Raw genomic sequence first — 52,734 nt, 5'->3', positions numbered from 1 at the left:
CGGCCGATGCGGCGAAAATGGCCTGGGCGGTCTGGGCCAACGTGAGCTGGTCGGCGTCGGCCAACGCCGGCCACGTCAGCTCCGGCGGGCCGTCCGGGATGACGGGCGGGGCCGGGGCGTTTGGATCGACGGCGGCGTTCGGGTCCTGCTCGTCGTCGCCGGGCTGGCCCGCCTGGTCGCCGAAGGGCTTCGCGCGGGCGAGCGCGCCGAGCGTCGGCCGAGCGCCCGGCTTGCCGCCCTGCGGGGGCTGGCCCGGCTTCGCGGGCGGCTGCCCAGGGGTGGCGTCCGCCTGGCCGGGCTCCTGCTGGCCGGGGGCCGGCTTCTTCCCGAACGGCGCCGCGCCCTTGCCCTTGCCGAACGGTCGGCGCTTCCCCGCGGGCGGCTGGGCGTCGTCGTCCTGCTCGGCGTCGTCCTCGTCCTGCTGCTGGGCGCCCGGCTTCGCGGCCGAGTTCTTCGCGCCGTCCGGGCTCGGCTTCGTGCCGGGCTGGCCGGGCTGCGGCTGCCCCTGCTTGCCCGCGAGGGGCTTCGTCCCGTCGGTGCCGGTGCCCTTCCCGGGCTCGGCCGGGGCGTCCCCGCCCTGCTGGCCAGGCTTGGCCTGGGTGTCCGCTGCGGGCGGCGGGGCTTGGACGCCGGCGAGCTGGGCGTCGAGCAGCATCCACGTGTAGAACAGGTTGCTGAGCTCGCCGTCCCAGTAACGGATCTTCTTCTCGCGGGTAAGCACGGACCGCTTCTCGCGGGCGTTGATCTCCGTGGCGGTGGCTGCGCCCGCGCCCTCCGAGTCACTGCCGAACGTCTGGCTCGAGTAGCCGGCGCCGCGCACGATGGCGTCCATCAGCGCGCGGGCGGTGCGCTCGTGCTCGTCCACGCGGATCGCGAACTGCGTGGCGGTGATCTGCGGCGGTCCGCCGGCCGTCGGCAGAATGTTGAGGGTGCTGTAGACCTCGCGGTCCTCGTCGAACACTGCGCCCTTGCCGCGGCCCTGGGGATCCAGGTACTGCTCGGGGACGACCATCCGGCCTTTGCCGATGCGGATGTCCCGCATCCACGAGGACATGACCTCGTCGAGCTGGTCCATCAACTGCATGACGGCCGGGGTGTAGTCGGAGCGGCCGAGCGGCTGGAGCTGCGGGAACCGGCGGTACGCGCCATTGGGCCGCATGTTCGGGATGTAGACGGCAGTGAGGCGGCCCTCGACGGCGGGGATCTTGTTGCCGTCTTCGAGGTCTTCGACGAGACCCTCGAGGTCCGGTGCTTCGGACAGGGGGATTTGCCGGCCGAGGCTGTCCCGGTCACCCTCGTACAACCCGTGGAGGATCATGCCGCGCTCGTGGCGCTCCAGGTGGCGGATCACGCGGCCCTTGCGGGCGTTCGGGTCGGCGTCCTCCAGCTCACGCCAGAACGTCACCGCCCACAGGCGGCCGTAGCGCCACTCCGGCACCGCGCTGTCGGGGTGGACGATGTCGATCCACGGCCCGTCCTGCACCTCGGCGTCCCAGCACAGGCGTAGGTAGACGCCGGACAGCGCGGCGGCGATCTCGGCCGCTTCGAGGAGCGTCGCGTCCAGGCCGCTCGACTCGCGGAGCTGGTCGAACCTCGCCTGCGCCGGGTCGGGCGGCACGTCGGGCGCCTCGACCGGGTCGGCCTTCGGTGGGGTCGGGGGCAGGCCGGTAAGCGGGTCGGGCGCGTCCGGGTCGACCCCGGCTTCGTCCATCGCCGCGGCGTGGTCGTCGGCGGCCTGCTGGTCGGCGATGTCTTGGGCGTCCTGGACGGCGGCGTCGCGCTCGGCGCGGCGGGCGTCCTCGTCCCCGAACGTGACCGTGATCGCCCGGCTGAACAGCAGGTCCGCGCTCGCGGTGGCGATCTCGCTCGCCAGCGGGATGTGGACTTTGGATCGCTGCTGCTGCGGGGTGGTCGGCTGACCCCACCACCAGCGGGCCACAGCCCCGGCGACACCGCCCCGGTACTGCGCCGGGCGGTCGAAGCTCTTCTCCGAGGTGCTGGCGGTCTGGGTGGTGCCGCCGTAGACCGCGGACAGCTCCTCCGGGTCGCCGATCCACCAGGCGGCCAGGCGCTCCATCTCCGCGAAGGGCTTCGCGAGGTGGGGGGGCGGCCAGGGGATGCTGCCGTCATCGGGGAGAGGCACGGGCCTGTGCCCCCTCAAGGTCATGTCTGGTTTTGATGGTATGATCGGCGTTGTGAGTGAAGATTTCGGACGTCAGGCCGCGAGGGTTGTAACCAGGCTTCGCGCGGTCCGCGAGGCGCGGAACATCACCCAGGAAGAGCTGGCCAGGCAGGTCGGGATGAGCCGCGCCGTGCTCGCCACCCTCGAAACCGGCAAGCGCGCCCGGGGCCTCACGCTCGAAGAGGCGCTGACCATGTGCGCCGCGCTCGGCGTCGATCTGTGCCGCCTCGTCGATCCCGAACCGCTTGAGATCCACACCGGAACGATCAAGATCTGATGTGCGGTGCCTGCGGGCACTGCGGACAGGAGACGAACTGATGCCACGTTATGGAGTGCTGTTCACGACCAGCGCCAGCAGCGTCGTGGAAGTTGACGCCGACAGCCCCGAAGCGGCGCGTGAGAAGGCGCGCAAAGAGGTCGGTGTGACCTTGTGCCACCAGTGCGCGCACGAGCTCAACCTCGGCGACTTCGAGGACGACGAGGACGACCCCGAGACCGTGTGGCAGGTGTAGCCGAAAGGATCAGTCCTCGGCCGGTTCGTAGCGGGACGCGAACGCCGCCTCGTCGAGCACCTCGAACCCGCCGCGCAGGACCAGCCACGACCCTGCCGGCACCCACACCGACCCGGACGGCGCCCAGAACATGGCCGCGCCGTCCGGCTGCACCGTCACCGCGTTGCCCGCCAGCTCCTCGACCTCGGCCCGGTTGGTGCCGGTCCAGTGGACGGCGTCGACCTCAACCGGCCGGGTGCGATGCGTGGTCACAGGGCGCCGTTCAGGCCGTTCAGGATCGAGGTCCGCCGGATCTCGGCGCGCACGGCGTCGGCGAGCTGCTCCACGTCCACCACGGCCGGCTCGGCGGCCTGCACCTGCACCGAGATCCCCGGGGCATACGGATGTGAGGCCAGGAACTCCCAGGCGCGCACGGCCAGTTCGTACAACTCGCTGTCCACCAGCCCGCCCTGAGTGGCCCGGGCCCGCCGTTCCAGGTGCTCTGCGAGCGCGGCGAGTTTCACCCGCGGGTCGGCGTACCGCTTCTGCGTCGGTTCCGGGTCGGCGGCGGGTTCCTGGGGGCTGGTCAAGTGGGGCTCCTTCGTCAGCGGCCGAGCCGCCACTTCGCAGCGATCTTCGTCTTCTTGTGGACCTTCACCCCGCCGACGCGGAGGTTCCTCAGCTCGGGTGGGAGCTGTGACCGCAGATCCGGCTCGGGAACGGGCCGGGGTGCCTTCGGGATGACCGACGGGGCGTTCCAGATGCCGCCCGGCTTCGCCCGCGCCGCTCTGGCCGCCTGGCTCATCGGGAGCTTCAGCGCCACCGTCTCGGCATCGCGGGCAGGCGGGCGACGGAGGGCCATGGTCGGCGCGTCGGCGCGCGGTGGTCGAGCTGGCGGTGTGGGTCGAGGTGGTGCTGGCGGGCGGGGCGCGGGCCGCACCGATGCCCGGTGCAGCGCGGTCGTCCGCCCGTCTGTCACCTCGCGCGGCAGGTCTCGCAGGGACAGGCGCATCGTCGGCGCATCCCCACCACCACCGCGTGCGCGAGGGGCCGCGTGCACGCTGGACGGGTCGTGGCCGGCCAGACGGCGCGTGCCGACACCCGGATGGCGACTGCGGCCCTTGTGACTGTTCAGCCCGCCCTTGCGCCGGCCCAGCCAGATCAGGAAGCCTTCCGGGTTGCGGATCTTCGGGTCGGCCATGACCTGGGCGCGCAGCGGGTCGGCGCGTTCCGCACGGGCGCGGCCGGCGAGCGATGCGAGGCTCGCACCCGAGCTGCCCCTGCGGGGGCCGAAGGCACCGGAGCCGCCGACCACGCCCGGGGTTGCCTTCGGGGTGTGGCCGGGCAGCGTCGCCACGAGGTTCTCCTACCGGCCGAAGGGCGGGCGCTTCTTCTTCCGCATCGCGGGCGCACCGGTGGGTGCCGGGGCCTGCTGCTGGTCGTCTTCGTCCTCGTCGTCATCCGGCGCGGGCGCCTGGTCGTCATCCGGCGGGGTGGTGTCGTCCTCGTCCGGCTCGTCCTCGGACGGCGGCGGGCCATCCTGCTGCGGGCCGGCGGGACGGCGGCGGCGCTTGGCGAGGCTCGCGAGCTTCGGTCGGCCACCCGGCCTGGACGGGAATCCCACAGGGAGCTCCTACGCGGCGGGTTGGAGGGGCTGGCGCAGCGTGCCGTACCAAAGAGGCTCAGTCGTCTTGATCAAGTAGCGGCCAGCATCCATATCATGATCGTCCAGCTTGACGGGCTGATCGACGCCCTTCTCCGCGGCTTTCTCATCCCACGCATAACCCGGGATCTCCTCGATGAACCCCTTGCACGAGCGGTGCACGCGGAGCCGGTCGTTCGCGATCAGCGAGGCCATCATGCGGATGCCGTCGATCACCGTGTTGTCGGCGCCCATCACGTTGCTGACACCGTCGCGGTAGAGCTGCGTCACGAACGATGCGGCGCTCGGGTCCACGCAGATGTACTCCGGGTTCACCCCCCGCAGATCCGTGCCAGGAACCCGAACGGAGCCATGGAAGTCGCGGAGCGCAGCCGAATACTCGGCGTCGGTCTTCTGCCGGCGCGACAGCTTCGAGTCGTACCGGTACTCGGCGACCAGGTGCAGCCGGCGGTCCACCCCGAGGCCGCCGACGAGGGCGACGAACGGGTTCACCGTGCCGTAGTCCACGCCGGTCCCGACCCACCTGGTGATCGTCGGGGTGGCGTCCTCGACGTGTCGGTCCTCATCCCACGCGTCGAAGATCACGCCTTCGGCGAGGACCCACAGGCCCTGGATGAACCTCTTGTAGAAGAGGCCTACGTACTCCTTCTTCAACGCCTCGACGTACTTCGGGTCAAGCGAGTTGTTGTCGTCCAGCGTGAAATGCCAAGCGACCATGTCGAGTTCATGGGCCCGAAGAATGAACTTCTTGCGAAGCCAGTGGGCCGGCCCCTCGGGATTCGTGGTGATCATCAGCTTGGCGTTGGGCACCGAGAGACGCGCCAGCGCCTGCTGGAACGTGTTCTCGGGGACCAGCGTCGCCTCGTCGATGACGATCAGGTAGGCAGTGAGTCCTCGTAGCCGGCCCTCGCTCCGTACATCCGATGCCCCGATGAGGTGCACGGTGCGGCCGAGGATGGTGGCGATCGTCGACCCTCGCGTGTGGTGCACGAGCTTTGCGACCGGCCCGAAGAGGGCTTCGTTCTGCAAGGGCTCGATCAAGTTTCTCTCGATCGTTTGCAGGGTCCGACCGACCATAATGATCAGCGGACCCTGCGGCGCCTCCGCGAGATGGATCAGGAACGCGACCAGGGAGGCGATCGTCTTACCCGACCGGACAGCCCCACTCCAGCACGAGATCCGCGCGTGCCGCGACTCGGCGATGCTGCGAATCTGCTTCGGGGAGAGCGGCAGCGAATCGAGGTTCACCGCGCCCCTTCAGGATGAACCACGTGCCGCAGCGCGCCCACTTCCGGGAGTTGCAGGGCTCGCAGGCCCTGCGGAGGTTCCACCAGTGGTCGGTGCCGCCCTTCGCGAGCGGGAAGAAGTGATCGACGTCGGTCGTGCCGGTGGCCCCGCAGTAGAAGCACGGGTCGCCGACGGTCGCGCGCCTGTACTCCTCCGAGACCGCGATGTCGGTGCGGCTCATCGTCCCGACCGCGCGCATCCGGCGGCGGGCCTTCGCGGCACGCCACGGCGCGGGGTCTTCGGCGTACTTGAGGACGTAGCGGGCGTGCGCCTGGGCGCGGATCCGGTCCCTGTTCGCCTGGTAGTGGGCAGCTCGCGCTGCCGATCGGGCAGCGCGCTGTTCGGCCGTGATGCCCTCACGCTTGGCCTTCACCCGCGCTTGGATGTGCGTGATGTTGCGCTTCCGGTAGCGACGCTGGTAGTGATGCGCGCAGAGACCCCGGCTGTGATAGGCCCTGTCACACCCTTCGGCAGAGCAGAGGCGGGGCTTCTCGCCTCGCACAAAGGCATCGAGCGGCGTTCCTGCACGGTGCCTGCGCAGGTGAAGGTCGCAGAAGCCGTTGCCCTTGTACGGCCGAGAGCAATCATCAACCGAGCAGTGACGCTGCACCCTCTCGACGAACTCCGGCGAGCCGCTGCGCATCCATCGGGCGTAGTGCCGGCGGCACCAGCCCCGAGCGAGCGACTCACTGTCGCAGCCGGCGATCGAGCAGGCCGACGGGATGAACGATGGACGGTCGTCAGTCGTGCCTGTGTTCTGGAGCCGCTGGTAGTGCTTCCTGCACAGGTCCTGCGCCAGGTGGGCGTCGTCGCAGCCCTCGACCGAGCAGACCCGTGCGGCTGAAGGCCGGGGCTCGGTGGTTCCGGTGCGCCAGCGGCGGTTGTAGTGGAGCTGGCACAGGTCCTTCGCGAGCACCGGCTCGCCGCACTCATCGACGGTGCACGTCTTCCCTGCGGCCCGGGGGAACGGCGCGTCCAACTGAAGGCCGTTGCGGCGCCGGTAGTTGTGGCTGTCGCACAGCCCGCGCGAGTCGCGCGGCTGGTCGCAGCCTTCGACGGTGCAGCGCGGCGCGACGGCTCGGCGGTGCTTGCGGTAGTGCTTCGAGCAGAGCCGAAGCGACTTGACCTTGATCGATTCGGTGCAGCCATCGGCAGCACAAATAGACTCGCCCACGCGGGGCACCTCCACGAAGGTGTCACGAAGTCCCGGGGGAGAGGACGGCAATCCTCAACCCCGGGGCGCCTCAATGGCGCCGGGTATGCCCCCAATTCTACCGAACAGACGTGCGCTTCGGACGTGTCAACCTGCTGGCGGGAGCAGCCCCGCGGCCACGTCCAACTTCCGCGCGAGATCCCCGAGCATCGACCGGGCCTCGGCCGCACCGTCGCCCTGGTCGATCTGCTCGAGCTTCGCCGCGTTCGCGAGATAGCCGGTCATCGCCGAGGACAAGTTCCGCTCGTCCTGCGCCGGCGGATGCTTGTCCTTCACGACGTACGAGCCCTCAGCGCCGATGACCCGGTACTCGTAACCCTCGGCTTCGAGCCTGTCGAGGACGGTCTCCGTGCGCCGGTAGAGCCGGTCGACGATGGCCACTCGGCGGGATCGGTTGTCGACCTGCTTCGCGGCGGTCGCCGCCGCAGTGGCCTGCCGGTCCCAGGTGAGTCCGAGGCGGTCCGCGATGCGGCCGATCTGTGAGCCGGTGCGGTCGAGCCGCCGTCCGATCTCTGCTCGGGACAGCCCCTGCGCGTGAAGGTCGCGGACTTGGGCTCGCTCGGCGTCCGTGACGGGCCGGCGTGGACGGCGTGAGGCGGGCGCCTTCGCGCGCGCGGAGGCCGGTCGGTCCGGACCGTTCGACGTCGCACGGCGGGGCACCTAGACCTCGCTCGCGGGGCGTGTAGGGGCTCACCGTGGGCACCTGGCACCACGGCGGGGGATGGGACGGGCGGTTCAGCGGGTCTTGCGGGTGGAGCTGGGCGGCTTTGTGATGGTGACGTCGCCGGGCCGGGTCACGAACCGTTCAACACGGACCGTCGGTTTCTTCGAAGACCTGCGGCGCGCACCGGCGGCGAGCTTGCGGAGGTTCACGCGGCCTCCTGGGGGATTAGCTCGGCGTGGATGACCCGCTGGCCGTCGACGATCGTGTCGGAGACGATGCGGATGCCGCTGGTAGTGCCTCCGACGGTGCCCGAGTATTCGTCGTCTTCGCCGTGGTAGCCGCGGTCGAGGAGAATTTCCCGCTCTTCGGGGATCTTGCTGCGGAGCGCGGGTGGTGTCGGCTGGTCGAACGCCAGCACCCGGGCGCCCGCGGGGACGGTGATGTGCATGACCGCGGTGTCGCGTTCGCCGCCGATGCGGTCCACGACCGCGCTGCCGGACATCGACGTCGACGTGTAGGCCTTGTCGTGGATGACGCTGCCGGTCGCCGGCGGGGGGCCGAGGATCTCGTCGGCGCTGGCGATGCCGCGGGTCACGACGATCGGTCGGGTTAGCGGCGGGGTGCGGGCGAACGCGGCGTCGAGAGCGGCGATCGTCTCCGGGCGGGACGAGTCGTGGCCGCCACGCAACTCGAAGTTGATGTCCGTGTACAGGCTGGAGGTGTACTCCAGGGTGGCGGCCTTCTCGCGGGCCGGGTAGCGGACGCCGTCGAGATGACCGGCCAGGTATCGGCTGATCTCCGCGTCACCGGTCAGCGGGGCCTTCGAGCTGTCCTCGTGGCCGGAGGCCTGCTTCGATGCGGGGCGTTGCGGTCGGGCCAGCGCGCCGAGCGACGCCCGATCCCGGCGGGTTGGGCGTGGGCCGCGGCCGTGGATGAAGTCGGCGAGGCGTTGCCGCGTCGCCTCGTCCCGACCGGGTGCGGCTGGGGTGCTCGGCCTGGATGGTGGGCGCCGGGCGGCCGGCTTCGACGGGTCGCGGCCGCGGACGAACGCGGTGATCGCCGCCCGCTGGGCGGCACGATCGGTGTGGCCGCCGCCGGAGCCGAACTTGCCGTCGGCTCGGCGGGGGTGCTTCGCCTCATCCCACCGGCTGTGATGGCGGGACATGGCCGCGAGGGTGGCCACAGGGCCTCCCTCAGAGGGTCAGGGCGATGAGATGGCTCGGCTTGTCTCCGACGACGATCCCCTCGCGACGGTCGGCGGGGGTGAGGCTCTTCTGGTCCTCGTCGGGGACGAGCATGATCTTCCGTTCGCGGAGGAGCCGGAGGAGGGTCGCGTCGATCTGCGTGTCCGTCCACCCCTGGGCGCGTAGAGCGGGTTTGACCGTGGAGAGACGGCCCCAGCCCTGCCTCCAGGACACGGCGCCGGCGGCGGGCAGATGAGAGGCCATCAGCCGGTTCTGCGCGGTGTGGTCGGTGGGGATGGCTGGTCCGCGGTTCGCTGCGGCTGGCCCGGTTGTGCGTGCCGGGATCGACCCGCCGCCGCCGTGACGGCTGCCGCCCGGCACCCCGGCGAAACCACGCTCCTTGGCCTGCATGGCGTGAGAGCTGATGTTCTTCCCGACGGTCTGATCGATCAGGGATTGCACAATCGCGCGCTTGTTCGAGCCGACGGGAGTCAGATTGTTGTCGCGTGCGAACGAGCGGAGTTGGGTGACGGTCAGGCCGTTGAGCACATCCGCTGCCTGGTCACGAGTGGTGGCGGCCTGGAGTCGTTCCATCGGGTCGCCGGCGGGTGCTGTTCCGCCGCGGGGGGCGCGAGGGGCGCGGGCCATGGTCGCGAGGCGCGGCGGGGCGCCGGGACTGTCGGGAGACACCCGCTGGGCGCCGAAGGCCGCCCGGTCGATACCGGCGTCGTTCTCCTCGTGTTGGATCGATGCGCGGTTCAGACGGGCGCCGACCGTCTGGTCGACGATGCCAGCGACAAGATCCTTCTTTGTGCGGCCGGCGGGTGCCAGACTGTTGTCCTCGGCGAATGCGCGCAGCTGTGGGACGGTCAGGCGGTTAAGGGTGGCGGCTGCCTGGTCGCGGGTGGTGGCGGCGTTCAGGGCGTCCATCGTGCCGGTCGGGGTGGTGCTGGTGCGGCCGGCGAGTTTCGCGAGTTTGGGTGCTGCGGCCGCCTTCTCGGCGTGGTGGCCACCCTTGTAGTTCTTGTGGACACCGCAGTAGGCCGAACCGGCGCGGGCCCGGTTCTTGCACCGGGTGCCCTTGAGGGTCGTCGCGGCGCACTGGGGGCCAGGGCTGGCCATCGGTCACCTCGGGGCGGAGCGGGTCGGCGGTCAGCCGCGGCGGGATGGCCGGGCGGTCATCAGGCGTTCGAGGCGGGCAAGGTCGGCGCGGCGCCGCTCGATGTCGGCGGCGAGGTCGCGGCGTTCCCGGGCGAGGAGATGGTCGAGGGCGCGTGCCCGCGTGTGGGCGGCTGCGCGGTGCCGGGCGGCACGGGTAGCGGCCTTGCGGGCGCGTGCGGCGCGGTGGGCGTCCCGCTCACGTTGGTGACGCTTTTCGGCGGCCCGGTCGGTGGGGCCGGTCACGCCGCCTCATCCGCGGCCCAGGCGGCGCGGGGGATCCGTGCGGCGAGAGGCTGGAGGTTCTCCCAGCTCCAGAGCGACGGCCGGCGGCCCTTCCCGCGGACTTCGGGTTCGATGCCCTCGCGTTCGAGGAGCCGGCGGGCGGCGAGGCAGTGGAAGTCGTCGGGGAGGCCCATCCAGTGGGTGATGTCCCGCAACGTGAGGAGCCCCGGAGGCCGCATGGGGCCTCCCGAGGGGGGTGTGGGCACAGATGTGCCGTTGGCAGGAATTTAGCAGCGGATCTTGCCGGTGGGCAAGGCGGCCCCCGCATGTCCCAACGGGAGGTCAATCAGGTGGGGTGTCTGGCGCCTGATGTCTGGCATGTCGCTACCCTGCCGGAACGTTCAACCACGGGGGAAAGCCTTGCGTCACAGCATGTTGTTGGTCCTGCCCATCCTCACAGCCGCCGCGCTGGCCGCCTGCCAGCCTGCCCCGGTCATCCAGCCGACGGCCACACCAACACCGACCAGCACTCCCTCAGGCGACTTTCGGCATGCTCCGACACTGCCGCCGAGGCCGGCCGGTCCGACGCCCACGAACAGCGGGCCGCCGCAATCCCCGGCCGCCCCGGCGGCGACCCCTACGACGATTCCGACATCAAGCCCAGCACCGGCGCGCCTGGCCGCCCAAGGCGCGCCCGTCGCCGCCACGACCACTCCGCCGCAGCCGGTGGCCGCGGCAACGTCGGAGCCTGCCCCCGCGAAGCCGACCCCGACTTCGACGTTCACCGGCTACCCGTGCACCCCGGGGGAATCCCACCGGTCCGGAGACGTCACCTACACCTGCCGGCAGAACGGGGAAGGGTGGATCGACAGCTCCCATCCGTACGGGACGGCACCGCCGACCCCTACACCCGACGGCACGCGGTGACCGCGCTCACGCCGCCCACGTCTCCTGCCAGTCGGGATGCTGGGAGCCGTCAGAACGGTAGCGGTAGATCGACGCGAGGAGACGGAGGGTCGCACAGGGCCAGTCGCCCTCCAGGTCGCCCGAGATCTCCCCGGGGCGCGCGCAGTGCCCGCACATCGCCTCGCCGTGCTCCTCGACGCGCCCGTGCAGCTCGACGAGCGACCGTAGCGCCTGCACCCGGGCGAGCGTGACCGCAGGGGACTGACGGGCGATGTGCTCGCAGACCGCGCGGGCGTTGTCAGCGAGCGTGGCCACCACAGGCGCCAGGTGCGACTCTGGCGGTAGCGAGCTGCCGACCTCTCGCGCGGGGCGGCGCTGCCAAACCGAGGCGCGGCCGGATGGGCTCACATCCACGATCCATGGCCCGTCGCCGCCAGGGCGATACGCCGCCCGTGCGGCCGCTTCCTCTTCGGCGATCCTGGCGAGGACGAACGCGGCCAAGGCGTCGAGGTCGGTCACGGCCGGGAGTCCAGCGGGGCGGGCGCGTCGAGGAGATCGCGGAGCGCGTCTTGGGCGCGGGTCCCGGTCAAAGCGAGCTGCCGATGACGTGGGCTGCGATCTCCCGGTAGTCGGCGCCGGTCGTCAGCTCCCGGGCGACGTGGATCCGACGGCGGTCGGTGGCCACAGCGACGCCGCGGACAGGGTCGTGGCCGATCTTGGTGTAGAGGTCCCACCAGAGGGCGATGCCGTGACGCTCCCAGGCGGGCCGGGCGTCGAAGTCGACGCCGTGCTCGGCGAGCAGCTGGCGTTTCGCGTCGGCGCGAAGGCCGCGGAGCGTCGAGGTAGCGGCGCGCGCCGACTGGCCATGCCGGCGCAGCGTCCAGTAGGCCCAGCCGTTCAGCCCGCAGCGGATCGCATCCGCCTGCCGCCACGACAGGTAGTCCACCACGGCGCCGAGGGTGGGGCCGATCCACACCCGGCTGTCGAAGTGACCGGGCTCGGGCGCGCGGCTGGTGAACGCCGCGGTGGCGATGCCGGCGGAGACGCTGACCAGCTTCTCGAGCGAGCGGCTGAACAGGTCGGTGGTCGGCGGGAGTACGACGCTGACCTCGTCGGACTCGGTGAACGCGTAGAGGCCGCCGAGCTGCTGGAGGAGCTCCCGGGCGACCTCGATCATGATGCTCGAGAACTGGGCGTCGAACGGCTTGTCGTAGCCGGCGTCGGTGGTGAGCTTGGTGAACGCGCGGCCGTCAACCCGGATCACCGGCCACATGCCCGGCGGGACGGTCAGGTCGTGGAACCACTCGCCCGCGCGCATCGTGGCCTCGAAGGTGCCGGGGTTCACGCGGCACGCTCCCAGGCTCGGCGGTGCGCGTCGACGAGGTACCGGTCGACCGCCGCGCGATCCGGTCGGGCGGGGAGTGGGGACCGACGGTCGATGTCCGGGCTGTCGAGCAGTTCCCGGAGGCGAAGGGCCGCGTCGGCGATCAGCAGACGGGCGCGGTCCTGGGAGACGTCGCCGCGGCGGACCGACAGGACGAGGTCCCGGTCGGCGGGTTCCATCGGGAGCGCGAGGCGGCCGGTGGCGAGCAGCTCGACGCCCTGCAACCCCAGGCGGAGCGCGTGGGCCGCGTACTTCACGTCGTAGCCGTGCGCGGCGATCAGCTCGGGGCGGTTCGGTACCCGGTTCTGCTTGCCCCTGCCGTCCATCCGGTCGAGCTGGGCGTTGAGGTAGCCGAGGAACCGGCGTCCGGCTTGCCGGGACACCACCGTCGGCGCGAGCGCCCGCAGCCGGTCGCCTTCCTCGGTGCGGACGACGAGGGCCGAGTCGGGAACCCAGAACAGGGCGAGGATCGTCGGGTTCCCGGCCACGGCCAGGCTGAGGAACCGGCGCAGGGTGTAGATCGTCAGGTCGACGTCGCCGGGTCCAGAGCGGGCGCCTTCCGGCTGGGTGCGCCAGACGTGCGTCTTCGCCTCGGACAGGCCGCAGACCAGATCCGCAGGCGGGATGTAGATCCCCATCTCGTCGCGGTCGTCCTGGCCCTCCAGGTTGGTGCCGTGGACGGTCGAACCGACGACGGAGCGGAGGATCTCCCCGGCTCGGGCCAGCTCACCGGGGCCGTAGTCGACGTTCGGACGAGGGTCAGCCATTGGTGGCCGGCTTCTTCCCGCCGCCGAGCGCGGACGTGAGCTGCTCCAGTCCCACCTTGAGCTGGTCCATCGCGGTTCGGGCCTGCCGTCCGGCGCGGCGAATCAGCGCGCCGTTCAGCTGGGCGGCGAGCCGGTCGGGGAGCTCGCCGGCGTCGGCCAGGCGCACCAGCTCGGCGACCACCTGCTCGTCGGTTAGTCGGGGGCGGAGCGGGGTCGGCTCATCGGCCATCGGGAGATCCTTCCGTTCGGTGGGCGGCATCCGGAACGTACGGGCGGGCGATGCGGGCGGCGGAGAGCCGGTTGAACAGGTCGCGCCGCCATAGCGGAATCGCGTCTTCGGCCGCTTCCAGCCGAGCCACGACCATCCCAACGATCGCCCCCGCCTGTGGGTGCGCGGGGAAGCCGTCGAGCACCATCGCGGCCCGCGGCATCGTCCCTCGTAGGCGGTCCAGGTCGGGCGTGCCGGTGACGCCGATGACCTCTCGTGAGCGGAACCCAAGGGGCAGGTTCTGCTCGTCGCACCAGCGGTGGAAGTGCCGCAGGTCGAAGGCGAGCACCACGACGGGCGGGAGGCGATCGGTGATCTGGTGGGTTTCGAGCATGCGGACGGAGTCGGCCTCCCGGAACAGCCGCGGGTGCGATGGGAGAACGGGCCGAGACTCGACGATGCGGCGGATGGCGGCGGCCCGCTGCTCGGCGGTCAGGTGCTCTGCCGGTTCGTAGCGGGCCACCGGCGGCGGAGACTGCCATCCGCCGATTGACTCCACCCACGCATCGGCCGCCTCGTCCCAGTAGGCGCGGTCTGCGGCGAACCCGCGCAAAGAGGCACGGCGGGTTGGGTCGCCCGGGTTGCTGGCCTCGTAGCGGACGGGCTGCGGGTCGAGAAGCGGTGATCTCCACATGCGGACCACGTCGTCCCACGTGATCGTTGACCCGGTCGCCTGCGGCCGCGGGAGCGGGTCGTCTCCGGTCCGCTCGACGCGCGGGTTCCAGTGGGCCGCCGTGGGGTCCATCTGCCACATCGGGTCGTCGTCGCGGTACGCCCGAGTACCGGACCCAGTCCAGTCCGGCGGCGGGGTCGTCACCGCGTCGAGCGTCGCCTCGATCTCGGCGAGGACGTCAGCGGCCGGGCGCTGGGTGCGGATGCGGGTCAACGGGTCTCCAGGGTGGGTGTGGTGTGGTCGGCGGCGCGGTGCACGGCCATCCGTGCCACAGCAGTGCCCGCCACCGGATGATCCTCGACGTGGCCGCAGTCCGGGCACAGCTCCCGGAACACCTCGACCGGGACCACTGCGAGCTCGTGGCGCGCACGGATGCGACGGGCGAGGGCGTAGACGAGGACGGCGGCGAGCATCACCGGTGTTCCTCGTCGAAGTGGGCGCGGAGGTGTTCCGCGAGGTTCGGCGCGACGAGAGCGACCATCCCGCCCGGCTGCGACTCTTCATCGAACCCCGCCATCAGCATGACCCGGGCCAGCTCTTCGAGCAGCGTGTCTAGCGGGGTTCCTCGGGGGCCGTTGTAGGCGTGGAGGATCTGCCGGGCGAGGGCGCGCGGAACGGTCAGGGTGACAACGTCGGCCGCGAGGTCATAGCCGGTCACCGGTGCCTCCTGGGCGGCCCGTAGGGGGATTCGTGGCGGGGACGGTCATCCCGATAGGAGGGGGTGCGCGGGGAGGCGCTGCCCCGGGTAGCCGGGGTGGCGAGGATGCCGGCGGCGCGCAGATGCTCGGCCAGCTCCGTGTAGGCCCTACCCAGTGCCTGCATGGCGGCGGTAGCAGCGGCGACGTACGGCGCGATGGTGGCGCCTGCCGCGGACATGCTGCGGCGGATGTCGTCATCGGTGGGCAGTAGCTCCCAGCGCGTCGGCTGGCCGGTCATGCCGGCCGGGCCGGGGCGAGGAGGTGGAGGGAGGCGTGCTCCCAGCGGTAGGCGTGGCGGACCGAGCGGGCCGAGCGGCGGCAGGTGATGACCCCTGTATCGGGGTCACGGCAGGATGGCCAACGGGTGTCGTCGTGGCAGGCGTCCGGATCCCAGCCGGCGTTACCGCACCAGACGTCGCCGAGGGTGGCGTGCCGGTCGAACATGATCCGCTGCTTGTGGCAGTGGAGGCAGCGGGGTGCGTCGGCTCCCTGGAGCGTCCCGGGGGCCTCCTCCAGGCCGAGGACCAGCAGGGCGACCCGGTGAGCGGATTGGATGTCGTGGAGCACCTCGCCGGGGAGGTCGCCGGGCTGCTGTGCGGCGAGAGTGGGCAGCAGGCGGGCCGAGTCCAGGCGGGACAGGACGGCGTCGCCCGGGTGGAGGTAGGCGGCCCACCAGTCCACGACGTGCTCGATCTCGTCGCGGGCGAGCATCGCCCCGTCGCGGCCGGGTGGGCGTGGGCCTGGCGGTCGCCGGCCACCACCGCTGTCCCGGCTCCCGCCGCCGGTGTCGAGCTGGAACAGGTAGGCGTTGCGGAGCCGGTCGAGGAGCGGCAGCCGGCCCGGGGCGTCGGCGGCGCTGAACGCGTCGTACAGCTCGCCGAGCAGGTGGGAGAGGGCGAGTTCGGCGGTGACCGGCGTGGGGGGCACAGCACGATCCTACGATCGACGAACCGACGAATTGGTAGATAGGATGGCCCTGTTCCTGGCGACGTCGGGACGGCGCCGACATGGCTGGTGTCCGTTCCAGTGCTCTGCCCCCCGGGTCTGGGCAGCCCTGCCGGTGAGTCAGCGGCACGGGCGAGCTGCACCCGACGCGCCAGGGCACGTGCGGCCCCACCCCGCGTCCCCCCGTCGCGGTGTGGGGCCGTTCGCGTTGGCGGGGTCAGCGGCGGGTGCCGTAGAGGGCGTGCAGGGTGTTCAGCCTGTGGTCGCCGTTCGGGCCGATCAGCCCGGCCGCGTCGGCGCCGGCGTCGGTCAGGCTCACCCACCGCAGGCCGTCCGGGTTGGGGGCGCCGAGCACGGCCTGGCCGTCGCCGATCAGACCGTCGATGACGGCGTTGAGGCCGGCGGGCGCCGGGTTGCCGTCGATCAGGTAGGTGCCGTCCGGCCGGGCCTGGACCGGCAACACGGCGATCTGGTCGCGCACATCCTCGCGGTCGATCATCTCGGTTCCCCCTGTCGCGCGATCTGTGGCTAGCTGGGCAGTTGCCTCAGAGTCTCGGCCAGCTTGTCGGCCGGCGTCATACATCCGGTAGAGCGTGGTCGTCTCGGCGGACGTGGCTGCGTTCGTCATGGCCATCACTATACCCATGGCTATGACTTACGTGGCGCGCCGGGTGAGTCTCGTAGCTTCCGGGCGCGAGCGAGGAGCGCGTCGAGTCGGGCCACATTCGTGCCCAGGATCGCGGCGGCCTGCCCTCGGCCGCCCCTGCCGAGGGCATCCACAAAGTCGGCAACTGCGATGGCCCTGTCGTCGGCGGCCCTGGTGCGGATGGCTTCGGCGCTCTCGATGCGCGCCTTGGCGTCTTGGGCTCGGCGTAGCGCGTCTTGGGCGGCGGGGGTGAGGTCTTCGGTGTCCACGGATCCCATTTTCCTCTACCCATGGGAGTAGACAAGAGGCTCTACCCATGGCTATAGTTAGGGCCACGCCGGAAGGGCCGGCGCCGAAGGGGGAAACCAAGATGATCGCCACCGCCGCCCGCATCGCCCGCCAGCTCCTCGCCGCCGCCGCAACCCGCGTCCTGACCGCCATTCAGCCGGCCCCCGTGGAGGCCATCCCCGCTCCCGCGAAGGAGTCGAAGGCCAAGCCGCTATTCACCCCGGGGGAGATGCCGACCGTCGCCGACATCGAGGCGCACGGCGACGTGCACCAGGCCGCCGCCGACGCGAAGCGAGCCGGGGGCCGGGGCATCTACCGGGCCGAGAAGCTGCTCTCCCGCCTCCCCGACGGCGTGTACGGCCGGGTGACGGTCGCCCGGGAGGAGTCGAACCGACTGGTCGCGGACCTCGACGCCATCGCGGCAATCCTCCGCGAGCACGGGCTCGGCGAGATCCCGATGCGCCGGTGCGCGCCCACGCTGCGCATCACCGTCGCGCACGCCGTCGCCGCCCCGGCGCTGGTCGCCGTCGCAGCCTGACCGGCCCTGCCCGGCCGGCTCGCCGCTGGCCGGGCCCCACGCTCCCAACTTCAGCAGATCGGACGGAAACGCCATGGCGACCATTCCCCGCAACCACACCCGCAAGATCGCGACGATCAAGGTCGTGGCTACCACCTGCCGGATCTTCAACCAGTACGACGACTTCGCCGGGCCGGCATGCAGCCCTGACGCGGCCTGGGAGGCCCTCCAGACGTACGACTTCGCCCGGCTTACGACCGAGCGCGAGGGCCGGTGGACCGTCCAGGTCCACTCGAACCTCTGGTACGAGCTGGCATCCGCGTAGCGGGTCCATGCCCGGCTGGCGGCCCGCCGGCCGGGCCCCCACACCCCCATCCCCACACCCGCTCGAAGGAGCCCGCCGTGACCACCCTCGCCGCCGCCCCGATCGCCCCCGTCGCCGAAACCCTCGTCGGCGGCCGTCCGGTCCGCGACTACGTCGATTTCCGGCAGCACCCCGCCCACTCCCACGGCCTCGACACCACCGTCGGCTACGTCCTGCGAGAGACCATCCGCGACCGCCAGTCGCTGGGCCCCGACTACATCGACGTGGCGGTGTTCGACGGCGACCACCGGTACGGGACGGCACTCGACCTCGCCCACGTCTACCGGGCCGCCGACGGTGGCTACGCGGTCGTCGACACCCTCTACGCCTGCGGCTGCCGGAGCTGATCCATCCCGCCGGCCGCCTCCCCACCCCGGAGGCGGCCACCACACCCCCGCCGCCCCGCACCGCCAACCGAGGAGAGACCGTGACCACCGACACCCCCACCACCGACGACCTGGGGCTGCTCGCCGAGATCGACCAGATCAACCGGAGCGGAGCGCCCCTGCTCCTCGCCACCGCCGAGGCCGACTGGCCGGACAAGGGCATGGCGACGATCGACCGGCTCAAGGCGACGGGTCACCTGCGGTTCGCGTTCCCGGTCGGCCAGCAGACCCGGATCGTCCTGACCCCCCGCGGACGGGAGGCCCTCGCCCAGGCGCGTCGCGCCGCCGAGCTGCGCGCCATCGAGGACCGGGCGCTAGCCATGGCCGCCGAGCTGGACCCGGCCGACATCAGCCCCCGCGCTCAGGGCCTACGTGACTACGCCCGCAGCATCTGGGACCACCGCGCGGATGCCGAGCGGCGCGCCGCCCGACGGGGCTGACCCGCCTGCCGGATGCCCTGCCCGGGGCGTCCGGCCCTTCTTCCCTCCGAAGGAGCCACCATGGCCGCCCTCGCCCCCTGCGGCGCCCGCGTCGTCTACGCCGGCAGCTACACCCCGGGCCACGGCCCGGCCGAGGTCCTCGCCGTCGGCGCCTGCTGGTGCCTGCGCTGCAACGGCAGCACCCGCTACCAGCTCGCCTTCCTCGACGCCGACGGGCGGCGGACGGGCCAGCACCTCAGCCACATCCGGGCGGCGTCGGTCACCCCGGCCGACCGCTGATCCACCTGCCAGCCGGTCCCCGTCGGGGCGGCCTGCGCTCCCCAATCCCATCCCCACCCGAAGGAGATCATCCTTATGGACCGCCAGACCGCCGCCGCCCTCCTCGTCGAGATCGAGGGCGAGTTCACACCGCTCCGCCGGATCGCCATGGCCGAGGTCGACACCACCGCCGGCATGCTGCGGGTGTCGGCCGTCCGGCTGGCCGTACACCCGGCGCTGCCGAACCCGCACCCCTACGAGGTCGTGGTGCTCGACGGCGACGGCGCGGACCTCGTCAGCGAGCCGTACGCGGACGAGTCGCTCGCGCTGGCCGCACACGCCCGGTGGGTCGACCGGCTGCGTGAGGTCGGCGCAGAGGAGGTGTTCGGCCCGCCGTGGACCCTCCACCGCGAGGAGGGGGACCGGCCGACCGTCCCCGTCGCCGTGCCCAAGGCGCTCGCCCGCGAAGCTCGGTTCACGGTGCCGGTCCAGCTCACCCCGGCCGCGTGGCGGGACGCGGTGCAGTGGACGGACGACGACGACACGGCGACGGGGACGGTCGGGCAGTCCGAGTCCGGCCGGCTTTGGGACGTGCTCCACATGGCGCGCCTCGCGGTGCCGCGCGGGCCGGGGCAGCCGACGATCTGCCGCACGTTCCCGGTCAGCCGGATCCCACGCGGCATCCGGTACCCGGGTGACGACGAGGTCGACAACGACGAGTGGTACGAGAACCTGCGGCTGGTGTTCCTCGTCGCGGTCGTCGCCGGTGTCGGCGGGCAGCGGCGGGTGACGATCAGCCTCGCGACCGAGTGACCAGCCCTGTCCGTTGCCCCCGTGTCCCGTTCTCGGGCCGGGGGCGTCGGCATGTCAGCGTTCGGCCGGGGCGTGCTCGACGGTGTACCAGCGGCGGCGGACGTTGACCGCCTGACCGGCTGTCCGCACCTCCGCCAGATGGTCGTAGAGGGTGCTGGAGCCCGGCCAGCGGCCGATCGTCATCAGGTCCGTCCGGGACATGCCCGTCGCGCCGGCTGCGCGTAGCAGCTCCAGCGCGTATACCGGCGATGGGGCGCCTTCCGGGATGGGGACTGCGGGAGGAAGGCCAGGGGCGGACGGATCGGTCGCGGCCACGAACGGGCCGACCACCTCCAAACCGTCTGGGATGGACCCGGGTTCGGGGGTTGGGGCATCCCCGACCGGCTCGTAGGCGGCGCGGAGCCGGGCGATCTGCCCGTCGGACGGCTTCCAGATGCGGCCAGGTCGGACGCTGGTCTGCCCGTCGAGGCGGACGACGGCCTTCCCTGGCAGGTCGAGGGATTCGAGGGGGAAGTGGCCGAGGTGCGGCATCGCGCGGTGGGCGTCCGCGGGGTTCTCCTGGCTGCCGAGGAGTACGCGGGTGCGGATGTTGGTCAGGAGGCGGGTGTTGCGGATGACGTCGCGGGTTACCTTCTTGACCATCAGGACCAAGGTGATGGCCTCGGAACGGGCAACGTCCGTGAGCTGGAGGACCAGGTCGAGGCACTCCGGGTCGTCGAGAAGCCGTTCTACCTCGTCCATGACGTACAGGATGTGCGGGTGCTCTGCCGTGGCGACATGGCCGTCGAGACCCGACGGCGCCCCGGCGACGGCACGGCGGTCCACCTCGTTCAGGGCGTCGTGGAGCTGCTCGCGTGCGGCCACGATGCCGGCGTCGTAGCCGGCGGCGTTGGTGACAGCGCGGCGGATGCATCGGCCCCAGCGGGCGACGAGACGGCCGCCCTTGAAATCGATCCCCCACACCGCGACGTCCTCGCGGCCGGCCGCCTGGGCGATAAGCGAGTTCGCGAACACGCCTTTCCCGCCGCCGGTGCCGGAGATGACGAGGATGTGCTGCCCGAGGTGCAGTTCGATCAGCGCGCCGTCTTCGTAGAGACCGACGGGCCACGGATCGGCGGCGAGGAGGTTCGGGTTCGGGTCGGGCATGGGGATGCCTGCGTCCCGTCCCTGCGTGTCCACGTGTACGGGGGCGAGCGGGTCGACGGCGACGACGTGGAGCACCGCACGGGAGGCGTCCGCGGGCACCTCTTCGACGCGCAGCGCGCCGCGGCGGAGATGCAGCCCGGGGACCGCCTCCAGGTCGTCGATGGTGCGGCGAACTTTGTCGACCGTGTCGCCGCAGAGGTCGACCGGATGCGACCACTGGCCGTCCACCTCGCCCGGGATGGTGCCGCGGAGTTCGGCGCGGAGGCCGAGGTCGGCGGCCGCCCACGCCCATGCCTGCTCGAACCGGCTGGCCGCGCGGGCGCGGCGTACCCGGTGGGACCGCCACCACATCGGCCAGCATCCCAGCGTGGCGACGGCGAGCACACCGGTAGCGGTCAGGGTGAGGCCAGCGACGACCACCCAGCAGGCCCACACCGCGGCGGCCGCCGCGAGCAGGACGCCGGCGCGGTGCGCGCGCAGGGTGCGCGAGTCCCGCGCGATCCGCACATCCGCCACGGCGAGCAGCAGCAGCACCGCGCACACGGCGAGCCAGGCAGGCAGCAGGCCGCGCAGGCCCCACGCCACGAGGGCGACGCCGACCGCGCACCAAGCCGGGGCGAGCGCGTGGCGGGTGCGGTAGGCCGCGCGGCGTGCGCGGCGCAGCGGGTTGCCTGCGCGGCGGGTGCGCGGTTCGCGCAGGGCTCGCGCGGAGGGTGCGCGACGCTCGCGCGGTTCCTGCGCGGTCTGGTCGCGCGTCGCGCGGGCAACGGTGCGCGAACGGTCAGGACGTGCGCGCGGCCGCGCGGCGCGTTCGCGCGCGGCCGCTCGACGCTGCGCGGCCTGCGCGCGGCGCATATCGCGGGCAGCGCGATGGTCGCGCGGGTCCGCGCGGCGTTGCGCGGCCAGCGCGCGACGTAGGTCGCGCTCCGCTGCGCGCTGGCCGCGCGGGCTGCTCATCGCCCCATTGCTTTCTGGAGGAGGTCGGCATCTGCGACGACCGCGGGTCCCAGCGCCGTGAGCTCGTCAGCGACAGTGAGGAACGTCCGCAACGGCGCCGGGTTGAGGCCCATGTCGTCGACCAGTCCGAGTATCCAGTCCATGTAGCCTGCGGCGACCGCATCCAGAGCGGCAGCCCATGCGCGGGCCTGCTCGGGGACGCCTGGCAGGCCGCCGTCCGGCATGCCCATCTCCGCTGCGGCAGCCTGTGCGGCGGCGGCGAGCTTGGCGAGTTGCATACTTCCTCCGAACTGTGTGGTGCGCGGTCCACGCGCGGCGGGATGGGATGTGCGCGGCGGGTACGCGGCGGGTGCGCGGCGGCGCGCGGGATGAGTGAGGTCGACGCGCGGTCCGCGCGGCGGCTGCGCGGCGGCTGCGCGAGCGGATGGCCAGAGCAGCGCGCGGGCGGTGTTCCCGGCGAGCCGGCGCGCACGCCAGCGTCGGCCCGCCGGGGTGGCCGCGCGCCACTCCCGCGCGGCGCCCGTGACTATCGCGCGGGAGTCGCGCAGCGCCGCGCGGCCGCCGCGCGGACGGGAACGCCCCGCGCGCGCAGGTGCGCGGCGGGGCGTCGGGCCGTCGAGCGAGTGGAGGAGAACCAGCGCGCCGATCAGGATTGCGGCGACGCGGATCATCCGGACTCCGTGGCCGGGCCGGGCCAGGCGGCCACCCAGCCGCGGATCGTCGACTCGGCCGCCCCGAGCTCCCGCGCGAGCGCGCGGGGAGACACCGGCCGCCCGGCGCGGAGCATCGCCTCGACGGTCGCGCGAGGAGTGTCGGCGGCGGCCGGCTCGCGGCGGGCGCGGCGGACGGCTAGGTCATCGACTGGCGCGGCCGACTCGTCGTCGGCGACGTCCAGCTCGTCGAGTGCCGGCGGGGCGGTGAACTCGACTGCGCGGCCCTGCGCGGGCATGTCCGGCGCGGCGCGCGAGGGCTCGCGCAGGTGCGCGAGGTCGACATCGAGGTGCGCGAGGTCGCCCGCGATGTGCGCGAACGGGTCCTCGACGTGCGCGGCGTCCGCGCGGTCGTCCTGCGCGATGCGCGCGGGTTCGTCGTCCAGGTGCGCGGCCGGTGCAGTCTCCTGCGCGGGCTCGCGCGGGTCGGTCGACTCGTCGCGCACCTCCTGCGCGACGTCGCGCATGGGTGCCGACTCCGGCGGCACGCCGTCGAGCGGCTCCTGCGAGGGTTCGCGCACCTGCGCGCCCGGCCGAGGGCCCTCGACCATCACCGGGGGTTCGCGGTGCAGCAGCATCGCGTCTGCCACCGCGTACACGGTCGTCACGTCCACGATGAGCGGGCCGAGTGGGGCCAGCGTCGGGGAGATGCCGACGGCTAGGGCGAGGGCGTGCAGGCCGGCGAACGACAGGGTGAACGCCATCCCGAAAACGGCGACGACGAGGCCCATGACCGCGTTGCGGGCCGGGCCGGGGGTCTGACGGCGCCAGACGCGCAGCAGGCCGTGCAGGGCGACCGCAGCCAAGGCGGGTGGGACCAGCGCGGCGACGCCTGCGGTGTCGTCGCTGACGGTCGGTCCGTGGGCGGTTAGGGCGTGGATGGCGTTTCCGGCCATGGACAGGGCGAGGGTGCCGGCGACGACCGCCCAAGGGTAGGCCTGGTCACGGGTGCGCGGGGATACGGCGGCCACGGCTCAGCCGACCCGGAGAGACGCGATGAACGCGAACGTCGGGTGCCCCATCGGGAGTATCAGCAGCGTCCCGAGCCACAGGGCGGAGATCCCCGCCTGGATGAGCGCGTCCTTGAACGAGCCGGCGTACCAGCGCAGCAGCGAGAGGCAGGTTCCGCTGACGATCAGGCCGATGATGGTGTAGCCGTCGTGGATATCCATCAGACGGCCGCCGGACGGATAACGGTCAGGCTCGGTGCGCCCAACCCGGTGCGCGTATGCGTGGGCACGGCAGAATGCTGCACGGCGCGGTCCTCCCGTTAGGACACGTGCAAGTCGTCGTCCGGCCCGGTGTTGGAGTCACCGTGTCGGGCGGCGCACCAGTCCGGTGCGCCGCCCGATGATAACGCGGCTACCAATTCGTAGATACCGCGATCCGGCCAATCCGTCAGGCGGGGGTCTGTGCCGCCTCGTACTGAGTGAGGATCTCCCGGGAGATCCGGCCCCGGTCGGACACCTCGAATCCGTTCGCCCGGGCCCACTCGCGGGCGTCCGCCGTGCCGCTGGTCGCCCTCGGCGCGGTCGCGCCACCCCTGCGACGTCGGGCCGGCGTCGCGCCCTGCCGGCGGCCGGCGGTGATGAACGGGGCCAGCACGCCGCGGAGTTCGTCGGCTTTCGGGCCGATCAGGTCGATCTCGTACAGAGCGCCGTCGAGGCTGAATCGGACCGTCTCGGCGGCCTCCTCGCCGGTGATGTCGCAGACCAGGCGGACGACGGTCTTCTGGGCCATGGGGGCTCGCTTTCGCCGAGGGCGGGATTGGTGTCGTCACCCTATCGCCGATCCGACCATTTCGTAGATCGGGATCCCCTCCCCCGCCGGGAGGGATGTGACGGTGGGTGATGTCCGGGGTTGTCCGGGCGGACGTCCGGATCGCCTGTGTGCACGCGCGTGCCTGCGCGTTGGGTGGGCGGATGTCCGGATGTCCGGCCACCGGATCCGGCTACGGAGAGTGGCAGACTTGATCTACGAGATGGTAGATTAGACGAAATAGCGTCACTGGCATCTTCGTTCGAGGGGGCTGCATGGACCGCCAGCCGACGGCCGAGGGAAAGCGGAATCCGGGCCCAACCACGGCGGGAGGATCTCTCGTTGTCGCGACGACTCGGGGCTACGAGATTCGGGTGGGCGCCGACCGTGGCATGTACCTGTGGCGGGACGGGAACGTCTGCGTGCCAGCAGCCGAGGTACGGCCGGGGGAGTGGCTGCGACTCCGCCTCGGCTCGCCGACGGGGCCGGCTGTCTACCCGGCCCTTCCGTCCGCTCCGGCGGTGGATGTCAGGACGGTGGTCTACCGGCTGCCGGTGCCGCCGCCTGAGCGGTCCCAGAACGGCCGAACGGCCCTCGCCCGGGGGTGGATTCCTGGGCGGGGGCCGTTCGGCGTTCTACGCTGCCGCTGTGCGTCTACTGCTCGACGGGGAGATCCCGCTGGATCTCGCCCGGTCCGCCCCAGAGCCCGTCGTGGCCGCCCGCGTCGTCGAGCTGATGACGTTGTGATCCTCGCCGGGCGCGGACGCCCGGCGCTGCATGTCGGTGGGTGGCGGCGGCGGGCACCACCCCGACGCCGCCACCCAGGCGGGGCGCGGTCCCTAGAACGCAGACCCCGCCGGCACCGGACGGCAGCAGGAAGAGAAGCCGCCGCCCGGCTGGACTATTCGGGTTCGCTCTCCCGGACGATGGCCCGCGCGACACGCTCGTCGCGGTCGCCAGCGAACAGGTCGTACACCGTCACCGGTGGGCCGAATGACGCGGTCGCGAGGTTGTCCGGGGTGATCTGCGCCCACGGCTGTTCGGCCCGCAGCCAGACCATCCCGGCGTCGAACGTCTCGCCGGGATCCAGCTCGCGCCAGGAGTCTTCCCAAGCCTCGCGGGTCTGCTGCTGTTCGGCGGTGAGCGCGTCCCACCGTCGGGGGACGCCATCCGGCCAAGCGGGGGCGTCGGGATGCTGGAACGGGCCGGGAAACTGGTCGGTGACCGAGTAGGACAGGACGACCGGGCCGGTGTCCGTCGCACGGAGCAGCACTTGGACGTTCTCCCAGCCCATGCCCGGCCTGTACAGGCCCGCCTGGCGGCCGGAGTCGATAACGTCGGCGAGCCATGCCCGGTGGGGGCCATCGACCCAGCAGTGCAGCTCACACCAGCCGTGGAGTTTCGCGGCGAGGCGGATCGGGTCGGAGCCGGCAACGAGGGCCGTGTTCAGGTTGACGCTCGACAGCCGCAGGGAGTGACCGGCGACGACGATCCGCGGCGGTTCGACGCGCAGCGAGGTGTCGAAGGAGCGGACGAACTCGCGGATCATCCCGCCCGACCTCGCGAAGTGCCCGTGGTCGCCGGCGCGGCTCCGCTCGCGGGCGTGGCGGTCCGCTTCGACGGCGGCCCGGAACTGGCGGTGGAGGAAGTTCGCGCCGTACCGGCCCTCGGGAACCTCGGGGATCATTTGCATGATCGGGCCGAGGCGTTCCAAGACCTCGAATCCGGTCAGATCCCACGCGGCCGTCGCCAGTCCGGCGGCGAGGTGGTGACACCAGCCGCGTTCGGCGCCGCTCAGCTCGGCCCCACCGTCACGGGTATGCCAGTAGACACGGCTCACGATCAGGTCCCCTCGGGGGATGCGACGGTAGTGGAATCGGTGTCGCCGCCGAGCGCGCGCAGGGTCGCGCACGGCGACACGACCGGCCCCGGTCCCCAACATGCCGGGCACAGCGTGTTGACGCCGCGAGGCTCGTGCAGCTCTCGCGCCCGGTGGACGGCGTCCCGCCAGTGCCCCCGGTCGCGGGTGGCCAGCGCGAGGGCGTCGCGGGTGCCGACCAACTCGTCCGCCAGCTCGTCGGCGCGCTCCTCGACCGCCCTGACACGGTCGGCGAGAGCGAGGGCCCGGTCCCGCATCTCATGCCAGTCCAGCCCCCACCGGGCCCACAGCACCGATCGGTGGCGGTCGAGGTGGTCCGGCGCCAGCACGCAGATGTCGTGACGCCAGCCGGTAGAGGCTGCGTCGGGGCCCTCGGCCACAGGGCAGATCTGGGCGCACAGGCCGGCGGTGCGGACCTCGCGGGCGAGCGCGCGGGAATCGTCGTCCGGGCCGAGTGTGCGGTGCACCTGGCGGCCAGCGGCGATCAGACGGGCCCGTAGCTCCTCCGACAGGGCCGGGTCAGCCATGGGACACGGGCACCGGCAACTGGGTGACGACCGCGCCGAAGGCGGCCACGTCGGCCGTGGACCACCACCCTTGGCCTGACGTTTCTACCGGATGGCCTGCGGCGTTCTGCACCACCATCCATGGGCGGGAGTCGGGACCGCCCTGTGTCGGTGAGTGGCACCAGGTCGCCCGGCCATCCGGGGTCTCAGCGATTGCGTACCGGGGTGCATCCTCGAGCGACGGCGCCGCGACGGGCCGCAGGCAGCGGCCCTCCAGCTCCTTGCGAAGGTCGCGTGCGCAGGCCCGCCGGGCCGCGCGGGCGGCGCTCGCGGCCGGGCCGGCGGTGTCGGGCATGTCCGCGGCGGCCTGCTCCCAGCGGGTGGCGAGCTCGGCGAGACGGACCGCCAGCGGGGAGGGTGCGGCGGACGCCGGAGCCGGGACCGTGCATCCGCAGTCGGCGCCCCACCGGCCGTGAAGGTCGCAGCAGCGGCCATCCGGGTCCGGGTCTGCGGTCTCGATCGTCCGGCCGCCGTGGACGGCGCGGACGCCGTAGAGACGGGCGCCGTTCACCCGGATGCCGCGGGAGGAGATCTCCCAGGCGTGCGGGTAGGGGATCGGCTGGCCGTCGAGAGTCGGCGGGTCGGCGCTGAGGTTTAGGGTGCGCATGTTCATCCGGAGCACCGGGGGTCGTTCGGGACGACAGCCACGGCGGCCCGGTTGTCGTCGCCCTTGAACGCCACGTACACCCGGTTCGGGCCGTCGCACTTCGAGGCGACCGACGAGAAGCCGTCCGGGAACGTCATCGTGTCCGCGGGCCGGTTGTTCGACGCGCCGCGCGGGGCGTCCCGGAACGGCTCGGTCGCCTTGTCCATGCAGCCGGTCACGGTCAGCGCCAGCGTGCCGCCGAGGGCGACGCCGAAGACGAGGTAGGCGGAGGGGCTGTGTCCCACAAGCCGGTCCTTTCGATCAGCGGATGATCAGGTCGGTGACGAGGTCGAGCAGGTCGTCGGCGATGTCGGCCAGAGCCCGGCCGGCACTTCGGGCGACGTGACCCGCGCGGCCGGGCGGTACGGCGGATGCGAGCGCGCACGGGCGGTCCTTTCAGTGGGAGCCCAGTCCAGGGGAGCCCAGTCCAGTTCGAGGTCACCGGCTACGAAGCCACCGGGAAGGCGTCATGGCTTCCGAGTTGGAGGCCCTTTTGGTTTCCGGATATCAGGCCTCCGGAAAAGCGTAACCACGTGTCGATCTTCTCCTCGTCCACAGCCCAGCCGAAGTTGCCGGATATGAGGCCTCCGGAAAGGCGTGATCACCTGCACGACGAGTGGCGCGCCAGGATGCGCGACGTTGCCAGATACGAAGCCCCTGGAAAGGCATAACCGCGCACCAGTGCCGGCGTGTGCTGGCACCCCCTCCGGATAGCTGCCAGGTATGAGGCCCCTGGAAAGGCGTAACCACTGGATCGGCATCTGCGGGAAGAGGCGCAGGTACGATGTTGCCAGGTATGAAGCCCCTGGAAAGGCGTAACTGCCGCCGAGGCGGCCGACTACCGCCATCCACCGGCCTCGTTGCCAGATACGAAGCCTCTGGAAAGGCGTAACCACCCTGCCCGAGAAGGGTCGTTGCCGATGAAGTTGTCAACGAACAGCCGACCCAACGGCCGGAAATTCGGTTCTGTACAGGTTTGCGGTTAGGAAGGTCCCGGCGTGTCGCCGGACGCTTCGGGTTCCGAGCTGTCCCCACCGATGGGGATGCCGTCGCGGGCCGCTGCGGCCCGGACCGCTGCGGTCAGTTCGCCGACCGCCGCTGCCTTCCCGTACCAGGCGCGCCTGGCCGCCTCGTCATCGTCGGCCGGCGGGTCGGTGGGAGCCTCGACGATGCCGATCCGTCCGTAGCTGGAGACGAGGATCGCGGCGACGTTGCGGTACAGGTCCCGGCGGCGTTGAGCGACGCGTTTTCCCTGGTGGCCCTGCCATTCCCACAGGTGCCGGTCCTGTACCCGCCACTTTTCCAGCATCAGGCGGATACCCGCCGGCACATCGGTCGAGGTGCGGGCTTTCAGGGAGAGGGCCGCGAAGCGGGCGGGGGACCGCCAGCGGGTGATGTCGGCTTTCGTCACGTCGAGGACCTGGGCGATGTCCTCGTCCCACCAGGGGTCGGCGAGGAGGTCGCGGCGGAGCCGTTCCATTTCCTGCGCGCGGATCGCGCCGAGGTCATCAACCCGGGTCTGACCGAAGGTGGTCCCGCCGGTGAACCAGACGGCGGGGATGCGTACCTGCCCGCCGTCCTCCCCGGCGGTGACCATCTCCTTCAGATGGGCGGGTACGGCGATGGGATGGTCGGGCTGGCCGGTCCACTCGGCGACCAGCGCCGACCCGTCGGCGTCCACCCGCAACCCGGCGGTGAGCTCGGCGACGCCTTGGCGGCCGGTCTGGGCGGGTGAGGGGAGGCGGATCGTGATGCAGACCGCCAGCCGGTGGGTGCCTGCGGTCCGCTGGCGGACCAGCACCACCGCTTTGATTTCGGCGTCGGCGGGCAGGTCGCGGTGCCAGACCACCGGTACGTGCTGCCAGATCGGCTCACGGTCGGCGCTGCCGACTCGCAGGGACACCAGGCGCATCCGGTCGGTGCGCTGACCTGGCCGGGCGTTCCCCGGCGCCGGGACGGGGCTGATGCGTAGGTGGTTCCGCCACTTCGACAGGCCACCTTCGATCGCCTCGGGGGTGGGCGGCGGGTCGGCGGCTTCCCGCTGGAGCTGCACGGCGAGCCGGCCGGTGCCGTCCCAGCGGGCGAACCGCAGCTGCGCTGGCCGTCCCGCGGTCCGGTCCGCGACGATCTTACGGGCGGCGGTGTCCATGTCCCGGAGCACGACGTTGAACGTCGGCCAGTACAGGTCACCCTGCTGGACATACTCGGCGTACAGCGCCTTCTTCGCCGCGACATGCTCGCCGAGGACCCGGGAGAACTCCGGGCCGAGCATCTCGAGGGCGGCGCCGCGGGCAGCCTTGTGGTCAGCCTTCAGGTCCCGGCGGCGGGCCCTCGCGTCTTTCGCGGCGGCGGCCAGCGGCGGGGGGATCTTCTGGCGGCGGCGTTTCGCCTGCCGTATCTCCTCGGCGAGTTTCTCGAGGGTCCGCTCGGTGTCCTCCAGGTAGGCGGCTGCTTCGGCGACTTCCGGGCGGGTGAGCCACAGCGTCGCCTTCGCGTCCTCGTGGGCGCGCCACAGCTCGACCAGCCGGTTTCTCAGCTCGTGGGCGAGGCGGAGATGGCCGGTCGCGTGTTCGGTCAGGTCGACGCGGGCGCCGTCCCACCGTGCGGGAGCGGCGTACTTGTAGACGAGGGTCCTCCCCTCGAATGTTGATCGTTTCACCGTGGCCTCTTTCGGGTCGGGTCTGTACCGCCGCCGCCCGACCCGGGGGAACGAGGTCGGGAGACGGTGGAACAGAACCGGGGGTGGCCGTCCGGCCCGGGGAGACAGGGCCAGGCCGGACGGCCGGTCTCAGGTGGACGGCACCGAGTCGCGCAGCGCCTGCACGCGGGGGAGGCGGTGGCCGTAGATGTCCGGATAGGCGGCGGCCTTCTCGACGTAGTGACCGAGCACCCGCCGGGCCGTCGCCGCTTCGTCGGCGGTCAGCGGACCCCAGGGGATCGAGTAGTCGCCGTCGTCGTAGATCGCGGTGTTCGCGACGACGGAACCGACGTTGACGATGCTCGCGTTGGCCCGACGGTCGTAGAACGCCGCCTTGTAGAAGATCGACACCCGGGGGATGCCGCGGGCGTCGAGGATGTCCGAGCCGCGCGGATCCTGGTGGGAGCGGCGGGTCCAGCCCTCCGGCAGGGTGGCGTGGCGGAACAGGGGGTCACCCTCGACCGGGGCGCCGAGGGTGAACCCGAGCGCGGTCCACGCGGTCTCGTCGGCCGGGGAGAGGTCGGTGGGCAGGAGGTCGGAGGCGGCGAGCTGCCGGCCGCCGTCGGCCTCCATGTTCTCGATGTAGCCGGAGGGGCCCTCGGCCTCAGCGCCGAGCAGGTGAAGCAGCGGATCGCGCTTGGTGGTGTCCTCGATCATGATCGTCCTGTTCTTGGTGGGGGATGCCTGCCCGCAGGCCCGTGACGGGGGATGAGGGGCCGGGCCGGCAGGCGGGGGAGGACCGCCAGCCCCAGGAGGAGGGAGGGGGCTGGCGGTCCGAGGTCAGATGTGGCTGTCGGCGTGGCCCGCGAGGAACGCGGTAGCGCCCTGCTCGGCCTTGGCCATCGCCTCACCGGGTTCGGTATAGGGCGACCTGTCGAGGTGAACGACGCTGTCGCCGGGGCGGACGTCGAGCGGCCGGGCGTCGATGACATGCCAGTGCCATTCGCCGCCGTCCTCCGTGTCCCAGTAGGCGACGGCAGCAGCGACGCAGGAGTGGAAGCCGAAGCGGCATGGCGCGGCGCCACCGCAGTAGTAGCGCTGTGCGGTCAGCGGAATGTTCAGCGAGCCGTAGCTCAGCGTCCAGTCTTTGAGCTTCTGGACAGCGCCCTGGAGCCGTCGGGACTGTAGGTCCTGACGCGACCCGGAAGGGAAATTGAGGGGGTTCACCGCGCCTCCGGTGTGGTGTCGGGCTGGGGGAGCTTGGCAGCTTCCGGGTCGGGGTCGACGCCCTGCCCACCGCAGCGGCGGCACGGCGCGCCGGCGCCGAGACAGAGCACGCAGACCCCTGTCATCGGCGCGGCCGTCCGGGGCAGGGCTGGTTGGTGGCGTGGGAGCTGGAGCTGTTCGCCGTGCCGCCGGGAGGAACCCAGACGGTGCCCCGACAGTCCGGGCAGTTGTCGATCGTCGCCCCGTCGAGGTCGCTCACGGGGTCGGCTCCGCTTGGGCCTCGAGCGCGGCGCGGATCTCGGACGCCTTGTAGCGGCGGTGTCCACCCAGGGTCCTTCGGACGGTCAGCAGGCCGGCATCAACCCAGGTGCCGACCGTCTTCGTGTCGACGCCGAAGATCCGGGCGACCTCGCCGGGCTTCAGGAGCCGCTCACCGTCCGGCTCGGATGTCGTCATGATCATGTCCTTCGGAGTGGGATGCCGGCGAACGCCTCCGCCGGCTGCACGAGCGGGGACGGGGAGGCCGGTACCGGGCCGAAGCGGCGGGAGCAGATCAACCGGGCGGGCAGCCAGCCGAACGACCACGGCGTGTCCGAGCCGAGGCGGGTGCAGTCCGGGGCGACCAGGTGGATGTGGAGGATCGCGGCGGCCAGCCACGGCCCGTACGGCACGCCCTCGGTCTGCGCGGTCTCGTGCAGCCAGCGGTGCGCCAGCCCCGGCGTGTCCGGGCCGTGCAGGGTGAGGACGGTCTGATGGTTGGTGTGCAGCCACAGCTGGTCGGCCGTGATCATTGCGTCGAGGGGGATGCCGTGGCGGGCGGCGTCGGCGACGATCTGCGCGAGATCCCCTGCGAGCATCGGCCACACCGCAGCCCAGTCGGGATGGTCGACGGCGTAGCCGAGGGTCTGGACCTGCGGGCCGCCGTTCACGGCTGGGCCAGAGCGATACCGAGGTGGACGCCGACGGCCAGCGCCAGCAGGGCGCCGAGGGTGAATAGCAGCACCCAGGCGGCGGCGACCCATCGGCGCGGCCGGGGGGCGTACAGGGGGCCGGGGGGTTCCAGGGCGGGCCAGCCGGCGCCGGGGATCGGCATCCCGTCCGGGCCGATCACCGCGTCACCTCGGCGGGGATGAGGGCGCGCAGCGGGGTCAGGACCGTGTCCAGCTCGGCCGTGTCGAGCGGCGGAATGACGGTCACGAGGCGGACCAAGTGGCCGCGCCAGCGGGTCTCCGTCTCCACGTGGACCTTCGGCGGGTCACCCGACGGCACGCCGACGGACAAGCTGCCGAGGTCGAGGCTGAGCCCGGCGGCGATCTGCGCGAGCGCGCGAACACGACCGGCGGCGTCCACCTTTCCCATCACCAGGATGTGGGCGGCCGCGTAGATGCCGCTACCGCCGGCGGTCATGACATCCAGCGTGACCGTCGGGTCGAGGTCATCGACGACCTCGGCGAGGGCGCGCAGGACGTCACCGCGGGTCGCGGTGGGGCGGGTCGGGGCGGTCACCGCTGGTCCCCGTCCTGCTCGTCGTCCTCGTCCGCGTCGTCGGCGCACAGCTCGCAGCCGTCGGCGGGCTGGTCGTCGTCGCGGTGGTCGTGGCAGAACGCCTTGACGCTGTGGTCCGCGCGAGCCTGGGCGCGCTCGTCCTCGGGGAACTGGGCGACGATGTTCTCAACCTCCTGGGCGGCCTGCTCTTTGGTCCACAGGCCGTCCTCGACGAACCCGCCTTCGGCTTCGGACCACACCCCGTACTCGGTCACTGCTGCTGCCCCCCGTCGGTGTCGGCGGGCGCGGGCGTCTGGCGGGCCAGGGACAGGTCGCCCGAGGTGAACTCGCACGGGCAGGAGCCGCAGCCGCGGCGGCCGTGGATCAGCCCCATGTGGCCGCAGTCGCCGCAGCGGACAACCCCGTTCTCGTCGGTGCGCACCGTGGGGACCGGGATGGTCCGGGTGCAGGTGCAGGAGTGCTTACCGCGGCGGGCGAGCGTCGAGCGCAGGCAGGTGCCGCATCGGATGTCCGCGTCGTCCAGCGGGTCGCGCTGCTCGGCGGCTCGGTCTGCGGCGAACTCCGCCGCCGTGAGACCGAACTCCCGGTCGGTGACCGGGCAGGCCGCCAGTTCGACACCGACGGTGCAGCCGACGACCATGCAGCCATCCGGGCCGTGAGCGACCGCGCTGTGGGTGCACATCCGGCAGACGCCGTCCTCGGGTGCGGCCGGTTCGGGCTGGACGTCCAGCGCGCTGATCCGCTCCTCGTAGGCGGCGGCGCGGGCGTTCGTCCAGCGCAGCTCGGCCACGACGCGGTTGATGTCACCGGCCTGATAGGCGGCGGTCAGCGCGCCGATTCCGGAGGTCAAGAGTTCGGCGGCGAGGCGGGTCACCGCCTCCGGCCTGTCCAAGGAGGCGAACAGCGCGCGGGCGCGGGCCTGTTCGCCCGGGGTGGGCTCGATCGGGTTGGTCATAGACTGCTCCCTGCAAGTTCGCGGCCGTCCTGCCCGTGATCTCTGACAGGGGATCGGGTGGGGCGGCCGTTTGCGTTGGCGTCTACGACCCTACCAGATTTCGTTGAAACTACCAATTCGTAGGAACTATCGAGTTGGGGTGGCCGACTCCGCCGGCTTCCGGCACCGCGGACACGGCACCACCGCATCCGGACCCAGCAGGTTCCCCCGCGGCGACGTGGCGCCAGGCGGAGCGGGAACCCACCCGTACTCGCAGGCCGGCGCCTCGGGGAACTCCGGGTCGAACCCGAGGTGCGTGCACTCGCAACCGGGCCGACCGCAGTGGCCGCCCTTCTCGGCGAGGACCCGCCAGGGCTCGCGTGGCGACGCAACGAGAGCGAGAGTCATGGTCGCCTCCCTGCCGAAACCGTAGATCGTAGGTTCGACGATACGGTGAGGCGACCAATATGGCTATCCCGTTACTCGGCCAACATGCGGCCGGGCGAGCAAATCAGCCGGCGGCCTCCAGGGCGCGCGCCTCCTCGCGGACTTTCGCCCGGTCTTTTGCGTGCTCAACGCAGGTCGGGCAGCGGCGCACCGCGTCGCCTGCGGGAAGGAGGCGTTCGACGATCGCGCTGCCGCCGATTCCCGGGATACCGCCGGTTTTGCCCTCGGCCGGCGGCGTGGTCCATCCCCGGTCGCACGGCTCGGCGCTGTCCGGGTTGTGTGCGCAGGGGCAGCCGGGGATTCCGCAGGAGCTGTCATCCCAGCGGGAACGGGGCGTGTCGGGCGGGCGGCGGCGGAGACGGAGCACTGGAGCGCCGGGTTCCGCGTTCACCAGCCGGCCCATTCGGCGAGAGCGTTCGCCGCGTGGGCGCTCTGCCGTTCGGACTGCTGCAATGCGCGCACCACGTCGCCGAGACGCACACCGGCTTCGCGGGCGACGGTGAGCGTCGTGAATCCCCGGCCACGCCTGCGGTCCATGGCGCCCTCGACCATTTCGGCGAGGTTGTGCAGGACCAGCCGGACGTACGGCGGGATCCACTCGCGGTCGGCGTCGAATCGGGCGGCGGCCGCGCGGGCGACCTCGGCAAGCGCCTGGCGGTCCCGGCCGGTCGGTGGGGTCGGGCCGCAGCCGGACACGGTGATGCCGTCGCCGACGTCGAAGGACCAGCGGTCGGTCATGACGCGCTCCGAGCGGCGGCGTGCTCGCGGGCGGCGTCGAGATCCCAGCCATGATCATCCAGCCAGTCGCCGAGCAGGGCGGCGGCGAACCGGTTCCGGGGGTTCTGCTGGCCGGTGAGCGCCGCGACGACGGGCAGACCTAGGGCTTCGCGGGCGCCCTCGATGCGCTGCCGGCGGTCCGTCTGCCGCGCCGTCTGCGCCTGGCGGTCCTGCCGGTCCCGCTCGAGGCGCACGGCGGCCTCGGCTTCGCAGCCCGCGCACCGACCGCCCGGCTCGATCTGAACCTTGTGCGTGATGCAGGTCGCCGGAGTCGGCGCGGTCCTGGCGAGGGCGTCAGCGGCCCGCCGCCAGCGGTTGCATCCCTGGCACGAGCAGCGGGCCGGACCCGGTGGGAGCGCCTTCGGTCCGAGGCGCCAGCCGAGCAGGATCGCTGCCGGGCGGCGCCGCTCGCCTTCCCGGGGGAAGTCCGCGACGAGGTGCTCAGCCAAGGCAGGGGCTGGCCAGCCGTGCGCCAGCGCGGCAGCGACAGCCGGCCGGACGGCGTGCAGCGTGCTGGGTGGCAGGCCGAGCGCCTCGGCGACCGGCTCGATGACCGCGTCGACGTCCTCGTCCGTCCCGGGCGCCTGCTCGTCGAATGGATCTTCTCCACCACCACCGTCTGGGTGCTCGGCCACGGCGGCGGGCGCGGGCTCACGCGGGTGGTGGTGGTTGGTCAGTTCTTGGTCAAGTACTTGGTCTTCCTTATAGGGCGTGTCGCTATCTTCCGGTTGAGGCGTCGTGATCTTCCTGTTGAGACGCTGCGATCTTCCGGTTGAGGGCTTCCGATCTTCCGGTTGAGCTGCCCTCTCAACCGGCGGCCCGGTGCCGGTTGAGGCCGTCGGGACCGTCGCCGCGTAGGTGCTCGCCGACGTCGACCCGTCCCCCCGCCGATGGCCCCGCGCGGTCCGCTCCAGATAGCCGGCGTCACGCGCCCAGCCGAGGTGCTCGCGAACGGCACGGTCGGAGACGCCCACGTCCCCAGCGAGGGTCTCCTCGCTGACGTGGCCGTTCGAGCCGTCCGAGTTCATGTAGGAGCCGAGCGCGAGCAGCGTGGCGAGACGGATCTTCGTCACGTCCGGACAGCCGCGGAGCCGGATCATCCACACTCGCGTCGATACGCGAGATGGCGCGCTCACCGGCAGCACTGCTTTCCATAGCGGTGCAGGTCGGCCTCGATGAGCTGCTCAAGAAGGTAGCGAGCCGCGATGTTGTAGGCGATGGGGTGGCGCACGATGCTTGGCGCAGCCGTCTTCGCGTCGGGACCGGCGAGCGTGCGGAGACGGTGTTTCATCCCCAGTCGATGGCCTCCGGGGTCGCTGTATCCGAACCACAGCGCCGTGCCGCAGGGCAGATCCGTGTAGTCCTCATCGTTCCAATGCGCCTCGTTGAAGCTGATCTCTACGGAGAGGGCTTCGACTTCGGGCTCATGTTCGACGATCACCCACCAGTCGAGCCCGTCGGGGTGCGGTGAGTGAACGACGTTGTAGAGGGGGTGTTCGCGAGTGATGGCTTGGCGTTCGGCCGCCTCGGCCCACGAACGCTCGTGGAAGTGATCAAGATCGATGTGTGCGACCTCGGTCCACCACGGCTTGTCGGCGGCGTGCTGACCGAAGCGTACGAGCGGCTGGTTGCTGATGCCGACGTATAGAAGGACCCGGTGGGAGTCGTACAGGCGATAGAGCGTCGTCGTCTCGGGGCGGCTCACCGGGCGCCGCCACGCGCGGTGACGGGGGTAACCGGGGCGTGCGTGGTCGCACGCGGGCATGCCAGAATCACGGGCGTACCGCTTTCTGTTGCTAGTCCCAACAGGGGTGGTGCGGCACCGCGCGAACCCGTTGCCAGCGGGTGCGGTGCATCGCCGTGAGGCGGGTGAACGGCCAGGCGGTGCCATCCGCCTGGCCGGGATCCTCCCGGCAAACCCGACCATACACTCCGGCCTGCCCGCAGCATGCGGGGCACGTCTGTTCGACTGGCCGTGTCGGCTCCGGTCAACCCCACACGCGACGACCGCGATATGGCCGTCACACTCCCGGGCATTCTTGCCCGGCGTCAGTCGCATTCGCGATACACTCGATTCTGATAGCGGGCATGCCCCGACGGGGGATATCCCGAATCTCTGGTAAACCGATCCGAGCTGCGAACTCGGTGACTGTGGACGGCCCGGCTGGGGTGGTAGCCGCCGGGCCGTTTCGCATGCCCTACCGTCGGCGCCTCCCCGTCTCCCGGAACCCCGTACAGGCCGGATAGGACAGCCGGACGTCCGTCGCTGGCCCTCGGGTCGCGTTCAGCTCGCATTTCCAGTAGCCGCGCGACGCCTGCCCATGCCGGAATCGGTTCCGGCAGTCCCGGCAGGTCCGCTGCTCTTCAGCAGGGAGAAGCCGAAGACGGGTCACCGGGTGCACGCCGCGGGCGAGCATTTCCCTTTTTCGGAGGGTGAGCCGCTGTCCGGCGGACAGCGGTTTCGGTTCGGGACCGATCGGCTGCGGGTGGATGGGCACCAGGGCGCCGCACGGCTCGTCCTCGAACAGGCCGAGCTGCTCGTCTTCCCCGGTCACGACGCGCCGCCGTCGAACAGGTCGCCCTGACCGGCCGCCACGGCCGACTCCGGCGGGGCGGCCAAGAGGCGAGCGAGCGTCCGAGCCTCGGCCTCGTCCACGTCGAGGCGGGCCGGGACGAGGTTCTGGCCTGGCACGCGCTGCTGGAACCGCAGATCGTCCGCCCACTGCGCGACGGCCCGCCGGCAGATCTCCGACACCGTTGCCGCAGGAAGGGCGACGGGCAGGCCCTGCGCCGGCGCGACCGCCCACGCGAGTGCGAACACCTCCCCATAGGGGATCTTCGATACGGGTTCGGGGAGGCGGGGGACGCGGCGCACGAACGCGGCCAGCGGCTCGGCCCGCTCATGCCGCCAGCGGCGGGCCTCCTCCCCATGCCGTTCGGCGCGCACCTCCCACGCCTGCCGCTCCCGCGCGGCCCCGGCGACCTTCTGCTCGGCGCTGACATGCAGGTGCCGGCAGCCATCCGGGACGCTGGCGGCGATCTCCTGCCAGCTTCGCGCGGAATGCTCGGCGGAGCGGCGCCGACGGCGTTCGTCGGCCGCCTGTTCCTCCGCGGCGTGGAGCGCCTCCTCCAAGTCCCGGATACGGGCCGCGGCCGCGTCACGTTCCGACCAGCCGGCCCGCATCTCCGCATCGGCGACCAGCTCGGGCGCGGCTGTGCGCCACCAATCCGGCACCAGGTCGACGGCGACACCGCGGCGGAGCAGCTCGCCGAGGACCCGGTTGAGGTGGCCGTGTGCCTCGCGGATCTTCCGGTCGGCGTCGGCCTGCGCCGCCGCGACCTGGTCGGCGTTCACACGGCCACGCTCCCGGCGTCAGCCAGGCCGAGCATGGCCAGGACCAGCGCGACCTCCGCCGGATCGGTGACGTGCATACGGACCCGGGCGGCTGCCCGTGCCGCAACCTCGGCGTCTACGGGCGCGATGTCCGCCTGCGGGGTGACCGGCGGCGGGACAGGTTTCTTCGGCGCAGGCCGGGCGCGTTCCCGTGCCCGCTCGCCCGCCGCACGGACCCGCTCCCGCTCGCATGCCGCCGTGGAATGCCACCAGCCACGGCCCGGGATCCGCCCCTTCGACCAGGGGACCGGTGTCTGGCAGGCCCCGCATGGCTGCGGCGGATGGGCCGCGGGCAGACCGGCGCGCACCCGCTCACGGCCCACCTGGCGCCGTTTGTGTTCCCGGCGGCACGGCGCCGCCGAGCACAGCATGTCCACGAACGCCGCACTGCCCACAACCGCGCTGTACCGTCGGCCGCACCGCTCGCAGGTTCGCGGCTCACGTTCACGCCGGGGTACGCCCTGGGCGCGCCGCTGCCGCTCCCCTTTGATCCGCGCCCGCTCCCGCCGGCATGCCGGATCAGCGGAGTACCAGGGCTGCCCCTCGCGCCGGCCGGCGCGGTAGGGCACGAGCTGGCCGCAGCCACAGGCACACGGCTGGGGTGGCGGGTCGACGAGGGTCCCGCAGCCGCACGGGCAGGGCCGCCGCCCGGTCACGCTGCCGCCCGCCGCCCGCGCCACGCCTGCTGCCGCTGCTGGGCGCCCCGCCGCCGGCAGGCCGCGTCCGGGCACCACCAGTCCTGGCCCTGCTGACGGCCAGGACCGGCCTGCACCGTCCGGTTGCATCCACCGGCGCACGGCTGGGCGTCGAGACGCCGGCCGGGGCAGCGGCGCCCCCGATGCTGGTGTGCTCTCAGCGTCCCGTCCGCGCGGACAGCGGTCCGCCGCCGGCACCAGGGGCACGGCTCACGGCGGGCGATCACGGCAGCCGTCCCAGCACGCGGGCCCGCTCCCGGTAGCGGACAACTGTCCGTGGGGCCACGTCGAGGTGCACGGCGATCTCCGCCGCGGACAGACGCCCGCGGGTCAGCTCCACCACCAGGCCGAGACGGCGGAAGTAGAGGCCCGCCTCGATGCCGGTCACGCCGATGTCCGGGCGGGACGGATCCGCTCGCCGAGCAGGAACCGGACGAGCCGGTCGGCGACGATCGCCGCGCAGTTCGGCGCCACGGCGTTGCCGTATCCCCGGGTGAGGTCACCGCGGGTGCCGATGCCGATGTAGCCGGGCGGGAACGCCATCGCCCGTTTGATCTCCCGATCGGGGTCGAGCATCCGGTAGGTGCACGCGTCTACCCGGGGGCTGTCGGAGGAGACCAGCGCGAACCGGTCCCGGGTCGACTGGGTGGGCAGCGGGACGAGGGTGGGGCTGCAGCCGCCGTTGCCGTAGTAGGAGGTGATCATGTGGCGTTGTCCGGTGGCCACGAGCGCGTGATGCTCACCCTGGGCGGAGAAGGTGCCCAGCGGCGCCCACGGCGAGTGCGCCCGGCCTTTCTCCCCGCCGCCGCGGAGACGGACGAGGAACGGCGTCACCCCGGACCGGGAGGTGGCGAGCGCCTCCCACTCGGTGGCGGTACGGGTCCGAAACGGCCGCACCGGCGACGCCGGATCGTTGTTCCAGCTCCCGCCGGTCGCGATCAGCGTCGGATCGGTTCCGAAGCGGGCGAGCCCGGCCGCGACCCGCTCCCGAGTGGCCTTGACCAGAGGTTTCAGGCCGAGGGCGGCGCGTTCGCCGATGAGCGGGCCGGTGTCCGACCAGTCGATGACGTCGGCCGCGGGCTGTACCAGCGGTTCGGCGACCGCCCGGCAGGTTGGGCAGCGATACCAGTACTGCCCGGACCGGCCGTACTTCCCAACCGGGGTGGTCCGCCAGACCCGTTTCCACACCTGCGCGGCGTCGACCAGCGTTTCGCAGCCGGGGCACCAGGAGGTGGCACGGATGTCGAGGTCGGGGCTGCCAGGTAGGGTGCGCAGCCAGTAGACGATGAAGATGCGGTCGCGGAGCTGGGGTGCGCGGGCGATGTTGAGGCTGTCGTCGGCGGCGAACGCCGCGTTGAGGGAGACGATGCGGAACTCGTAGCCGAGGTCTTCAAGTTCGCGGGCCCAACGGGGCCAGTGCTTCCAGCGGGTGACGACTTCGGCGACGTTCTCGACGATGCCGCCGAGGATCGGTTTGCCGCGCATGATGGCCGAGTCGAGCGCCCGCAGGACGTCGCGCATCGTGCCGCGGGACCGCTCGCCGGCCTCGTCTTCGGGCTGCTCGCCGTCCTCCCACATGTCGGCCTGGTCGCTGTCGCGTTTCTTGCCCTGCGCGTTGGTGTGGGCCGTGCAGCTCGGCGAAGCCCAAAAAAGATCTACGAGGGGCAGCCATCCGTACAGGTCGCCGTCGAAACGGTCGATGCTGACGTTCTTCTTCCGCCACAGCGGGTCGTTGTCACGCCAGCGGCCGAGGTCGGACTGCCAGTGGTCGGCCTGGCGATGGTTCGCGGCGTGGGTGCGGATGCCGGTGAGCCAGTGGTTGACCGCGAGGGTGACGTCGACTCCGGCGTACCGCAGACCGGTGGACGATCCGCCGAAACCGGCGAAGAAGTCCATCCCGATCAGCCCGGTGGCCCGTCGGGGGCGAGTGAGCGTCGGGTCGAGCGCCGGCAGTGAGGCGTGGTCGACGGTGACACGCCAACCGTCGGTCGGGTCGAGGACGGACGCGCTCACGCCGCATCCCAAGAGTGCCGCATCAGTCCGAGCTCGCCGGCGGCACTCGGGTTGCGGTGCGCCCAGTCGTGACACGAGCGACAGGTGAGCAGGACGTTCGCCGGGTCGGTCGGATCGCCGCCTCGGGAGCGCAGCAACGGCTCGTGTCCGTCTTCGGCGAGCCCGGTGCACACCCCGGCGACGCGGGCGCGGCACCACGGGTCCTCCTCGTACATGCCCCGCAGCAGCACCGCGCGGGCTGCGGACGTGGCGCGGGCCCGTGCTCGGCTGGCGGCGGAGGGTCGGATCGGCCCGGTTCGCGCGAGCGGGGCGCGGCGCTCGGACTCGGCCGAGCGGGGGAGCGGCGCCGTGCGGCGCTCGCGCGGACCGCCGCGGGCCAGCGGGGCCCGTCGAGGGATCACGGTGCGCCCGCCGGAGCTGCTGCGGCCGGCGGCGCGGCGGGCTCGGCCGCGTCGAGGGGAACGAGGACGAGCCGCATCCCGGCCCAGCGGGCCGCGCGGATCGCGGTGTCCAGGCCGATGCCGCGCCCGTGCCTGCGGCCCTTGAGGAGGACGGAGAACGTGGACGGCGCCAGGCCGGCTTCGATGGCCGCGTAGTCCTGCCGGGTCTGCCCGGTGACGGCCAGGTGGGCGCGGAGCGCGGCGGCGAGATGGTCCCGCAGGTCAGCATCGGGACCGAGTGCAGTGGCCATGCCTACGAGCATAGCTCGTTCTACGAATCTACCAATTCGTAGTATCTAAGTTGTGGGGTTGTGGTGATCCGTCTTCCCGGTGGCCGCGAGCGCCGCAGCGGCGACTGCCGCATCCCAGCCGTCCCGCCACGCCACCCGCGCGGACGCCGGCACCTCGGAAGGGATCGGCGGCGGCTCCCCAACCAGCCACACGACAGCAGCCGCGCGCCGGCGCAGCACCGACTCGGGCGGACGCTCCTCCACCCGCGCCTCCCGGTACCCGGCGCACGCCCCGTTGTCCGTGCCGCGCGGCCGCGCGTGGGCCTGGTCCCGCTCGGCGAACTTGTGCTCCTGGCGGAGCCGGCCGCACTCGCAGCCGTGAACCACGGGCCAGCGCGAGGCGGTCAAGACTCCCGCTCCGGCGTCGACAGCAACCGGATCCGCAGCGGTTCACCGGTCAGCGCCCCGCCGTACAGGCTGCCGTCCGGCCGCAGCGCACACCGATACCCACGAGCCCACACCGCGTACCAAGCGTGCGCCGGCCTGCCCGGCTCTCCCGGAACGGCGGACTCAGCGTGCACCAGGCCGGAACAGCCGCAGCCCGGTGTCGGGCACGTCTTCCCCCGCGGCCCTTCAGCAACGGACGGCCCGGATGCGTACCGGGCCATCCGCCCTGCGACCATCGGACACGCCACCTGCACGTAGCGGGCGCAGGCCGGATCCATCGGAGGCTCGTGGAAGACCCGCTCGGCGACCGCCTCGGCGCCACCGAACAGAACGATCGGGCCCTCGATGTACTCGCCGCAGATCTGGCAGAGCCGTTCCCGCCAGCACTGCTCGGCGCGCCGCCGGTCCTGCCGGCGGAAATCGACACCGCCATCGGCCAGCCGCAGTGCCACCCAGGGGATCACGAGGCCGCCGACGGTGGGCCGGTCGGCGAGCTGCACCGGGATCGGCGGGCGCGCCGTCGTCACCGGGCACCGCCCAGCGGTCCGACCGGTGGACGTTCCAGCCCCGGTGGGGTACGGGCGGGCAGCGCGGCCCGTGCACGCGGCGCCCACCTGCGGGCCCGTTCCCGCGCGGCATCCAGCTCGACGGCGAGCCGCTGCCGATGCGCGTCGATCCGCGGGGCGAGCCGTGCCGCGCGGGCCCGCGACGGCGGGGTCTCGAGAATCTCCCCGGTGCTGGTGTCGACGAGTATCCGGCCGTCGTCGACCGGCTGCGTGAACGTGCCACGCCCGGGCAGAGGCGGCGGCGCGGCCGAGTTTTTCTCCCGACGGTCCGGCCACTGGATCGGGGTACGCGGGAGGCTGAACATGGCTGGCTGCCACGCCGACGTGGGGGAGCCCATCAGCCGGCGTCTTCCAGACCGAGACGGCCCTGGGCCTCGCCGTAGTAGTGGGCATACAAGCTGCTCAGGCCCTTACTGGTGATCTGGATCGTCGGGGCGCCGAACTGCCGTTCTCCGGTTTCCTGGTCGATGAAGGGGTTCGGGTATTCCCGGAGCTTTCCGGAGTCGATGGCGGTCTGTTTCGCGCGCCAGCACTTCCGGGATCCTCGCCCCTCACGGCAGATCCAGCCGAGGTCCCGCATTTTGGTGAACAGACGGTCACGCCCAACCTTGATCCCGAGATCGTTGGAGAGGTGACCGGCGGCTACTGCGACGCTGACCGTGCCCTTGATCTCAGTGAAGGTGCGGCCTGCGGCGGCCAGGGGCTCCAACTCGCGGCGGCGCCGCTTTTCTTCCTCCGCCCGCGCTTCGGCGATCTGTCGCCGTTCCAGTTCGCCCGCCCAGCCGCGAAGCGCCTCGGCGTGGGTGGGCATGACCGCAGCCGGTGGCGGCGGTGCCGCGGCGAGAGAGTAGGCCCCTGCCCTACGGATGGATGGGATCACCTCGTGGGTGATCCACCGCTTGAACGCCTTCGCCTGCGGCTTCCGGCTGCGGAGGATCAGGCTGTAGAGGCCGGGTTCGTTGACGGTGGTCATCTGCTGGCGCCCACCGAGGGTGTCGGTAATACCGACACCCTTCTCGTCGTCATCGAGGGACGACAGCGCGTCACGCGAGTTGCGGATGTCGAGCACCGCGCAGATGTCAGCGGCCACCCACCACGGCTCGCCGTCGATGGTGAGCACGCGGACGGCGGTGCCCTCGAAGTCGAACGGGACGATCTCGGTCACCGGCTTCTCCTTTCGTTCGTGCGCCCCGGGGCGGGGGTCTGACCGCCTGCCCCGGGGCGGTGATGGAGCTACTCGACGGAGCGCATGAGAGCGCGTACTCCGTCGGCAATCTCGCGTCCGTCGGGGCCGCGCAGGCGGAGCGCGAACACCGGGCAGAGGGTCCCCATCTGGTCCCGGCCGCCGAGGGTGATGGCGGTCATGAGCATCTGCGCGGGCATCTGGGTACCGAGCGGGTCGCGGGCCTTGTCCTTCTGCTCGGCCTCGGCGATCTTCCTGTCGATCTCCTGTCGGCTCATGGACGGCGGGGTGATGCACAGCCGATCCCATGGGCAGGTCGCGCACAGCAACGCGGGCGCGGTGCCGCGGGCGAGCTCGTCTTCGACCTGCTTGTAGTCGCTCAACGCAGCCTCTCGTGGTTGGTGGTGTGGCCCCGGTGCCGTCCGGGGGGATCGGCACCGGGGCAGGCTGATGGGGGCTACGTGCCGGCGGCGGCCAGGCGTCGCCCGTCGCTCTCCCGGGCTCGCCGTTTCTTCCGCCGCTTCACCCGCTCCGCCTCAGCCGCGCGCAGCACCTGGAGCCGGCCGGTAACCAGCCGGTACAGCGTCTGCGTCATACGGCCCGCCATGGTTCGGGCGGCCGCGAGCTCAGCGAGCCGGGCCGCGGACTGCAACGGCTCCCGCCGCTGGTCCGGGGTCATCCCGGCCCGCAGGCCGAACGGATCGGTCGTCTCCTCGGAGGCGAGCCCTTCCAGGAGACACTCGAGCTGGACCGGGCAGTCAGCGCACGCCGCCCGGCCCCGCAGGTAGAACGAGGTCGCTCCACGTCCGGATGACTCCGGGTAGAACCATCCGAGGTCCAGGCCCCGACAGGCGGCCTCGCGGTGCCAGCCGGTGTCCAGGGCGGGCAGGTCGGGGACGGGGAGCAGCACCCACCGGCGTGTCAGGACGTCCCCGCTGGTCGTGCTCATGCCCCGGCCCGAACAGCGCGGAGGACCCGGCGGCGGCGCGGAGGACGTGGCGGACGGTTCGACCACCACAGCCACGCCCAGATCGCCGCCGCGACCATCTCGACGCCAGCCCACACGGCCTCGTGCCGCGACCAGTACCGGACCGCGCTCGCAAGACTCACGCAGGCGAGCCATGGGCTGAACATCGAGAGCATCGCGGCCCGAGGAGTGCCCCGGAAGGCGCAGACGATGGCGGCGCCCCATAGGACGCCCCGCGCGACGGTCAACGCGATGCCGACGCCCTCCATCAGAAGCTGCCCGTCGCGTCGCTCCGGGCGAGCGCCTGCCGCAGCGCGTCGCGTTCGCGGACCACCCGCGCCGCCTGCTTGTTGGCCGCGTCTCGCTCGGCACGGGCCTGCTCCAGCAGCGGCCAGATGGCCTCGGTCAGGCTGTCGACCTCGGCGGTTGCGTCCATGCCGAGCCGTCCCAGATGGGTGTCGGCGGTGCGGTAGACCATCCCGCGGCCTGGCATCTGCCGCAGGCCGAGGCTGGCCACGATGAACGCGCGCAGGTCGGCCGCGTCTCGTATTCCGGGCTCGTCACCGGCGGTCAAGGTCCACTCCGATCGTCTGGGTGTGTGGGGCTGCGCCGATGGCCCAGCCGAGAGGGGACGCGGGCACACACGCCGCCGCGCACGCGGGCCGGCGGGGTACCGCCGTACCGGTCGGGTCGATGGCGAGGAGGATCAGCACGGCGACCGCGGCGGCCAAGCCGACAGCGCCGGTCGCCCAAATCTCGACCGGCCGATCTCGCTTCTTGGGTCGCTCGGGCAGCGGGGCGCTGTGCTTACCCACGGCCTGCCGCCGGCATCGGGGAGCGGACACCGTCCCGGATGGCGGGGTGGACCTCGCCCCAGAACCCGGGCTCGGACTCCCACATCAGCACCGGCGCCGGCTGGGGTGGGAGACGGTGCGAGCCTGCCGGGGCGGCGTTGAGAGCGATGACGAGCGTGAACGTGGGCGCGCATGCGGCGAGCCCAGCGACCACCGTCCAGAACAGCGCCGGGGCGGGCCTCACCGCGGCCCCCGCAGACGCTCCGCGCGGGCACGAGCGAGACCGGCGGACAGGGACAGCAACTCCAGATCCTTGATGAGCCGGTCCAGCTCGGCCTCCGTCAGTCCGGAGCCGGTCGGCCCGATGCTGGCGAGCGTCTCCCCGACCTCGACCACCCTCTTCCGGGCCGTGAGGAGCTTCCCGGTGAGGTTGTCGAGGATGACCCCGCCGGCCGGGGTGGTCCCGGCCGGCGGGGAGACGTCGCCGCTCACCGTCGCGTCGCCTTCGAGGGGTCGCGCACGATCGTGACGCGCTTCGGCTTGTCCTCGTCGTCGTACAGGTCCTCGACGGCGAGCCCGAGACTCCGCATCGCCGTGGACTTCATCCCGCTGATCGACGCGACCGCCTCGAACCGGCGCAGCAGCCGCTCGACGTCCTCCGCCTTGAACGGCATGTCGGCCTCGCCGGTCTCCGCGTCGCAGAGCAGCATCGGAGCGACCCGGCCGAACGCCCGCCGAAGGTTCCACGTCCGGTAGTAGACCCGTTCCCGCTTGGCGACCCACCCGAGCTCCGGGTGCACGAACTTGTTCGGCTTCCACCCGAAGGCGCTGCGCGCGCGGTAGGACAGCTCGCCGCGGACGAGTGCGAGCTTCTCGACCACTTGGTCGACGGTGCCGGCGAGCTCGATCAGCTCGGCGAGCTGCGGGCCGCCCGGGAGCTGGTCGGATCCCTCGACCAGCCGCTCGGCGATGCCCAGCGCGGTGCCGAGCGCGGCGTGGACGTCCGACCACGTCATCATCGACGGCGGCAGGACCGGAGCCGGCAGGACCGGAGCCGGCAGGTCGCCGTCGCACTGCCCGACGAAGGCCTTGTCGTCCGGCAGTGCGGCCAGAGGCCACGCGCCGAGTCGGTCGGTCCCGCTCGACGCGGTAAGGGCGCCGGCGTCCAGGTCGACGAGGTAGGAGTACTCGACGCCGCCGTACTGGCTGCCGTCGAGGACCACCCCCGCCCGCATCGTCGCGGCCGGGTCCCCCTGGGTCTCCCGGAGCAGGACGTACCAGTCGGCCATCTCGCCGGAGCCGACGCGGGTGTTCGCGTACTCGCGGTACCGCTCGACGTCCTCCGGGCTCGCGGCCGAGCCCTCGTCGACGACGCGCAGCGCGCGGGCCTGCTCGACCAGCTCCGCCCGGTCGGTCTCGCGCAGCCAGCGCAGCACCGCGACGCCGAGTCCGTCCGGGTAGGCGTCCCAGTGGACGTACTGGATCTTCTCGGCGCCGTCGATCCGGACGCCCCACGTTCCTCGCGTGCCCACGGTGTTAGTTCCCCCGCTCATTGATGGTGGTGGTGGTCCAGCGGCGGTGGTGCGAGCGCACGACCCCCGCGTTCTGCTGCTGTCGGAGAGCCGCCCGCACCTGGTCGGGCGGCAGGTTGAGGTCGCGTGCGAGCCGGCGGGCCCGGACCGGGCGGCCGGCGATGTGGAGGGCGAGGAGTAACGCCCCGACCTGACCGGCGGTCACCGAGCACCGCCCGAGCTGGCGGTCAACGCGCCGGCCGCTGGGGCGGGCTCCGACGCCCGACTGGTCGCCCGTCGGTACACGGTGATCCGGTCGTTGATCCCGGACCAGCGCACCCCGACGTGCTCGGCGATCTCCTCCCAGTCGGCGTTCAGCGCCTCGTGGAAGTCGTCGTTGGCGGTGCACCCCCAGTCGCCCTCACCGATGTAGATCACCCGGTCACCCCGGTACGCCGCGAGCGCGTCGGCAGCCATCGAGCTCATCGGCGGCCAGCACAGAAACAGTGGATGCCGCTTCAGTGCGGCGTCCTGCGCGGTTCCTCGGAGGACCGTCTGGAAGACCGGGCGCAACTCCAGCCCGTCCGGGCCCTTTTCCTGGCACCACCCGTTCTCGTCGAGGTCGGGCGGGGCGATGTCGTAGGGGATGACCGGCACGCCGCGCTGGGAGAGCTGCCACGCCCAGTAGCCGGTACCGGCGCCGATCTCCACGAGTCCGCCGTTCGCGTGCTCGGCGACGAACGAGACCGACGCCGGGTCGGTGATCGCCCACGAGTAGCGGCGGACCAGGTCGTTCCGGCTCGGCCCGGTGGGCTTGAAGGTCTCCGGGTGGTAGGCGAAGCTCTCGGGCGACCACGGTTCGCCCGTGAACCGAAGCCGGCTGGTCGGCATCTGGCGGACGATCTGCCAGTACGGGTTCTCGACGCCGGGCGGGTCGGCCATCAGCCGCGCGTCGAGCGAGGCGGGGACGCCCCCGGCCGCCGGGATGGCGGCCGGGGTGCCCTCGGTGCTGCTGGTCACGCCGCCTGCTCGCTCGCGGGAGCCTGCTCCTGGCCGTCGTCGTCCTGCGCGAACGTCGCCGGGTCGACGCCGGCGCCCTCGGGGATCTGCTCCCCGGTGAGCAACTCGACGCCCGCGGCGGTCTCCTCGACCGCGCGGACCGCCGCCGTGGCCTCAGCCTCGGTCAGCGCATCCAACCCGTCGATGTCCCCGCGGCCCGTGACCCGGACGGCGACGATCAGATGCTCGTCGGCGTCTTTCGCGCCCCGGTCGACCATGGCGGTACGGAGCCGCAGCAGTGTGTCGTCGCTGGCGAGCCCGAGCGCGCGGCGCCGTGCGTTGAGCCAGCCCTTGAGGTGCGCGGCGCCCGCCCCGGTAAGGTCGCCGGTCTTCTCGTTCTCGGCGAGGCGCGCCTGCGCCGCCCTGAGCTGGTCGACGCCGGTAGCCGCCTTGATGTCCGCGGTGAGCTGGTTGACGAGATCCGCGTCGGTCGGTCCCGACTGCGCCGGCTGTCCGCCGCGTCCCGGCCGGTTGGCCGGTTGCGGCGCGGCTGCCGAGCCGGCGCGCTCGTCCGCCGTCAGTTCCCCGCCGGTCGTCGGCTGGTAGTCCCGGACCTGCGCGGCCTGCGGGTCGACTCGCAGCGCATCGAAGACGAGCCATTCGAGGAGACGGCCGTCCGCCGCCTTATCGATGACTTGCTGCGGCTTGTCCCGCCCCGGGCGGATCCCCGCGTGGACGGATCGGGCGCCGATGATCTCCGGGGGGCCCGTGCGGGACATCCGCACCCATACCGTCGCGTCGTAGGCGAGGCTCTTGTGGCCCTCGACCCGATAGTCCTTCTTCCCCTCGACGGGCTTCCCGCCCTCAACGAGGGCGATCTCCTTGCCGCGCGCGAGGAGAACCACGACGCCGGGGAACGTGAGCAATTCCGTCATCAACTTCCGGTAACGGGCGCCGGAGTCGTTCCACAGGTCCATCGACACCGTGACCTCTTCGTCCGGGCCCTTCTTCCGTCGGGCGCGGGCACGGTCGGCGGCCCAGTCCTTCAGCCCCTCCCAGATGTCGCCGATCGTGTCGACGCCCAAGGCGACCGGGGGCTGGCCGTTGTCGACCGCCCAGCGGGCCAACGCCTTCACCTCGCGGACCCGCGTCAGGATCTGGGCGTAGGTGCCGTCGTGGTCGAGGATCTCGAAGCGGGCGCCGGGCACGTTGCCGTACTCCTCGGCGGTGCCCTCGCCGAGGTCGAGGTAGTAGGACTGGCCGATCCGGGACGAGCCGGAGAACTCGGCGAACGCCCAGCTCTTGCCCGCCTTCTCGCCACCTTCGACGAGGATGACCGGCCAGGGAACGCGGCCGGTCGGCCTGCGGGACTTGACGGCCGGCGGCGCGGGCATGGTGGGAGTGCTCATGCCTGCACCGCCCGGGTGTTGCTGGCCGGCGCGGCGAGGCGCGGCCGGCTATTCTGCTGCTGCGGTTCCATCTGCTCTTCTCCGTTCGGGATGGGGCCTGCTGGGTGTCCGCCCGGATGCGACCCGGGCGGCACCGTCTTCTCTTCTGCTGGGGTGTCCCAGTTCTCGCCGAGCACGGCCGCGATGGCGGTCCGCCAGCGGTCACAGCTGTTCCGGCCGGTCTCCATGAGGGAGACCGCCGCCTGGCTGACGCCGAGGTGTGCGGCGAGGTCTCGCTGGTGGAGCCCGGCGGCGATGCGGGCCGCGCGGAGCTGCTCGCCGTGTCTGCGGCGGGCTGGTGCGTAGGGGGGTGCCCCGTCGGCGGCTGTCCGTGCCACGTCTACGAGTATAACCGAATCCTACGAATTGGTAGACATGGCGGCACGACCAATTCGTAGATCATATCGCGAACGGCCTGGTTGTGGGCCCGATGGGCGTCTCTTGCTAGTCGCTCGTTCCTCGTATAACCGAATCGGCTATCATACGATCATGACGTTCCGGCGCCTGCTCCGCGACAAGATCGGCACAGGGGACGGCCAGTACCGCAAAGTCGAGGACATGGCGGCCCGCCTCGGCGTCACACCCAGCGCGGTCTACAACTGGCAACAGGGCAAGAGCGAGCCCCGGGGCAAGCTGCGGCAAATGCTGGATATCGCCGAGAGGCTTGGCTACGACCGGGCCGAGGCCATGCGGATCATCGACGAGGACGACGAGCCGACACCGGGCCCGACACCCGAGCAGGTCCTCGCCGACGTCGCCCACATGCCGCCTAACGTAGTCGTGCGCTTCCTCCCTGGCGGCGACCTTGCCGCTGGTGACCCCGCGGCGTGGGCAGCCGCGTGGGCTGCGGTGATGCCGATGATCGAGGCGCTGGCCCGCAGACAGGCCGGCCAGGCATAACAACCAGCCATCAAACGGACCATCACTGTCCGTTAACGACCCTCCGTACTGCCCGGATTTGTCGGCTACACAACGGAATCGCGGACAACAAGCTGACATGCCGCAGCTAGGAACCTTGTCGCACTCTCGCTCCGAGCAGTAGACATCACCCTCTGCACATGTGCACATCGCACATGGGAGGGGACGTCATGCAGGCGATCGTCACAAGCCCCGCACGCATCCGGGAGACCGTCACCATCCTCGGTCCCGACGGATTTCTCGTCATCATCGTCAACGCGGCACGGCTGGCCCGGACACTCCTGGACGCCACCGCGGTCCGGCTCCCGGGCGGCTGGGGATGGGAGGACATGACCATCACCAGCGGCGAGCCGGACCCCGCTGGCACCGCCGAACTCCTGCGCCGTCTGACCGCGATCCTGGAACTGACCTCCGCCGAACAGGAGGAGATCCGCATCCACGTCCTCCGTGACCTGCGGGTTTCCATCGATCCGGGTCACTCGGACGGGAGTGGGTCGCAGGTGCCGTCGGCGCGGGGGAGCTGTACCGGCCGCGCCGGCCAACCTGGGTAGACCCTGCCTGGCTTCGATGAAGCTACCAATTGGTTATGTCGTCGAATCAACCTTTGTGGTAGACATGGACTAGGCGGTACGAGACGGCACCGCATGGACCAGGTGGCACGGAGGGGGCGGGCATGGCGCGCACATGGACCGAGCGGGAGATACGAGACCTCGGCGTCACCACCAATCTCGAGAACGCCGCGTCGATTCTCGGGATCAGCCGCGCCAGCGCCTACAACCTTGCGAAGACGCACGACTTCCCGGTCCCGGTCATCCATGCCGGCAGCCGCTACAGCGTCCCCGTCCACCCGATCCTGGTGGCGCTCGGCCTGGAGCCGGCGAGCCCGCGGGCCACCCCGATACCGGCCTGACCGGCACCGGGAGGCTGGACCGATGAAGGTCCTGACGGAGAAACGCTGCGGCTGCAAGGACGAGAGGGGCAAGCAGCTCGGGAAACGCTGCCCGCTGCTGCGTCGCCGGGGGCACGGCGCTTGGTCCTACCGGGTGAACGTGCCGAAGGAGCTGCAACCGCTGGTCGGGAAGACCCAGTTGCGGGAATCAGGGTTCGCGACGCAGGCGGAGGCGGAGCACGCCGGGCAGGTCGATGTGACCCGGGTGCTGGCGGGCCGGCAGGCCATCGGCTCCCTCACGACCGGCGCCTACCTCGATGACTGGCTGGAACGGAAACGTGCGGTCAAGCCGTCCACGGCACGCAGTTACGAGGGGCATATCCGGGTCCACATCCGGCCGTTGATCGGCGACATCCCCCTGAGGGGGCTGACCAGCGACCACATCGACACGATGTTCGAGCGGATTCGCCGCGACCGCGCTGGCGCGACGGGCCCGGGGACGATCTCCCGGATCTACGCCACCCTGCGGGCTGCACTGAACGACGCGGTGAAGAAACGGAAGATCGACTTCAATCCGATCTCCGCCGTCGAGCTCCCGAGCTACCAGCCGGACGAGATCGAGCCATGGGAGGCCGAGGAGGTCGGCCGGTTCCTGGACGAGACCATCGGCGACCGTCTCGCCGCGATGTACGAGCTGATGGCTTTGCGTGGCCTGCGCCGCGGCGAGGCATGCGGGGTGACCTGGGCCGGCCTCGACGAGGACCGCGGCGTGCTCACGATCCGCCAGCAGATCGTCGACAACGGCGGCGACCTCCACGTCTGGTCCCCGAAGACGCGCTCCGGCCGGCGGAAGGTCGATCTCGACTCCACGATGGTCAGCGCGCTGTTGGCACATCGGATGCGGCAGAACGAGGAGCGGGAGGCGTTCGGCGACACCTGGAACAACGGCTTCCTGCCCGACGACCACGGCGATCGCGTCCACCTCACCGATCTGATCTTTACCCGCGAGGATGGCCGACACCTCGACCCGCAGTACGTTTCGCAGCACATGCAGGTGATCGCCCGCCGGGTCGGGCTATGCACCCGCATCGTCGCCGATGCTGCGGTAGGCGCGTGGACGGTGAACGTCGGACGCCGCCACTTCGCACCGGAGGGCACGTGGACGGTCCACCGGGACCGGGAGCCGATCGGCGCGGTGACGGTCGCGAAGTGCGTTCGACGCCGTGGCTCCGGTGCCACCCTCAGCTTCACCGCGCCGCTGCCGTTCGCACTACAGGCCGGCGACGAACTCGGCGAGAACCTGCTGTCACGCCGCCGGCTGCACGACCTTCGGCATTCGACGGCGTCGATCGCGATCGGCGCCGGCGCGGACCTGGTGCTCGTGTCGAAGAGTCACGGCCATTCCTCGACGCGCGTGACGAGCGACCTCTATACCCATCTGCTGCGGCCAGCGGGCCGGGACGTGGCGGAGAGGATCACGGCTGCGGTGCCGCGTCGCCCACCGGGCGCCCACCGCGATCAAGAGAAGAAGAAAGGGGGGTGACCCGAATGCGTTTTAGCAGGTCAGAAGCATATTCACGGGTGCGCCGTCAGGGACTTGAACCCCGAACCCGCGGATTAAGAGTCCGC

Annotated in this window: 78 protein-coding genes (1 of these 78 only partly in view); 13 read left to right on the top strand and 65 right to left on the bottom strand. The window is 71.8% G+C overall.

Going from position 1 to position 52,734, the window contains the following annotated elements; all coding sequences use genetic code 11:
- Positions 1-2,143, bottom strand: partial view of a hypothetical protein gene (locus AC6EXY_RS15115; RefSeq protein WP_499817187.1) — the 5' portion only. It extends 239 nt beyond the left edge of the window; only the first 2,143 of its 2,382 coding nucleotides appear in the window; the start codon lies at positions 2,141-2,143; its stop codon lies beyond the left edge, outside the window.
- Between the two features lie 40 nt (positions 2,144-2,183).
- Here AC6EXY_RS15115 and AC6EXY_RS15110 point away from each other — a divergent pair, with 40 nt between their 5' ends.
- Together AC6EXY_RS15110 and AC6EXY_RS15105 are read left to right on the top strand one after the other, a co-directional pair.
- On the top strand, positions 2,184-2,459 hold the full coding sequence (locus AC6EXY_RS15110) for a helix-turn-helix transcriptional regulator (protein ID WP_499817188.1): 276 nt from the start codon (positions 2,184-2,186) through the stop codon (positions 2,457-2,459).
- A 40-nt stretch (positions 2,460-2,499) separates the two neighbouring features.
- On the top strand, positions 2,500-2,694 hold the full coding sequence (locus tag AC6EXY_RS15105) for a hypothetical protein (protein WP_499817189.1): 195 nt from the start codon (positions 2,500-2,502) through the stop codon (positions 2,692-2,694).
- Positions 2,695-2,703: 9 nt separating this feature from the next.
- On the opposite strand, the gene AC6EXY_RS15100 is transcribed toward AC6EXY_RS15105, so the two are convergent.
- The 22 genes from AC6EXY_RS15100 to AC6EXY_RS14995 all read right to left on the bottom strand — a co-directional run bounded on the left by AC6EXY_RS15100 (position 2,704) and on the right by AC6EXY_RS14995 (position 16,207).
- Positions 2,704-2,946: a hypothetical protein gene (locus AC6EXY_RS15100; RefSeq protein WP_499817190.1), complete on the bottom strand. Its 243-nt coding sequence runs from the start codon at positions 2,944-2,946 to the stop codon at positions 2,704-2,706.
- Complete coding sequence (locus AC6EXY_RS15095; RefSeq protein ID WP_499817191.1) at positions 2,943-3,263, bottom strand: hypothetical protein; 321 nt, start codon at positions 3,261-3,263, stop codon at positions 2,943-2,945. Before AC6EXY_RS15095 ends, AC6EXY_RS15100 begins: the two co-directional genes overlap by 4 nt.
- 14 nt (positions 3,264-3,277) lie before the next feature.
- A complete protein-coding gene (locus AC6EXY_RS15090; RefSeq protein WP_499817192.1) occupies positions 3,278-4,030 on the bottom strand; it encodes a hypothetical protein in 753 nt (250 codons plus the stop codon).
- Between the two features lie 9 nt (positions 4,031-4,039).
- Positions 4,040-4,297, bottom strand: coding sequence for a hypothetical protein (locus tag AC6EXY_RS15085; protein ID WP_499817193.1), 258 nt, complete (start codon positions 4,295-4,297; stop codon positions 4,040-4,042).
- 9 nt (positions 4,298-4,306) lie between these two features.
- Positions 4,307-5,584, bottom strand: coding sequence for a PBSX family phage terminase large subunit (locus tag AC6EXY_RS15080; RefSeq protein ID WP_499817194.1), 1,278 nt, complete (start codon positions 5,582-5,584; stop codon positions 4,307-4,309).
- Positions 5,481-6,797 carry an HNH endonuclease gene (locus AC6EXY_RS15075; RefSeq protein ID WP_499817195.1) on the bottom strand — a complete coding sequence of 439 codons (1,317 nt, stop codon included), beginning with the start codon at positions 6,795-6,797 and terminating at the stop codon, positions 5,481-5,483. The genes AC6EXY_RS15080 and AC6EXY_RS15075 overlap by 104 nt, the downstream gene beginning before the upstream one ends.
- 126 nt (positions 6,798-6,923) lie before the next feature.
- Entirely contained in the window at positions 6,924-7,496 is a 573-nt protein-coding gene (locus AC6EXY_RS15070; protein ID WP_499817196.1) for a hypothetical protein, read from the bottom strand.
- A 75-nt stretch (positions 7,497-7,571) separates the two neighbouring features.
- A complete protein-coding gene (locus AC6EXY_RS15065) occupies positions 7,572-7,709 on the bottom strand; it encodes a hypothetical protein (RefSeq protein ID WP_499817197.1) in 138 nt (45 codons plus the stop codon).
- Positions 7,706-8,683, bottom strand: a complete 978-nt coding sequence (locus AC6EXY_RS15060; protein ID WP_499817198.1) for an ADP-ribosyltransferase — start codon at positions 8,681-8,683, stop codon at positions 7,706-7,708. The genes AC6EXY_RS15065 and AC6EXY_RS15060 overlap by 4 nt, the downstream gene beginning before the upstream one ends.
- A 10-nt stretch (positions 8,684-8,693) precedes the next feature.
- Positions 8,694-9,806 (bottom strand): hypothetical protein, encoded by a 1,113-nt coding sequence (locus AC6EXY_RS15055; protein ID WP_499817199.1) that lies wholly within the window; start codon positions 9,804-9,806, stop codon positions 8,694-8,696.
- Between the two features lie 30 nt (positions 9,807-9,836).
- Positions 9,837-10,088 (bottom strand): hypothetical protein, encoded by a 252-nt coding sequence (locus tag AC6EXY_RS15050; RefSeq protein ID WP_499817200.1) that lies wholly within the window; start codon positions 10,086-10,088, stop codon positions 9,837-9,839.
- Entirely contained in the window at positions 10,085-10,306 is a 222-nt protein-coding gene (locus AC6EXY_RS15045; RefSeq protein WP_499817201.1) for a hypothetical protein, read from the bottom strand. The genes AC6EXY_RS15050 and AC6EXY_RS15045 overlap by 4 nt, the downstream gene beginning before the upstream one ends.
- A gap of 694 nt (positions 10,307-11,000) precedes the next feature.
- Complete coding sequence (locus tag AC6EXY_RS15040; RefSeq protein ID WP_499817202.1) at positions 11,001-11,492, bottom strand: DUF6221 family protein; 492 nt, start codon at positions 11,490-11,492, stop codon at positions 11,001-11,003.
- 67 nt (positions 11,493-11,559) lie between these two features.
- The gene (locus AC6EXY_RS15035) at positions 11,560-12,318 is read right to left on the bottom strand and encodes a tRNA(His) guanylyltransferase Thg1 family protein (protein ID WP_499817203.1); all 759 of its coding nucleotides are present in this window, start codon (positions 12,316-12,318) and stop codon (positions 11,560-11,562) included.
- Complete coding sequence (locus AC6EXY_RS15030; protein ID WP_499817204.1) at positions 12,315-13,124, bottom strand: nucleotidyltransferase domain-containing protein; 810 nt, start codon at positions 13,122-13,124, stop codon at positions 12,315-12,317. The genes AC6EXY_RS15035 and AC6EXY_RS15030 overlap by 4 nt, the downstream gene beginning before the upstream one ends.
- Positions 13,117-13,353: a hypothetical protein gene (locus tag AC6EXY_RS15025; protein WP_499817205.1), complete on the bottom strand. Its 237-nt coding sequence runs from the start codon at positions 13,351-13,353 to the stop codon at positions 13,117-13,119. Before AC6EXY_RS15025 ends, AC6EXY_RS15030 begins: the two co-directional genes overlap by 8 nt.
- Complete coding sequence (locus AC6EXY_RS15020; RefSeq protein ID WP_499817206.1) at positions 13,343-14,278, bottom strand: hypothetical protein; 936 nt, start codon at positions 14,276-14,278, stop codon at positions 13,343-13,345. Before AC6EXY_RS15020 ends, AC6EXY_RS15025 begins: the two co-directional genes overlap by 11 nt.
- Entirely contained in the window at positions 14,275-14,478 is a 204-nt protein-coding gene (locus AC6EXY_RS15015; RefSeq protein WP_499817207.1) for a hypothetical protein, read from the bottom strand. Before AC6EXY_RS15015 ends, AC6EXY_RS15020 begins: the two co-directional genes overlap by 4 nt.
- A complete protein-coding gene (locus AC6EXY_RS15010; protein WP_499817208.1) occupies positions 14,478-14,723 on the bottom strand; it encodes a hypothetical protein in 246 nt (81 codons plus the stop codon). Before AC6EXY_RS15010 ends, AC6EXY_RS15015 begins: the two co-directional genes overlap by 1 nt.
- Positions 14,720-15,001, bottom strand: coding sequence for a hypothetical protein (locus tag AC6EXY_RS15005; protein WP_499817209.1), 282 nt, complete (start codon positions 14,999-15,001; stop codon positions 14,720-14,722). Before AC6EXY_RS15005 ends, AC6EXY_RS15010 begins: the two co-directional genes overlap by 4 nt.
- Positions 14,998-15,690 (bottom strand): hypothetical protein, encoded by a 693-nt coding sequence (locus AC6EXY_RS15000; protein WP_499817210.1) that lies wholly within the window; start codon positions 15,688-15,690, stop codon positions 14,998-15,000. The genes AC6EXY_RS15005 and AC6EXY_RS15000 overlap by 4 nt, the downstream gene beginning before the upstream one ends.
- Positions 15,691-15,925: 235 nt before the next feature.
- Positions 15,926-16,207, bottom strand: a complete 282-nt coding sequence (locus AC6EXY_RS14995; RefSeq protein WP_499817211.1) for a hypothetical protein — start codon at positions 16,205-16,207, stop codon at positions 15,926-15,928.
- A gap of 517 nt (positions 16,208-16,724) precedes the next feature.
- On the opposite strand from AC6EXY_RS14995, the gene AC6EXY_RS14990 reads away from it, so the two are divergent.
- The 6 genes from AC6EXY_RS14990 (at position 16,725) to AC6EXY_RS14965 (ending at position 19,420) form a co-directional block, all read left to right on the top strand.
- Entirely contained in the window at positions 16,725-17,180 is a 456-nt protein-coding gene (locus AC6EXY_RS14990; protein WP_499817212.1) for a hypothetical protein, read from the top strand.
- 73 nt (positions 17,181-17,253) lie between these two features.
- Positions 17,254-17,484: a hypothetical protein gene (locus AC6EXY_RS14985; RefSeq protein ID WP_499817213.1), complete on the top strand. Its 231-nt coding sequence runs from the start codon at positions 17,254-17,256 to the stop codon at positions 17,482-17,484.
- A gap of 77 nt (positions 17,485-17,561) precedes the next feature.
- A complete protein-coding gene (locus AC6EXY_RS14980; RefSeq protein ID WP_499817214.1) occupies positions 17,562-17,870 on the top strand; it encodes a hypothetical protein in 309 nt (102 codons plus the stop codon).
- Positions 17,871-17,950: 80 nt separating this feature from the next.
- Entirely contained in the window at positions 17,951-18,349 is a 399-nt protein-coding gene (locus AC6EXY_RS14975) for a hypothetical protein (RefSeq protein WP_499817215.1), read from the top strand.
- 60 nt (positions 18,350-18,409) lie between these two features.
- Positions 18,410-18,628, top strand: coding sequence for a hypothetical protein (locus AC6EXY_RS14970; protein ID WP_499817216.1), 219 nt, complete (start codon positions 18,410-18,412; stop codon positions 18,626-18,628).
- A 75-nt stretch (positions 18,629-18,703) separates the two neighbouring features.
- Positions 18,704-19,420, top strand: a complete 717-nt coding sequence (locus AC6EXY_RS14965; RefSeq protein WP_499817217.1) for a hypothetical protein — start codon at positions 18,704-18,706, stop codon at positions 19,418-19,420.
- Between the two features lie 54 nt (positions 19,421-19,474).
- On the opposite strand, the gene AC6EXY_RS14960 is transcribed toward AC6EXY_RS14965, so the two are convergent.
- The 22 genes from AC6EXY_RS14960 to AC6EXY_RS14855 form a co-directional block, all read right to left on the bottom strand.
- Positions 19,475-21,523 carry a hypothetical protein gene (locus AC6EXY_RS14960; RefSeq protein ID WP_499817218.1) on the bottom strand — a complete coding sequence of 683 codons (2,049 nt, stop codon included), beginning with the start codon at positions 21,521-21,523 and terminating at the stop codon, positions 19,475-19,477.
- Positions 21,520-22,194, bottom strand: coding sequence for a hypothetical protein (locus AC6EXY_RS14955; protein WP_499817219.1), 675 nt, complete (start codon positions 22,192-22,194; stop codon positions 21,520-21,522). The genes AC6EXY_RS14960 and AC6EXY_RS14955 overlap by 4 nt, the downstream gene beginning before the upstream one ends.
- Positions 22,191-23,204, bottom strand: coding sequence for a DUF2637 domain-containing protein (locus AC6EXY_RS14950; RefSeq protein WP_499817220.1), 1,014 nt, complete (start codon positions 23,202-23,204; stop codon positions 22,191-22,193). Before AC6EXY_RS14950 ends, AC6EXY_RS14955 begins: the two co-directional genes overlap by 4 nt.
- A gap of 3 nt (positions 23,205-23,207) precedes the next feature.
- Positions 23,208-23,405 (bottom strand): hypothetical protein, encoded by a 198-nt coding sequence (locus tag AC6EXY_RS14945; protein ID WP_499817221.1) that lies wholly within the window; start codon positions 23,403-23,405, stop codon positions 23,208-23,210.
- 226 nt (positions 23,406-23,631) lie between these two features.
- Complete coding sequence (locus AC6EXY_RS14940) at positions 23,632-23,973, bottom strand: histone-like nucleoid-structuring protein Lsr2 (RefSeq protein WP_499817222.1); 342 nt, start codon at positions 23,971-23,973, stop codon at positions 23,632-23,634.
- Positions 23,974-24,892: 919 nt separating this feature from the next.
- A complete protein-coding gene (locus AC6EXY_RS14935) occupies positions 24,893-25,831 on the bottom strand; it encodes a hypothetical protein (RefSeq protein ID WP_499817223.1) in 939 nt (312 codons plus the stop codon).
- A gap of 2 nt (positions 25,832-25,833) precedes the next feature.
- Positions 25,834-26,397 (bottom strand): hypothetical protein, encoded by a 564-nt coding sequence (locus AC6EXY_RS14930; RefSeq protein WP_499817224.1) that lies wholly within the window; start codon positions 26,395-26,397, stop codon positions 25,834-25,836.
- Entirely contained in the window at positions 26,390-27,043 is a 654-nt protein-coding gene (locus AC6EXY_RS14925) for a hypothetical protein (protein ID WP_499817225.1), read from the bottom strand. Before AC6EXY_RS14925 ends, AC6EXY_RS14930 begins: the two co-directional genes overlap by 8 nt.
- Before the next feature lie 2 nt (positions 27,044-27,045).
- On the bottom strand, positions 27,046-27,327 hold the full coding sequence (locus AC6EXY_RS14920) for a hypothetical protein (protein WP_499817226.1): 282 nt from the start codon (positions 27,325-27,327) through the stop codon (positions 27,046-27,048).
- A 737-nt stretch (positions 27,328-28,064) separates the two neighbouring features.
- Positions 28,065-29,741, bottom strand: a complete 1,677-nt coding sequence (locus tag AC6EXY_RS14915; RefSeq protein ID WP_499817227.1) for a hypothetical protein — start codon at positions 29,739-29,741, stop codon at positions 28,065-28,067.
- 129 nt (positions 29,742-29,870) lie between these two features.
- Positions 29,871-30,437 (bottom strand): hypothetical protein, encoded by a 567-nt coding sequence (locus tag AC6EXY_RS14910; RefSeq protein ID WP_499817228.1) that lies wholly within the window; start codon positions 30,435-30,437, stop codon positions 29,871-29,873.
- Between the two features lie 123 nt (positions 30,438-30,560).
- Complete coding sequence (locus AC6EXY_RS14905) at positions 30,561-30,947, bottom strand: hypothetical protein (RefSeq protein ID WP_499817229.1); 387 nt, start codon at positions 30,945-30,947, stop codon at positions 30,561-30,563.
- A gap of 121 nt (positions 30,948-31,068) precedes the next feature.
- Positions 31,069-31,206 (bottom strand): hypothetical protein, encoded by a 138-nt coding sequence (locus AC6EXY_RS14900; protein WP_499817230.1) that lies wholly within the window; start codon positions 31,204-31,206, stop codon positions 31,069-31,071.
- Positions 31,203-31,403: a helix-turn-helix domain-containing protein gene (locus tag AC6EXY_RS14895; protein WP_499817231.1), complete on the bottom strand. Its 201-nt coding sequence runs from the start codon at positions 31,401-31,403 to the stop codon at positions 31,203-31,205. The genes AC6EXY_RS14900 and AC6EXY_RS14895 overlap by 4 nt, the downstream gene beginning before the upstream one ends.
- 2 nt (positions 31,404-31,405) lie before the next feature.
- Positions 31,406-31,876: a hypothetical protein gene (locus AC6EXY_RS14890; protein ID WP_499817232.1), complete on the bottom strand. Its 471-nt coding sequence runs from the start codon at positions 31,874-31,876 to the stop codon at positions 31,406-31,408.
- Positions 31,873-32,058 (bottom strand): hypothetical protein, encoded by a 186-nt coding sequence (locus tag AC6EXY_RS14885; protein ID WP_499817233.1) that lies wholly within the window; start codon positions 32,056-32,058, stop codon positions 31,873-31,875. The genes AC6EXY_RS14890 and AC6EXY_RS14885 overlap by 4 nt, the downstream gene beginning before the upstream one ends.
- Complete coding sequence (locus AC6EXY_RS14880; RefSeq protein ID WP_499817234.1) at positions 32,055-32,453, bottom strand: hypothetical protein; 399 nt, start codon at positions 32,451-32,453, stop codon at positions 32,055-32,057. Before AC6EXY_RS14880 ends, AC6EXY_RS14885 begins: the two co-directional genes overlap by 4 nt.
- Positions 32,450-32,707, bottom strand: coding sequence for a hypothetical protein (locus AC6EXY_RS14875; protein WP_499817235.1), 258 nt, complete (start codon positions 32,705-32,707; stop codon positions 32,450-32,452). Before AC6EXY_RS14875 ends, AC6EXY_RS14880 begins: the two co-directional genes overlap by 4 nt.
- Complete coding sequence (locus AC6EXY_RS14870; RefSeq protein WP_499817236.1) at positions 32,704-33,408, bottom strand: hypothetical protein; 705 nt, start codon at positions 33,406-33,408, stop codon at positions 32,704-32,706. The genes AC6EXY_RS14875 and AC6EXY_RS14870 overlap by 4 nt, the downstream gene beginning before the upstream one ends.
- 813 nt (positions 33,409-34,221) lie before the next feature.
- Positions 34,222-34,572 (bottom strand): hypothetical protein, encoded by a 351-nt coding sequence (locus AC6EXY_RS14865; RefSeq protein ID WP_499817237.1) that lies wholly within the window; start codon positions 34,570-34,572, stop codon positions 34,222-34,224.
- Complete coding sequence (locus tag AC6EXY_RS14860) at positions 34,569-35,684, bottom strand: hypothetical protein (protein ID WP_499817238.1); 1,116 nt, start codon at positions 35,682-35,684, stop codon at positions 34,569-34,571. The genes AC6EXY_RS14865 and AC6EXY_RS14860 overlap by 4 nt, the downstream gene beginning before the upstream one ends.
- 59 nt (positions 35,685-35,743) lie before the next feature.
- Positions 35,744-36,316: a GIY-YIG nuclease family protein gene (locus AC6EXY_RS14855; protein WP_499817239.1), complete on the bottom strand. Its 573-nt coding sequence runs from the start codon at positions 36,314-36,316 to the stop codon at positions 35,744-35,746.
- 616 nt (positions 36,317-36,932) lie between these two features.
- On the opposite strand from AC6EXY_RS14855, the gene AC6EXY_RS14850 reads away from it, so the two are divergent.
- Positions 36,933-37,196 carry a hypothetical protein gene (locus AC6EXY_RS14850; protein WP_499817240.1) on the top strand — a complete coding sequence of 88 codons (264 nt, stop codon included), beginning with the start codon at positions 36,933-36,935 and terminating at the stop codon, positions 37,194-37,196.
- Here the strand turns inward: AC6EXY_RS14850 and AC6EXY_RS14845 are convergent.
- The 20 genes from AC6EXY_RS14845 to AC6EXY_RS14750 all read right to left on the bottom strand — a co-directional run bounded on the left by AC6EXY_RS14845 (position 37,163) and on the right by AC6EXY_RS14750 (position 49,636).
- Positions 37,163-37,966, bottom strand: a complete 804-nt coding sequence (locus tag AC6EXY_RS14845; protein ID WP_499817241.1) for a hypothetical protein — start codon at positions 37,964-37,966, stop codon at positions 37,163-37,165. The two genes, AC6EXY_RS14850 and AC6EXY_RS14845, sit on opposite strands and share 34 nt — an antisense overlap.
- On the bottom strand, positions 37,963-38,736 hold the full coding sequence (locus AC6EXY_RS14840; protein ID WP_499817242.1) for a hypothetical protein: 774 nt from the start codon (positions 38,734-38,736) through the stop codon (positions 37,963-37,965). Before AC6EXY_RS14840 ends, AC6EXY_RS14845 begins: the two co-directional genes overlap by 4 nt.
- A gap of 187 nt (positions 38,737-38,923) precedes the next feature.
- On the bottom strand, positions 38,924-39,088 hold the full coding sequence (locus AC6EXY_RS14835; RefSeq protein ID WP_499817243.1) for a hypothetical protein: 165 nt from the start codon (positions 39,086-39,088) through the stop codon (positions 38,924-38,926).
- Positions 39,085-40,713, bottom strand: coding sequence for a DNA cytosine methyltransferase (locus AC6EXY_RS14830; RefSeq protein ID WP_499817244.1), 1,629 nt, complete (start codon positions 40,711-40,713; stop codon positions 39,085-39,087). Before AC6EXY_RS14830 ends, AC6EXY_RS14835 begins: the two co-directional genes overlap by 4 nt.
- Positions 40,710-41,114 (bottom strand): hypothetical protein, encoded by a 405-nt coding sequence (locus tag AC6EXY_RS14825; protein WP_499817245.1) that lies wholly within the window; start codon positions 41,112-41,114, stop codon positions 40,710-40,712. The genes AC6EXY_RS14830 and AC6EXY_RS14825 overlap by 4 nt, the downstream gene beginning before the upstream one ends.
- The gene (locus AC6EXY_RS14820) at positions 41,111-41,404 is read right to left on the bottom strand and encodes a hypothetical protein (RefSeq protein ID WP_499817246.1); all 294 of its coding nucleotides are present in this window, start codon (positions 41,402-41,404) and stop codon (positions 41,111-41,113) included. The genes AC6EXY_RS14825 and AC6EXY_RS14820 overlap by 4 nt, the downstream gene beginning before the upstream one ends.
- A gap of 45 nt (positions 41,405-41,449) precedes the next feature.
- Positions 41,450-41,791 (bottom strand): hypothetical protein, encoded by a 342-nt coding sequence (locus AC6EXY_RS14815; RefSeq protein WP_499817247.1) that lies wholly within the window; start codon positions 41,789-41,791, stop codon positions 41,450-41,452.
- Complete coding sequence (locus AC6EXY_RS14810) at positions 41,788-42,357, bottom strand: hypothetical protein (RefSeq protein WP_499817248.1); 570 nt, start codon at positions 42,355-42,357, stop codon at positions 41,788-41,790. The genes AC6EXY_RS14815 and AC6EXY_RS14810 overlap by 4 nt, the downstream gene beginning before the upstream one ends.
- Positions 42,354-42,701, bottom strand: a complete 348-nt coding sequence (locus tag AC6EXY_RS14805; protein ID WP_499817249.1) for a hypothetical protein — start codon at positions 42,699-42,701, stop codon at positions 42,354-42,356. The genes AC6EXY_RS14810 and AC6EXY_RS14805 overlap by 4 nt, the downstream gene beginning before the upstream one ends.
- A 32-nt stretch (positions 42,702-42,733) precedes the next feature.
- Positions 42,734-43,561 carry a BRO family protein gene (locus AC6EXY_RS14800; protein WP_499817250.1) on the bottom strand — a complete coding sequence of 276 codons (828 nt, stop codon included), beginning with the start codon at positions 43,559-43,561 and terminating at the stop codon, positions 42,734-42,736.
- Between the two features lie 68 nt (positions 43,562-43,629).
- Entirely contained in the window at positions 43,630-43,962 is a 333-nt protein-coding gene (locus AC6EXY_RS14795; protein ID WP_499817251.1) for a hypothetical protein, read from the bottom strand.
- Between the two features lie 74 nt (positions 43,963-44,036).
- Entirely contained in the window at positions 44,037-44,528 is a 492-nt protein-coding gene (locus tag AC6EXY_RS14790; protein WP_499817252.1) for a WhiB family transcriptional regulator, read from the bottom strand.
- A gap of 286 nt (positions 44,529-44,814) precedes the next feature.
- Positions 44,815-45,120: a hypothetical protein gene (locus AC6EXY_RS14785; protein WP_499817253.1), complete on the bottom strand. Its 306-nt coding sequence runs from the start codon at positions 45,118-45,120 to the stop codon at positions 44,815-44,817.
- Between the two features lie 233 nt (positions 45,121-45,353).
- The gene (locus tag AC6EXY_RS14780; protein WP_499817254.1) at positions 45,354-45,584 is read right to left on the bottom strand and encodes a hypothetical protein; all 231 of its coding nucleotides are present in this window, start codon (positions 45,582-45,584) and stop codon (positions 45,354-45,356) included.
- Entirely contained in the window at positions 45,581-45,832 is a 252-nt protein-coding gene (locus AC6EXY_RS14775; RefSeq protein WP_499817255.1) for a hypothetical protein, read from the bottom strand. Before AC6EXY_RS14775 ends, AC6EXY_RS14780 begins: the two co-directional genes overlap by 4 nt.
- Entirely contained in the window at positions 45,829-46,872 is a 1,044-nt protein-coding gene (locus AC6EXY_RS14770) for a hypothetical protein (protein ID WP_499817256.1), read from the bottom strand. Before AC6EXY_RS14770 ends, AC6EXY_RS14775 begins: the two co-directional genes overlap by 4 nt.
- A 4-nt stretch (positions 46,873-46,876) precedes the next feature.
- Positions 46,877-47,077 carry a hypothetical protein gene (locus tag AC6EXY_RS14765; protein ID WP_499817257.1) on the bottom strand — a complete coding sequence of 67 codons (201 nt, stop codon included), beginning with the start codon at positions 47,075-47,077 and terminating at the stop codon, positions 46,877-46,879.
- Positions 47,074-47,871: a class I SAM-dependent methyltransferase gene (locus AC6EXY_RS14760; protein ID WP_499817258.1), complete on the bottom strand. Its 798-nt coding sequence runs from the start codon at positions 47,869-47,871 to the stop codon at positions 47,074-47,076. The genes AC6EXY_RS14765 and AC6EXY_RS14760 overlap by 4 nt, the downstream gene beginning before the upstream one ends.
- Positions 47,868-49,259, bottom strand: coding sequence for a hypothetical protein (locus AC6EXY_RS14755; RefSeq protein WP_499817259.1), 1,392 nt, complete (start codon positions 49,257-49,259; stop codon positions 47,868-47,870). The genes AC6EXY_RS14760 and AC6EXY_RS14755 overlap by 4 nt, the downstream gene beginning before the upstream one ends.
- Positions 49,256-49,636: a helix-turn-helix domain-containing protein gene (locus AC6EXY_RS14750; RefSeq protein ID WP_499817260.1), complete on the bottom strand. Its 381-nt coding sequence runs from the start codon at positions 49,634-49,636 to the stop codon at positions 49,256-49,258. Before AC6EXY_RS14750 ends, AC6EXY_RS14755 begins: the two co-directional genes overlap by 4 nt.
- A 151-nt stretch (positions 49,637-49,787) precedes the next feature.
- Between AC6EXY_RS14750 and AC6EXY_RS14745 the strand changes: the two genes are divergently transcribed.
- The 4 genes from AC6EXY_RS14745 (at position 49,788) to AC6EXY_RS14730 (ending at position 52,648) form a co-directional block, all read left to right on the top strand.
- Positions 49,788-50,198: a helix-turn-helix domain-containing protein gene (locus AC6EXY_RS14745; RefSeq protein ID WP_499817261.1), complete on the top strand. Its 411-nt coding sequence runs from the start codon at positions 49,788-49,790 to the stop codon at positions 50,196-50,198.
- 188 nt (positions 50,199-50,386) lie between these two features.
- Positions 50,387-50,767, top strand: a complete 381-nt coding sequence (locus tag AC6EXY_RS14740; protein ID WP_499817262.1) for a hypothetical protein — start codon at positions 50,387-50,389, stop codon at positions 50,765-50,767.
- A gap of 122 nt (positions 50,768-50,889) precedes the next feature.
- On the top strand, positions 50,890-51,126 hold the full coding sequence (locus tag AC6EXY_RS14735; RefSeq protein WP_499817263.1) for a DNA-binding protein: 237 nt from the start codon (positions 50,890-50,892) through the stop codon (positions 51,124-51,126).
- Between the two features lie 22 nt (positions 51,127-51,148).
- Positions 51,149-52,648 carry a site-specific integrase gene (locus AC6EXY_RS14730; protein ID WP_499817264.1) on the top strand — a complete coding sequence of 500 codons (1,500 nt, stop codon included), beginning with the start codon at positions 51,149-51,151 and terminating at the stop codon, positions 52,646-52,648.
- The last annotated feature ends 86 nt before the right edge of the window (positions 52,649-52,734 follow it).

It is taken from the genome of Frankia sp. RB5 (assembly GCF_059816245.1).
Note: the sequence above shows the minus strand (reverse complement) of the source record. Positions and strands in the feature narration are given on the sequence as shown.

Bases quoted from the DNA above. Each gene is read 5' to 3' on its own strand.
- AC6EXY_RS15110 (WP_499817188.1), top strand. From the start codon at position 2,184: ATGATCGGCGTTGTGAGTGAAGATTTCGGACGTCAGGCCGCGAGGGTT.
- AC6EXY_RS15105 (WP_499817189.1), top strand. From the start codon at position 2,500: ATGCCACGTTATGGAGTGCTGTTCACGACCAGCGCCAGCAGCGTCGTG.
- AC6EXY_RS15055 (WP_499817199.1), bottom strand. From the start codon at position 9,806: ATGGCCAGCCCTGGCCCCCAGTGCGCCGCGACGACCCTCAAGGGCACC.
- AC6EXY_RS15045 (WP_499817201.1), bottom strand. From the start codon at position 10,306: ATGCGGCCTCCGGGGCTCCTCACGTTGCGGGACATCACCCACTGGATG.
- AC6EXY_RS15030 (WP_499817204.1), bottom strand. From the start codon at position 13,124: ATGGCTGACCCTCGTCCGAACGTCGACTACGGCCCCGGTGAGCTGGCC.
- AC6EXY_RS15025 (WP_499817205.1), bottom strand. From the start codon at position 13,353: ATGGCCGATGAGCCGACCCCGCTCCGCCCCCGACTAACCGACGAGCAG.
- AC6EXY_RS15015 (WP_499817207.1), bottom strand. From the start codon at position 14,478: ATGCTCGCCGCCGTCCTCGTCTACGCCCTCGCCCGTCGCATCCGTGCG.
- AC6EXY_RS15005 (WP_499817209.1), bottom strand. From the start codon at position 15,001: ATGACCGGCCAGCCGACGCGCTGGGAGCTACTGCCCACCGATGACGAC.
- AC6EXY_RS14995 (WP_499817211.1), bottom strand. From the start codon at position 16,207: ATGATCGACCGCGAGGATGTGCGCGACCAGATCGCCGTGTTGCCGGTC.
- AC6EXY_RS14990 (WP_499817212.1), top strand. From the start codon at position 16,725: ATGATCGCCACCGCCGCCCGCATCGCCCGCCAGCTCCTCGCCGCCGCC.
- AC6EXY_RS14985 (WP_499817213.1), top strand. From the start codon at position 17,254: ATGGCGACCATTCCCCGCAACCACACCCGCAAGATCGCGACGATCAAG.
- AC6EXY_RS14970 (WP_499817216.1), top strand. From the start codon at position 18,410: ATGGCCGCCCTCGCCCCCTGCGGCGCCCGCGTCGTCTACGCCGGCAGC.
- AC6EXY_RS14965 (WP_499817217.1), top strand. From the start codon at position 18,704: ATGGACCGCCAGACCGCCGCCGCCCTCCTCGTCGAGATCGAGGGCGAG.
- AC6EXY_RS14960 (WP_499817218.1), bottom strand. From the start codon at position 21,523: ATGAGCAGCCCGCGCGGCCAGCGCGCAGCGGAGCGCGACCTACGTCGC.
- AC6EXY_RS14955 (WP_499817219.1), bottom strand. From the start codon at position 22,194: ATGATCCGCGTCGCCGCAATCCTGATCGGCGCGCTGGTTCTCCTCCAC.
- AC6EXY_RS14945 (WP_499817221.1), bottom strand. From the start codon at position 23,405: ATGGATATCCACGACGGCTACACCATCATCGGCCTGATCGTCAGCGGA.
- AC6EXY_RS14940 (WP_499817222.1), bottom strand. From the start codon at position 23,973: ATGGCCCAGAAGACCGTCGTCCGCCTGGTCTGCGACATCACCGGCGAG.
- AC6EXY_RS14930 (WP_499817224.1), bottom strand. From the start codon at position 26,397: ATGGCTGACCCGGCCCTGTCGGAGGAGCTACGGGCCCGTCTGATCGCC.
- AC6EXY_RS14925 (WP_499817225.1), bottom strand. From the start codon at position 27,043: ATGCGCACCCTAAACCTCAGCGCCGACCCGCCGACTCTCGACGGCCAG.
- AC6EXY_RS14910 (WP_499817228.1), bottom strand. From the start codon at position 30,437: ATGATCGAGGACACCACCAAGCGCGATCCGCTGCTTCACCTGCTCGGC.
- AC6EXY_RS14895 (WP_499817231.1), bottom strand. From the start codon at position 31,403: ATGACGACATCCGAGCCGGACGGTGAGCGGCTCCTGAAGCCCGGCGAG.
- AC6EXY_RS14870 (WP_499817236.1), bottom strand. From the start codon at position 33,408: ATGACCAACCCGATCGAGCCCACCCCGGGCGAACAGGCCCGCGCCCGC.
- AC6EXY_RS14865 (WP_499817237.1), bottom strand. From the start codon at position 34,572: ATGACCGACCGCTGGTCCTTCGACGTCGGCGACGGCATCACCGTGTCC.
- AC6EXY_RS14850 (WP_499817240.1), top strand. From the start codon at position 36,933: ATGCCGGAATCGGTTCCGGCAGTCCCGGCAGGTCCGCTGCTCTTCAGC.
- AC6EXY_RS14820 (WP_499817246.1), bottom strand. From the start codon at position 41,404: ATGGCCACTGCACTCGGTCCCGATGCTGACCTGCGGGACCATCTCGCC.
- AC6EXY_RS14805 (WP_499817249.1), bottom strand. From the start codon at position 42,701: ATGTTCAGCCTCCCGCGTACCCCGATCCAGTGGCCGGACCGTCGGGAG.
- AC6EXY_RS14790 (WP_499817252.1), bottom strand. From the start codon at position 44,528: ATGAGCACGACCAGCGGGGACGTCCTGACACGCCGGTGGGTGCTGCTC.
- AC6EXY_RS14755 (WP_499817259.1), bottom strand. From the start codon at position 49,259: ATGAGCACTCCCACCATGCCCGCGCCGCCGGCCGTCAAGTCCCGCAGG.
- AC6EXY_RS14745 (WP_499817261.1), top strand. From the start codon at position 49,788: ATGACGTTCCGGCGCCTGCTCCGCGACAAGATCGGCACAGGGGACGGC.
- AC6EXY_RS14740 (WP_499817262.1), top strand. From the start codon at position 50,387: ATGCAGGCGATCGTCACAAGCCCCGCACGCATCCGGGAGACCGTCACC.
- AC6EXY_RS14735 (WP_499817263.1), top strand. From the start codon at position 50,890: ATGGCGCGCACATGGACCGAGCGGGAGATACGAGACCTCGGCGTCACC.
- AC6EXY_RS14730 (WP_499817264.1), top strand. From the start codon at position 51,149: ATGAAGGTCCTGACGGAGAAACGCTGCGGCTGCAAGGACGAGAGGGGC.